Origin of the sequence: Candidatus Alcyoniella australis (genome assembly GCA_030765605.1) — a bacterium.
Classification (GTDB): Bacteria; Lernaellota; Lernaellaia; order JAVCCG01; family Alcyoniellaceae; genus Alcyoniella; species Alcyoniella australis.
Map to the genome: position 1 here is coordinate 1 of JAVCCG010000109.1, position 57,671 is coordinate 57,671.

Annotated in this window: 52 protein-coding genes and 1 pseudogene (1 of these 53 running past the window's edge); 23 read left to right on the top strand and 30 right to left on the bottom strand. The window is 61.6% G+C overall.

What is annotated here, in order from left to right:
• Positions 1-343: 343 nt before the first annotated feature.
• The 5 genes from P9M14_12840 to P9M14_12860 all read right to left on the bottom strand — a co-directional run bounded on the left by P9M14_12840 (position 344) and on the right by P9M14_12860 (position 4,461).
• On the bottom strand, positions 344-1,051 hold the full coding sequence (locus P9M14_12840; protein MDP8256630.1) for a glycine cleavage system protein H: 708 nt from the start codon (positions 1,049-1,051) through the stop codon (positions 344-346).
• Positions 1,052-1,061: 10 nt separating this feature from the next.
• Complete coding sequence (nrfD, locus tag P9M14_12845; protein MDP8256631.1) at positions 1,062-2,288, bottom strand: NrfD/PsrC family molybdoenzyme membrane anchor subunit; 1,227 nt, start codon at positions 2,286-2,288, stop codon at positions 1,062-1,064.
• The gene (locus tag P9M14_12850; GenBank protein MDP8256632.1) at positions 2,285-3,190 is read right to left on the bottom strand and encodes a 4Fe-4S dicluster domain-containing protein; all 906 of its coding nucleotides are present in this window, start codon (positions 3,188-3,190) and stop codon (positions 2,285-2,287) included. Before P9M14_12850 ends, nrfD begins: the two co-directional genes overlap by 4 nt.
• A 22-nt stretch (positions 3,191-3,212) precedes the next feature.
• On the bottom strand, positions 3,213-3,722 hold the full coding sequence (locus P9M14_12855; GenBank protein ID MDP8256633.1) for a cytochrome c3 family protein: 510 nt from the start codon (positions 3,720-3,722) through the stop codon (positions 3,213-3,215).
• Positions 3,723-3,813: 91 nt separating this feature from the next.
• Positions 3,814-4,461, bottom strand: a complete 648-nt coding sequence (locus P9M14_12860; protein MDP8256634.1) for a hypothetical protein — start codon at positions 4,459-4,461, stop codon at positions 3,814-3,816.
• A gap of 423 nt (positions 4,462-4,884) precedes the next feature.
• Between P9M14_12860 and P9M14_12865 the strand changes: the two genes are divergently transcribed.
• Complete coding sequence (locus P9M14_12865) at positions 4,885-6,330, top strand: aspartate aminotransferase family protein (protein ID MDP8256635.1); 1,446 nt, start codon at positions 4,885-4,887, stop codon at positions 6,328-6,330.
• A gap of 16 nt (positions 6,331-6,346) precedes the next feature.
• Positions 6,347-7,888, top strand: coding sequence for a hypothetical protein (locus P9M14_12870; GenBank protein ID MDP8256636.1), 1,542 nt, complete (start codon positions 6,347-6,349; stop codon positions 7,886-7,888).
• A 9-nt stretch (positions 7,889-7,897) separates the two neighbouring features.
• On the opposite strand, the gene P9M14_12875 is transcribed toward P9M14_12870, so the two are convergent.
• The 9 genes from P9M14_12875 to fusA form a co-directional block, all read right to left on the bottom strand.
• The gene (locus tag P9M14_12875; GenBank protein MDP8256637.1) at positions 7,898-8,605 is read right to left on the bottom strand and encodes a PilZ domain-containing protein; all 708 of its coding nucleotides are present in this window, start codon (positions 8,603-8,605) and stop codon (positions 7,898-7,900) included.
• A 147-nt stretch (positions 8,606-8,752) separates the two neighbouring features.
• Positions 8,753-10,963: a hypothetical protein gene (locus P9M14_12880; protein MDP8256638.1), complete on the bottom strand. Its 2,211-nt coding sequence runs from the start codon at positions 10,961-10,963 to the stop codon at positions 8,753-8,755.
• An 81-nt stretch (positions 10,964-11,044) separates the two neighbouring features.
• A complete protein-coding gene (gene tsaA, locus P9M14_12885; protein MDP8256639.1) occupies positions 11,045-11,551 on the bottom strand; it encodes a tRNA (N6-threonylcarbamoyladenosine(37)-N6)-methyltransferase TrmO in 507 nt (168 codons plus the stop codon).
• Positions 11,552-11,557: 6 nt separating this feature from the next.
• Positions 11,558-12,106, bottom strand: a complete 549-nt coding sequence (locus P9M14_12890) for an archaemetzincin family Zn-dependent metalloprotease (GenBank protein MDP8256640.1) — start codon at positions 12,104-12,106, stop codon at positions 11,558-11,560.
• Positions 12,107-12,121: 15 nt separating this feature from the next.
• Positions 12,122-13,465: a sigma-54 dependent transcriptional regulator gene (locus tag P9M14_12895; protein ID MDP8256641.1), complete on the bottom strand. Its 1,344-nt coding sequence runs from the start codon at positions 13,463-13,465 to the stop codon at positions 12,122-12,124.
• Entirely contained in the window at positions 13,466-15,148 is a 1,683-nt protein-coding gene (locus P9M14_12900; GenBank protein ID MDP8256642.1) for an ATP-binding protein, read from the bottom strand.
• 129 nt (positions 15,149-15,277) lie between these two features.
• A complete protein-coding gene (locus tag P9M14_12905; protein ID MDP8256643.1) occupies positions 15,278-16,195 on the bottom strand; it encodes an alpha/beta fold hydrolase in 918 nt (305 codons plus the stop codon).
• 59 nt (positions 16,196-16,254) lie between these two features.
• Positions 16,255-16,965 carry a hypothetical protein gene (locus P9M14_12910; protein ID MDP8256644.1) on the bottom strand — a complete coding sequence of 237 codons (711 nt, stop codon included), beginning with the start codon at positions 16,963-16,965 and terminating at the stop codon, positions 16,255-16,257.
• Positions 16,966-16,974: 9 nt separating this feature from the next.
• Positions 16,975-19,065, bottom strand: a complete 2,091-nt coding sequence (fusA, locus tag P9M14_12915; GenBank protein MDP8256645.1) for an elongation factor G — start codon at positions 19,063-19,065, stop codon at positions 16,975-16,977.
• 155 nt (positions 19,066-19,220) lie between these two features.
• Between fusA and P9M14_12920 the strand changes: the two genes are divergently transcribed.
• The 4 genes from P9M14_12920 (at position 19,221) to P9M14_12935 (ending at position 23,844) form a co-directional block, all read left to right on the top strand.
• The gene (locus P9M14_12920) at positions 19,221-20,609 is read left to right on the top strand and encodes a DUF2142 domain-containing protein (GenBank protein ID MDP8256646.1); all 1,389 of its coding nucleotides are present in this window, start codon (positions 19,221-19,223) and stop codon (positions 20,607-20,609) included.
• An 11-nt stretch (positions 20,610-20,620) separates the two neighbouring features.
• The gene (locus tag P9M14_12925) at positions 20,621-21,502 is read left to right on the top strand and encodes a patatin-like phospholipase family protein (protein MDP8256647.1); all 882 of its coding nucleotides are present in this window, start codon (positions 20,621-20,623) and stop codon (positions 21,500-21,502) included.
• An 86-nt stretch (positions 21,503-21,588) separates the two neighbouring features.
• The gene (locus P9M14_12930) at positions 21,589-22,590 is read left to right on the top strand and encodes a nitronate monooxygenase (GenBank protein ID MDP8256648.1); all 1,002 of its coding nucleotides are present in this window, start codon (positions 21,589-21,591) and stop codon (positions 22,588-22,590) included.
• A gap of 93 nt (positions 22,591-22,683) precedes the next feature.
• Positions 22,684-23,844: a M64 family metallopeptidase gene (locus P9M14_12935; protein ID MDP8256649.1), complete on the top strand. Its 1,161-nt coding sequence runs from the start codon at positions 22,684-22,686 to the stop codon at positions 23,842-23,844.
• Position 23,845: 1 nt separating this feature from the next.
• On the opposite strand, the gene P9M14_12940 is transcribed toward P9M14_12935, so the two are convergent.
• Positions 23,846-24,232, bottom strand: a complete 387-nt coding sequence (locus P9M14_12940; GenBank protein MDP8256650.1) for a PIN domain-containing protein — start codon at positions 24,230-24,232, stop codon at positions 23,846-23,848.
• Entirely contained in the window at positions 24,225-24,449 is a 225-nt protein-coding gene (locus P9M14_12945; protein MDP8256651.1) for a type II toxin-antitoxin system VapB family antitoxin, read from the bottom strand. Before P9M14_12945 ends, P9M14_12940 begins: the two co-directional genes overlap by 8 nt.
• Positions 24,450-24,751: 302 nt before the next feature.
• Between P9M14_12945 and P9M14_12950 the strand changes: the two genes are divergently transcribed.
• On the top strand, positions 24,752-26,320 hold the full coding sequence (locus P9M14_12950; protein ID MDP8256652.1) for a hypothetical protein: 1,569 nt from the start codon (positions 24,752-24,754) through the stop codon (positions 26,318-26,320).
• 42 nt (positions 26,321-26,362) lie between these two features.
• Complete coding sequence (locus P9M14_12955; protein MDP8256653.1) at positions 26,363-26,569, top strand: hypothetical protein; 207 nt, start codon at positions 26,363-26,365, stop codon at positions 26,567-26,569.
• A 56-nt stretch (positions 26,570-26,625) separates the two neighbouring features.
• Here the strand turns inward: P9M14_12955 and P9M14_12960 are convergent, their stop codons facing one another.
• From P9M14_12960 to P9M14_12975, 4 genes and pseudogenes are all read right to left on the bottom strand, one after another.
• On the bottom strand, positions 26,626-27,429 hold the full coding sequence (locus P9M14_12960; protein ID MDP8256654.1) for an enoyl-CoA hydratase-related protein: 804 nt from the start codon (positions 27,427-27,429) through the stop codon (positions 26,626-26,628).
• A 23-nt stretch (positions 27,430-27,452) separates the two neighbouring features.
• The gene (locus P9M14_12965; GenBank protein ID MDP8256655.1) at positions 27,453-28,931 is read right to left on the bottom strand and encodes a hypothetical protein; all 1,479 of its coding nucleotides are present in this window, start codon (positions 28,929-28,931) and stop codon (positions 27,453-27,455) included.
• Between the two features lie 64 nt (positions 28,932-28,995).
• Positions 28,996-29,334: pseudogene (locus P9M14_12970) on the bottom strand (hypothetical protein).
• 30 nt (positions 29,335-29,364) lie between these two features.
• Complete coding sequence (locus tag P9M14_12975) at positions 29,365-29,895, bottom strand: gamma carbonic anhydrase family protein (protein MDP8256656.1); 531 nt, start codon at positions 29,893-29,895, stop codon at positions 29,365-29,367.
• 418 nt (positions 29,896-30,313) lie between these two features.
• Here P9M14_12975 and P9M14_12980 point away from each other — a divergent pair, with 418 nt between their 5' ends.
• Entirely contained in the window at positions 30,314-31,039 is a 726-nt protein-coding gene (locus P9M14_12980) for an SUMF1/EgtB/PvdO family nonheme iron enzyme (GenBank protein ID MDP8256657.1), read from the top strand.
• Positions 31,040-31,081: 42 nt separating this feature from the next.
• Complete coding sequence (locus P9M14_12985; protein ID MDP8256658.1) at positions 31,082-31,267, top strand: hypothetical protein; 186 nt, start codon at positions 31,082-31,084, stop codon at positions 31,265-31,267.
• Between the two features lie 121 nt (positions 31,268-31,388).
• Here the strand turns inward: P9M14_12985 and P9M14_12990 are convergent, their stop codons facing one another.
• Positions 31,389-32,708: a GDSL-type esterase/lipase family protein gene (locus tag P9M14_12990; GenBank protein MDP8256659.1), complete on the bottom strand. Its 1,320-nt coding sequence runs from the start codon at positions 32,706-32,708 to the stop codon at positions 31,389-31,391.
• Between the two features lie 170 nt (positions 32,709-32,878).
• Here P9M14_12990 and P9M14_12995 point away from each other — a divergent pair, with 170 nt between their 5' ends.
• The gene (locus P9M14_12995) at positions 32,879-34,492 is read left to right on the top strand and encodes an SGNH/GDSL hydrolase family protein (GenBank protein ID MDP8256660.1); all 1,614 of its coding nucleotides are present in this window, start codon (positions 32,879-32,881) and stop codon (positions 34,490-34,492) included.
• On the opposite strand, the gene P9M14_13000 is transcribed toward P9M14_12995, so the two are convergent.
• On the bottom strand, positions 34,468-36,090 hold the full coding sequence (locus P9M14_13000; protein ID MDP8256661.1) for a hypothetical protein: 1,623 nt from the start codon (positions 36,088-36,090) through the stop codon (positions 34,468-34,470). The two genes, P9M14_12995 and P9M14_13000, sit on opposite strands and share 25 nt — an antisense overlap.
• 346 nt (positions 36,091-36,436) lie before the next feature.
• Here P9M14_13000 and P9M14_13005 point away from each other — a divergent pair, with 346 nt between their 5' ends.
• The gene (locus P9M14_13005) at positions 36,437-36,655 is read left to right on the top strand and encodes a hypothetical protein (GenBank protein MDP8256662.1); all 219 of its coding nucleotides are present in this window, start codon (positions 36,437-36,439) and stop codon (positions 36,653-36,655) included.
• Between the two features lie 51 nt (positions 36,656-36,706).
• On the opposite strand, the gene P9M14_13010 is transcribed toward P9M14_13005, so the two are convergent.
• On the bottom strand, positions 36,707-36,949 hold the full coding sequence (locus tag P9M14_13010) for a helix-turn-helix domain-containing protein (protein ID MDP8256663.1): 243 nt from the start codon (positions 36,947-36,949) through the stop codon (positions 36,707-36,709).
• On the opposite strand from P9M14_13010, the gene P9M14_13015 reads away from it, so the two are divergent.
• Positions 36,935-37,156: a P-II family nitrogen regulator gene (locus P9M14_13015; GenBank protein MDP8256664.1), complete on the top strand. Its 222-nt coding sequence runs from the start codon at positions 36,935-36,937 to the stop codon at positions 37,154-37,156. The genes P9M14_13010 and P9M14_13015 overlap by 15 nt on opposite strands.
• 18 nt (positions 37,157-37,174) lie before the next feature.
• Here P9M14_13015 and P9M14_13020 read toward each other — a convergent pair whose 3' ends face one another.
• From P9M14_13020 to P9M14_13030, 3 genes are all read right to left on the bottom strand, one after another.
• Positions 37,175-38,101 (bottom strand): alpha/beta fold hydrolase, encoded by a 927-nt coding sequence (locus tag P9M14_13020; GenBank protein ID MDP8256665.1) that lies wholly within the window; start codon positions 38,099-38,101, stop codon positions 37,175-37,177.
• A gap of 7 nt (positions 38,102-38,108) precedes the next feature.
• Positions 38,109-40,313 (bottom strand): PilT/PilU family type 4a pilus ATPase, encoded by a 2,205-nt coding sequence (locus tag P9M14_13025; protein ID MDP8256666.1) that lies wholly within the window; start codon positions 40,311-40,313, stop codon positions 38,109-38,111.
• A gap of 63 nt (positions 40,314-40,376) precedes the next feature.
• Positions 40,377-41,825: an amidophosphoribosyltransferase gene (locus P9M14_13030; GenBank protein ID MDP8256667.1), complete on the bottom strand. Its 1,449-nt coding sequence runs from the start codon at positions 41,823-41,825 to the stop codon at positions 40,377-40,379.
• 178 nt (positions 41,826-42,003) lie between these two features.
• Between P9M14_13030 and P9M14_13035 the strand changes: the two genes are divergently transcribed.
• Positions 42,004-43,101 (top strand): radical SAM protein, encoded by a 1,098-nt coding sequence (locus tag P9M14_13035; protein MDP8256668.1) that lies wholly within the window; start codon positions 42,004-42,006, stop codon positions 43,099-43,101.
• Here P9M14_13035 and P9M14_13040 read toward each other — a convergent pair.
• The 4 genes from P9M14_13040 to P9M14_13055 all read right to left on the bottom strand — a co-directional run bounded on the left by P9M14_13040 (position 43,053) and on the right by P9M14_13055 (position 47,713).
• Positions 43,053-44,303: a glycosyltransferase family 39 protein gene (locus P9M14_13040; protein MDP8256669.1), complete on the bottom strand. Its 1,251-nt coding sequence runs from the start codon at positions 44,301-44,303 to the stop codon at positions 43,053-43,055. The two genes, P9M14_13035 and P9M14_13040, sit on opposite strands and share 49 nt — an antisense overlap.
• A 2-nt stretch (positions 44,304-44,305) precedes the next feature.
• Positions 44,306-45,181, bottom strand: a complete 876-nt coding sequence (locus P9M14_13045) for a class I SAM-dependent methyltransferase (GenBank protein ID MDP8256670.1) — start codon at positions 45,179-45,181, stop codon at positions 44,306-44,308.
• A gap of 117 nt (positions 45,182-45,298) precedes the next feature.
• Positions 45,299-45,601, bottom strand: a complete 303-nt coding sequence (locus P9M14_13050) for an RNA-binding protein (GenBank protein ID MDP8256671.1) — start codon at positions 45,599-45,601, stop codon at positions 45,299-45,301.
• Positions 45,602-45,931: 330 nt separating this feature from the next.
• A complete protein-coding gene (locus tag P9M14_13055; protein MDP8256672.1) occupies positions 45,932-47,713 on the bottom strand; it encodes a glycosyltransferase family 39 protein in 1,782 nt (593 codons plus the stop codon).
• Between the two features lie 146 nt (positions 47,714-47,859).
• Between P9M14_13055 and P9M14_13060 the strand changes: the two genes are divergently transcribed.
• From P9M14_13060 to rsfS, 9 genes are all read left to right on the top strand, one after another.
• Complete coding sequence (locus P9M14_13060) at positions 47,860-48,498, top strand: TetR/AcrR family transcriptional regulator (GenBank protein MDP8256673.1); 639 nt, start codon at positions 47,860-47,862, stop codon at positions 48,496-48,498.
• The gene (locus P9M14_13065; protein ID MDP8256674.1) at positions 48,488-51,094 is read left to right on the top strand and encodes a pyruvate formate lyase family protein; all 2,607 of its coding nucleotides are present in this window, start codon (positions 48,488-48,490) and stop codon (positions 51,092-51,094) included. The genes P9M14_13060 and P9M14_13065 overlap by 11 nt, the downstream gene beginning before the upstream one ends.
• A 223-nt stretch (positions 51,095-51,317) precedes the next feature.
• Complete coding sequence (locus P9M14_13070; protein MDP8256675.1) at positions 51,318-52,316, top strand: NAD-dependent epimerase/dehydratase family protein; 999 nt, start codon at positions 51,318-51,320, stop codon at positions 52,314-52,316.
• The gene (locus tag P9M14_13075; GenBank protein MDP8256676.1) at positions 52,313-53,134 is read left to right on the top strand and encodes an SDR family oxidoreductase; all 822 of its coding nucleotides are present in this window, start codon (positions 52,313-52,315) and stop codon (positions 53,132-53,134) included. Before P9M14_13070 ends, P9M14_13075 begins: the two co-directional genes overlap by 4 nt.
• A gap of 19 nt (positions 53,135-53,153) precedes the next feature.
• A complete protein-coding gene (locus P9M14_13080; GenBank protein ID MDP8256677.1) occupies positions 53,154-53,918 on the top strand; it encodes an acetoacetate decarboxylase family protein in 765 nt (254 codons plus the stop codon).
• A 44-nt stretch (positions 53,919-53,962) separates the two neighbouring features.
• A complete protein-coding gene (locus P9M14_13085; protein ID MDP8256678.1) occupies positions 53,963-55,165 on the top strand; it encodes an acyl-CoA dehydrogenase family protein in 1,203 nt (400 codons plus the stop codon).
• A gap of 13 nt (positions 55,166-55,178) precedes the next feature.
• The gene (locus P9M14_13090) at positions 55,179-56,447 is read left to right on the top strand and encodes a radical SAM protein (GenBank protein ID MDP8256679.1); all 1,269 of its coding nucleotides are present in this window, start codon (positions 55,179-55,181) and stop codon (positions 56,445-56,447) included.
• Between the two features lie 8 nt (positions 56,448-56,455).
• Complete coding sequence (locus P9M14_13095; protein ID MDP8256680.1) at positions 56,456-57,253, top strand: hypothetical protein; 798 nt, start codon at positions 56,456-56,458, stop codon at positions 57,251-57,253.
• Positions 57,254-57,371: 118 nt separating this feature from the next.
• On the top strand, positions 57,372-57,671 hold the 5' portion of the coding sequence (gene rsfS / locus P9M14_13100; protein ID MDP8256681.1) for a ribosome silencing factor. The gene runs 39 nt beyond the window's last position; only the first 300 of its 339 coding nucleotides appear in the window; it begins with the start codon at positions 57,372-57,374; the stop codon falls past the right edge of the window.

The following is a 57,671-nucleotide window of genomic DNA, read 5'->3' on the forward strand; positions in this document are numbered from 1 at the left end:
AGATTACCCTGATTAATCAAGACCTTACGCGGCAGGGAAAAACAGTATATGAACATCGTATGGAGCCAAATCGCGATTACTTTGCAATATCAACGACTATACGCGCTTCGTAACCTATACGAAATCTGTGATTTGAAATCGCAATTCGTATGCAAGTCCTAAAGTATTTTACCAAGGGTGGGCTGTTAAGCCATTGATTAATCACGTACAAAATCACCGAAATCGGGCAAAAGTCAAACGTAAAGCGTTACTTGACATTATCGCGCCAAGTCGTTGTCAGGTAAAGAAAAACCCCCACCGGCCTGGATGAGCCGATGGGGGAGTAATTGGCGAAACAGGGGCGTCAGTCGGTGAGGAAGAACTCGCGGACGATCTGCTCCCAGTTTTGGGGGTCGAGGTTGCGGGCCATGCCGTCCACCGGGTCGCCGCCATCGCTGAGCACGGCGCCCAGCTCGAGGTCGGCGAACCCGTACAGCCGTTGGGCCGCGGCCTCGGTCCACTTCTTGACCAGCTCGCCGCCCAGCAGATTTTTGAGGCTCACCGAGGACTTAGGCAACTTGACCTTGAGCAGCCAGCCATCGCCGTAGGGGTCGGACTTGAGCGCGTCCGTGGACCCGGCCAGCTTGGGGTTGACTGCCAGCACCTCGCCGTCCACCGGCGAGACCATCTCAAAGCTGCTCGGGCCCACATCCAGCGACCAGGCGCCCGCGCCCTGCCGCAGCTGCGCCCCGACCGCGGGCAGCTTGAGGCCCGAGGGCTTGCCCACCAGGCGTTGGGCAAAGTCATCCACGCCGATCAGCACGTTGCCCTCGGCGTCCTTGCGTGCCCAGGTATGTCCTTGATGATACAGCAGATCGTCGGGCACCAGAAAGCCCTGAACGCGGCCGCTGGCGGGCATTGCCTCGCGCGCCGCGGCGCTCTGGGTAGTGCGCTCGGGCGCCTTGAGCATGATGTAAAACACCAGGAAAAGCGCCATGAACGCGAACGCCAGGGCGTATTCCCAGTACTTGGTGTAAAGCACGTAGTCGACGAAGGTATGGAGATCGTGCATCTTTTCCTCCTTAGTGCTCGTCGGCGTAGAACGGGTCGGGGTGCTTGTAGAGGATCGGCGCCCGGTTGATTACCCAGCGGAAAACCCACATCAGCACCGTGATCAGCGTGATGGTCACCAGTATTTCCGACCACTTGGGAATGTAGACCTCGGGCGCGTCCCAGTTGAGGCAGACCATCGAAACGTTGAAGCGGTTGAGCATGATGCCCAGCACCGTGATGATCGATGTGTAGCGCACCAGTTTGGCGCTGCCGCGGCGGATCGCCACAAAGTAGAGGATTGTGGGAAGCAGTACGAATCCGAGCACTTCGAACATGAACCAATAGCCCCAGCCGGTGTTGAGCAGCTCCCAATGCATGCCGTGAGCCACGGAGAGCACCTTGAGCGCCAGGTAGGTGATCAGGGTAAACGCCACCGCCTTGCCCAGTCCGAGGGTCAGCCGGTCGTCTTGCTCGTGGGACATTTTAACCTGATGGCCAAAGACTTTATGCGAGATCATGCTCTCGATGATCAGCATCGCCAGACCACCGGCAATACACGAAACCAGGAAGTGGTAGGGGATCAGCGGCGTGTACCACAGCGGGTGCAGGCGTGAGGGCATCAGCAGGTACATCGCGCCCAGGGCCGACTGGTGACCCATCACCAGCACCGACCCGAGGATGATGAACACCATGTGCCCTTTCATCAGGAAACGCCAGGCTTTTTTCAGTCCCAGCCACTCGGCGAATGCGGGCAAAATCTCGAGGGTCATGGCCGTGAGGTACAGCGCCAAATGCTCGGCAACCAGGAACAGCACCGAGGACATTCCCGCCGAAACCAGGAACGGATAGGGCAGCCTCCACGGGCGGCCGAGGTCAAACAGCAGGCCGATGATCGCAAAGGCGTATCCGAGAAATCCGGTGAGCAGCGCCGGTCGCAGCAGCGGCTTGTAATCTTTATTGCCCAGGATGTAGACCGCCACGCCCACGGAGAATCCGCCGGTGGCGATCGCCACGCCGAAGAACATGTCGAAGCCCAACCACAGGCCCCAGGGGTTGGTGTTGGACAGGTTGGTGGTCGCGCCCAGGCCCGCGGCAAAACGCCAGATCGCCGTGGGAATGCCCACCGCGAGAATCAGCCCGGTGATCACGTTGAACGGCGAGATCAGCTTACGGAAGTACTCGGCGTTGGACATGCCCAGCAAAATGTTCTTGCGAAACCAGCTCATGTCCTGCGAAGTGATCGCTGCCTGGCTCATCCCTCACCTCCATCGGCGCCGTGTGCGCCGCCCTCGCGTTTGCGGGTGATGGAGTAGATCCCGGCAAGCAGCACCGGCAGGGTGATGTGCAGGATCGGCAGGGTCCACAGGAAGCCGTAGGTCAGCCTGGGTATCGGCGTTGAGCCCAGGTTGGTCTTGAAGCCCAGTTGCTCGAACGGAACTTTGGAAATGTACATCCAGCTCGTGCCGCCGACCTCACGCTCGCCGTAGATGTGATCGATGTAGTCCGAGTCGGCGAAGATCCGCTTGCGCGCGATGGTGATCAGCTCCTCGCGGCGGCCGAAAGTCAGCGCGCCCGTGGGGCAGATCTCGACGCAGCCGGGAATCCCGCCGTCCTTGGAAATGCGATCGAAACAGAAGGTGCACTTGGTCACCTTGGGATCGAACGCGCTTTGGTAGGTGTAGGCCGGGATGTAGAACGGGCAGGCCTGCATACAGTAGCGGCAGCCGATGCACACGTCCGCATCGTAAACCACCGCGCCCTCGGGCGTCTTGGTGAACGCCTTGCACAGGCAGGCGGCGAAGCAGGCCGGCTCGGCGCAGTGCATACACTGGCGCTTGACGAACACCGGCTGACCGCCCCCGGCCTCGGGCATGTAGCGATTGACAAAGGTGTAGACGTTGTAGTCCGAACGGCGTTCGGTCTCGAACACGCTCTGGTCGGTGGGGTCCACACCGTTTTTTAAATTGTTCACATCGTTGCACGCCCCCTCACACGAGCGGCAACCAATGCACTTGCTCACGTCCACCAGCACGCCGTAGGTGTCCGGCCAGCCGGTGAAGTCCTCGACTGCCAGCGCATCGCCGGCCTTGCCCGCAGCTGCGGCGCCGACGCCCGCGCCCGCGAGCATCTTGAGAAATCCTCTTCTGCTGCTGTTCATCTCCTTGGCGCTCCCTTTGGATCTATTGCTTGGTCTTTTTGGAGTGGCACTCGTCGCACTTCAGCGGCCCGGCCCCGTACTCGCGGTGGCAGCCCATGCACTGATTGTGATAGGCGGCCTTGAGGTTGGGAATGCTCAGCGGGGGCTTAATCGGGAACTCTTTGTGGCACGCCGCGCAGCTGCCGTCGGTATTGACCGTGAACTGCGGGTCGAGCTTGATCGACGGGCTGTGGCACCGCGAACAGGCGGGCATCGCCGGTCCCGGCGTGTTGTGATGATGACACGACGCGCAGCCCTCGGCCGCGTAGTTGGTGTGCATCTGGTGCGAGAACCAGGCCGGCTCGTAGAGGTTCTCGAGCTTTTTAAGCTCAATGTACTCCGGCGGTGTGGCCGTGTTTGTCCCTGCCTGTTCGATCTGCGCCGGTTGCTTGTCCGTATCGTCGGACTGCTCATCCTGCTCTTGGGCCATCACGAGTCCGGCGACCAACAGCAGGCAAAGCAACGGCAGCAGAAGGTAGCTTTTAACCCTCATGGTGCCTCCGTTATAAAAAAATTAAACAAAAGGGCCAAAAAGCCCGATCGGCAGGCGCATGCTACTCGCCTGGACACCGGTGTCAATCCCGTCAGCCCGAGTAAAACACGTGTTTGGATAATTCGCGCCATTTTTCCTCATCCAGGTTGCGCGCCGCTCCATCGACAACCTCGCCGCCATCAGCGTAGACCTCGCCCAGCTCACCCAACGCCGGTCCGATGAAACGATCGCGCTGCAGCTCGGTCCACTTGGCGAAGCGCGTGGCCGTGTATAGCTCGTGTAGATCGCGCTCCAGGGCGCTGGGCATCAGCCTGACCAGCCAACCCTCGCCATGAACATCGAGACTCGACGGATCGCGCTGCACCTGCTTGTTGACCTCGAGCACGCGACCGGTCAGCGGCGCGGGCTGGGAAAGGGTGCGGTCGCCGAAACGCAGGGTCCACAGGTTTTCGCCCTTCTTGATTTTGGCTCCGGCCGAGGGCAGCTCGATGGAATCGATCCTGCCGATGAAACGCCGGGTGAACTCGTCGACTCCCACCGATACCGTGGCCCGGGTGAGCTGAACCCAAGTATGGCCCTCGTGAAACAGTTTATCGCGACTTGCTTCCGGATCGTTGATCAACTCGTCGGCCGGCTCGCGCAGGGCCTTGCCCGCACGCTTGGCGGCAAAGCGCCGCACCAGCACAACATCGACCACAATCGCTATGGCGAACACGGCGATGACAATCAGCGGTACCATCTTCATTCCTCCTAGTATTGCACCGCCCTGTGCAACCTTCAAGAAGCATTCCAAATAGGTCCTATAGAAAAACATAATAGCCGGCCTTGGCTTAGCCGCTTGATATCAACAGGTTATCTAAATATCGCTAATAGAGCAAGGAATGGATAATTATGTTGTGAACGCCGCCATCCGCTGAATTTTTCGCCGCAATCTCCACAATCAGGGGTATAACCGGCATAACCTTTTGAAATTTATACAAGATTGGCCTGGTTGAAATATTTTACGCGGTTGTTGAATTGCTCTACGTTGACGTGCGTTGAAACGCCTGCACGGATACTGTAATCAAGAAGTGTTATCGGGTTGAGTTTTTTCGTTGAATCCATAACAATGACACGCCACAGACCACCGCAGGCACCCGCGTTCAGTTCAGGAGAAAATCGCATGAAGATACCGCAAAAGGGCAGAACCCGCGAGCAGATTCTCGAAGATTTGGAGAGCTTCCGCGTCAACGATCTCAAATGGCGCGACGGCAAGACGTTTGGCTATGTCTACGATCCGGGCAAAGAGGCCGAAGAAGTGGGCAAGAAGGCCTACATGATGTACCTCACCGAGAACGGCCTGGACCCCACGTCGTTTCCCAGCCTACTGCGGCTGGAAAACGAGATCGTGGCGATGTCCGCGTCCAACGTTGAGGGCGACGAGAACGTGGTGGGCAACTTCACCAGCGGCGGCACCGAGAGCATCATGCTCGCGGTCAAGTCGGCCCGCGACTACAACCGCAAGCACAAACCGCAGATCACCGCGCCCGAGATGGTGCTGCCGATCACGGCCCACGCCGCGTTCCACAAGGCGGCCAAGTACCTCGGGGTCAAGGTGGTGCCGGTGGACGTTGACCATCAGACGTTCAAAGCGCTGCCCGAGCTGATCGAAGAGGCGATCACCGAGAATACGGTCCTGATCGTCAACTCGTCCCCCTCCTATGCCCACGGCGTGATCGACCCGATCGAGCAGGTCGCGGCGATCGCAAAGCAGCACGGGATCCTGATGCACGTCGACGCCTGCGTCGGCGGATTCCAACTGCCGTACTACCGCCGACTGGGCGAACCGATCCCCTATTTCGGCTTCAGCATCGAGGGTGTGACCTCGATCTCGATGGACCTGCACAAGTACGCCTACTGCCCCAAGGGCGCCTCGATCGTGCTCTATCGCAATAAGGACATCCGTAAGGCCCAGTTCTTCGCCTGCGCCTCGTGGACCGGCTACACGGTGATCAACGCCGCGGTGCAGAGTTCCAAGTCCGGCGGCCCGATGGCCGCAGCCTGGGCGGTGCTCAACCACTTCGGCGACGAGGGCTACCTCGAGATGGCGCGCGAACAGCTCAAGGCGACCAAGGCCGCCATTGCGGGCATCAAGGCGATTCCCGGCCTGAGCGTACTCAGCCAGCCGGAGATGTGCCTGGTGGCCTTCACCTCGACCGAGATCAACATCTTCCACATCATCGACGAGATGAAGGAGCTGGGCTGGTACATTCAGGCTCAGTTCAGCCTGGGCTGCTCGCCGCAGAACATCCACCTCTCGATCAACTTCATGAACGTGGAGCATGTGGACGCACTGCTGGCCGACCTGCGCACGTGCGCTGAAAAGGCCCGCGGCATGGGATTTGACGACGATCTGGACCAAATCAAGAGCGTGCTGTCGATGCTCGATCCGGCGCAGGTCGATCCCGAGGTCTTCAACCAGGCATTGGGCATGGCCGGGATCTCGACCAGCGCTCTGCCCGGACGCATGGCCCCGGTCAACGAGATCCTCAACTCCCTGTCACCGGAGATGCGCGAGTTCGTGCTGATCGAGTTCCTCAACAACTTGTTCCACTATAGCGAGGAATAGCCTCGCGGAGGATCTTATGCGCAGCGCGTGGCTGATAACGATGGTTTTAGCGGCGCTGCTGCTCTGCGGTTGGATCGTGGTCGGCTGCGGCAGCGACGACGATGACGACGACGTTGCTGGGGACGATGACAGTGCGGACGACGATGACGACGACCAGGACGACGACAGCCTGTGGGACGATGACGATCAACAAGACGACTGCTACGTAGCCTCCTGGCCCCAGCAGGCCGTCATGCCGCGCGAATACAACGAGACCGGCGTTGCGGGCCCGATCCGGCTCAAGGCCGAGGCCTTTGACCTGTGGCACCTGACCTGGCACCAGCCGGATTACGGCGGCAGCGTACACGCCTATTTCACCGACGATAGCTACACTGAGATCGAGAACTACCACGGCCTGGGCGACTCTTGCAGCTGGACCGGGGTCTACCTGGGCACCCAGTCGATGCGCTGGTGGGTCACCGGCGAGCAGCAGGCGCGCGACAACGTCATCGCCAAGGTCGCGACCCTCGACGGGTTCCTGCACGTCAACGGCAAGCCCGGGTTCATCTCGCGCTACCGCGGCAGCCAGGACGGCAATCCGTGGTACGTAAGCGACGCCTGGTGCGACGCGGGCAAGACCTGCTTCCGCGTGGAGAGCGGCGAGTTCGCCGGCGACTTCTGGATCGGCAACACCAGCCGCGACATGTACATCGGCTGGTTCTACGGCATGGCCATGGCCTACGACCACATCGACGACCAGGCCACGCTGCAAATTATTCGCGACGACGTGACCGAGGTGATCGACGAGCTGATCGACACCGACTGGCTGATCATCAACACCCAGGGCGAGCAGATTACCGCCGGACCCAAGATCCTGCCGCCGATGCAGCTATGCTTCCTGACCATCGGCTATCACGTCACCGGCGAGCTGCGCTTCAAGCACGAGCTGCAAAAGCGGCTGGCCGACTCCAATCGTCGGGCGCTGGAGATCAACAGCTTCAACTTCTTCAACCGCTATCAGGCCTACTTCGGCAACGACCTGGCCCACGTCTGCTGGTACAACATCCTGCGCCTGGGCCGGGTCTACTACTCTGCGGACGATTACTACTATCTGTTGGGATTGTTCGAGAACCAGGTCCACAACTACACCCGGCTGTCGCACAACCCGTGGTTCAACGCGATCTACATGGCCCAGGGCGCGTATCAGCCCACGGACGACGATCCGTACCTCGAGCAGCTACATCAGGATCTCTCCGAGTTCCGCGACCCGCCGCTGTGGGAGTACCACCTCGAAGCGCGCGATCCTGCGAGCTACACCCTCGATCCGATATCGGTGCTGCTGCACGACATCGTCGTACTCTTCCCGCTACTCGAGGATCTGGTGGGCAACGTTGACTATCAGTCCAACGAGCCGTTCGGCGTGCGCGACCAGTGTCCGGCCGGATTCATGTTTCAGTGGTGCCCCTACGAGATCAAGGCTTGCGGCACGAGCGACCGGACCAAGGTTCATTCGGGGCACGATTTCCTGGCGGCCTACTGGATGGCGGGCTACAACAAGTTCATCACCCGCGGTCAGTAATTCGGGACGTCAGTCCGTGGACAGCTCGTCGCGGGGATCGATCTCGATGCCCATCCGCTGCTTGAGCTGCTTGATGTACTCGGCGAGCAGCTTCTCTCCCTCGTCGTGAAACTTGACGAACTGCACGCCGAAGCCCGGATTGAGCCCGTAGCGCTGGACCATCTGCTGGTCCACCACGTGCACCACGACCCCCTCGGCGCGGATCGTCTGCATCGTCTCGGCAATGATCAGCTGCAAGTCGACCAAGGTGTCGATCGGCGGCGGTTCGTCGGAAATCACGAAGATTCCGCCCATGCTGATATCCTGGGTGTACTGCTCCATCAGCTCCCGCGGCGACTCGAAGATCACCTTGAAGATCTTGCTGAAGCGCGACTGCTGGCGGCCGTCCTCGTAGACGTTGGCCAGATTGAGCACGGCGTCGACGTACTCGTCGGGACGCACGGTCAGCTCAACGCCCATGCTCAGGCTGATCCCGGACATCCGCGCCAGGGCGTCGGCCCTGGTCACCCAGCGTACAATCCCCTTGGTGCGGATCGGTTCATCGGCGATCGCGACCTCGAGGGTGAGCAGAGTATCCGCGTGGTAAACCGTCTTGGCCGACAGCTCCAGTCCGCCGAGTGAGACGTTTTTGGCGAACCCCAGGTGGGCGGCGTCGGCAACGCCGAAATGCACTGGAAAACGCTTGGAAAGACGCTTTTGCCTACGGCTCTGCGGCATGGATTGTCTCCTGTGTGCGCTGGCTTATGCGCGCCGGGATTCAAATCAATCTGCGATTAATCGAGTTGCCGATAGATTGTTGACTTTAAGGCTAGCTCTTTCAATCGCGTCGCGTCAATCGATATCCGGCCATCAAGCCCGCTGAAATCAAATCCATTTGCGCCGCAGCCCCAGGGCGAAGATCAGGGCGGTCAGCGCGAAGACCGCCAGGCAGATCTCGTAGAACAGCTCGAACCCGTAGAGCAGCGGTACGATAAAGACCACGATCGAACCCAGGGCCGCGCCGAATGCGTCGAGCACGTAGATCCGCACCCGCGAAAAGTTGAACGAGGTGAACAGCCGCGGGAAGAACACGCCCACCGCTGCGAACATCGGCGCGCCGATCAGCAGGTAGCCCCAGGCGCCGGGACGCAGCAGCGCCAGGACCAGCGCGCCGACCGCGCCCAGCCCGGCCAAATAGGGCCAGCGTTTGCCCGCTCCGATCAGGCTGCCGACCATCGCCACGGCTAAAAAGACGATCGATCCGACGTAGAACGCGTCCAGCGGCGTCTTGAGCAACGACAGGCAGTTGAAGATCACCAGATTCTCCAGCAGCATGAAGTTGATCCCCACCAGCAGGCAGATGGTCACCATGTACGGCGTGCGTCCCGCCCCCAGGCTTGAGGGGGTGCGCGAGAGCAGCATGATCAGCACGATCAGCGCACAGACCGCAGCCAGGCCGTAGAGGCTGCTGCGCAGAAAGGCCTGGGGCGGGATCGCCGGGAAGATAACGCCGCCGCGAAACGGGTAGTCGTCGGTGATCAGCCGCGCCTCGGGAAAGTCGGTGGAGCCGTCGATCAGTGTGAACCCGTCGAGCTCCATGCCCGCCAGCAGCTCGGGGCCGATCTGCGGGATCGGGCCCGGGGAGCCGATCACCAACAGGTTGTCCTCACTGGTAAAACCGACCACGTTGTATCCGGCCTGCTTGAGGGTCATAAAGAACGCTTTGAAATTAGCGTTGTTGCGCTCGAGCCCGCCCTTGCGGATCACCACCAGACCCTCGGGGCTGAGTTTGTCCCGGATCGCGCGCAGCGACTCGATCGAGTACAGCCGCTGGGAGGGTTCGAAGTAGGTGCGCAGCATGTATTGACCGGCCTCGGTGAACGGCAGGTAGACCAGGTCCGCGGTCTGGTCGAACTCGCGGAAAAAGGCACGGCCGTCCGCGGTCACGGTGGTGACGTGCGGGTCAAGGTAGAGCCCGCCGTTGGCCTCGGGAACGACCTGCGTCAATACGCGGAACACCGAAGGCACGATCTCCACGGCCCAGACGTGCTGCGGGTCGTGGCGCAGGGCCTCGAGCACCTGCCTGCCGCCCCCGGCGCCGATCACCACGATCCGCTTGCCCTCCCCGGCCAGCTTAAACGGCAGGGTCGCCACGTTGATCTCGGGATCGAGGCACTCGCTGGTGGGGAAGATCCACTCGACCCAATCGTTGTACGTGCCGCCGGTGAACCAGGTGTTGGAAAACAGCGTGAAATGGCAGTAGCGGTCCCAGCCCTGGTAGAGCACCGAGCTGCGCTGGGCCACCTCCTCGCCGCTACGCAGATGTTCCGGGATGTCCGCCAGGTGGCCCTGGAAGTAATCGAAGTACAATCCCTCGCCGCGCAGGTGGGCCTTCATGCTCAGGAAGTTGTCGCCGCGCACAGCCTGGACGAACCTGTTTTCGAGCAGCGGTCCGCCGATCAGCAGCGCCAGGGCCAACGGCGCCAGCAGCGCGCCGCGCCGGAAGTTGCGGTCGATCAACACGGTGTTCAGCACGAAAATCCCGATTGCCGCTGCCGCGCAGAACAGCAGGCCCAGCCGCCAGGTGAGATAGGTCTCGAGCAGGTAGCCCGCCAGCACGCCCAGTAAAAACACCGGGTAAAACAGCGCGGGCCGGCGGAAGGTCTGGGCGCAGTATTGGAAGTGCGCGTACTCGCTGAGCCCCCAGCTGAAGAAGAACGGCGAGAATAACACCACCACAAACAGGGAGTGCAGCAGGATCGCACTGAGGCTGAAGCCCCACGTGTTGATAAAATTGACCTTGAGCACGCAGAGCATCGCCATCAGACCCAGCAGCACTCCGCCGATGTTCAGCCACTGGCACAACCACAGATGTCGCAACTCGGTCTTGCTCCTGCGGGCCCAGACCGCTCCGCCCAGGGGCATCACCACCAAGAAAAAGACAATGGCAAACACCGAAATCAGCGAGGCGAAGGTGCAGACCTTGTAGACCGCGATGGAGAACAGCGTGTTGCCCAGCGCCATCAGCAGCAACACGGCCGCTGCAACTCCGGGTTTACCCTCGGGCAGGCGCGTCCTTGCCTGTTTATCGCTCATGCCGTCTCGTTAAAATTGGTCATTATCGGCTGTTAGCCTGGAGGATTCATCGGAATTCGTCAACGGCCCAAGATCGCGCTGTCAGCCTTTTTCGCCCCTGACGTGCTTTTTCCAACGCTCATGCGAGCGTTGCCCCTCGAACCAGCCGGAATTGGCGTCCGTCTTGGCGTCCAGTTCGGCAAAGTAGGGCTTGATGTCCAGCAGCGGCGTGTTGTTCAGCGCGTCGATGGGCGAGATGTGCAGCACGTTGCCCTGGATTCCCAGCAGCCGGTTTACGCTAAGGGCGATGGGATTGGGACGGCGCGGCGAGCGGCTGGCGAACAGCCCCACGCCCTGCCCCTCGAGCCACGGTGGGTGGGCGATCAGCGATTCGCGCGGCTTTGAGCGATCAAGGAAGTACAGCACGTAGATGTAGCGGAACTTATCCAGATCGCGCAGCCCCTCGACGTACTGGTCGAACAGCTCGATGCGAAACTCCTGCCCCGGCTCGGCCTCGGCCGGCGACTGCGGCGGCCCGATCTGCTCGTAGGGCGTGTGGATCACGCCGATGGGCTTAACCTGGTACGTTTTATTCCCTTGATTCTCCATCTCGGTTTACCTCCCGAGCGATCGCAGCTTTTCGGCCAGCCTGCTCGCGCAGCTCCCGCAGAACTCGATCGACTTCTGGTCCACATCCTCGACGTAGGTCGAGGAGCGCATCACGCAGAACGGATCATAGCAGTGCACCAGGCCGAAGGTGTGCCCCAGCTCGTGGATCGCCTCCTTCTCCACGCGCTCCAGGTACAACGCGCGATCGTCGGGAAGGCCGTAGAACCGATTGTGCAGCCGATAGGTCGAGAGCAACGCGCCGATGTTGTCCAGTTGGGCCTGGCCGAACTGAAAGGTGAAGATCGGCAGAAACAGGTCGACGTGGGTGATGCCCAACACCTTGAGCGCGTCCGACGGCGGGTTGTCGCGCACCAGCTGGATCAGGATTTTGGACGAGTTGTACTGGCCGCGTTGGCTGTCGTAGGCGCAATCGAGGTCGATCCGCCGCTCGTCGATCCTGGTCGAAACGCCAAAGGCCCGTCGCACGAATTGCGATAGATCCTCGAGCAGCGAAATATCCGCCGGTTCGATCGGGGTTAAATAGATATAGGGCATCCGCGACCGAGATGGTTACTTTTTAAGATCGTACTTCTTGATCTTGTTGTAGATCGTCACCCGGTCGACCTTGAGCACCTCGGCGGCGCGGGTGATGTTCCATCCGGTCTGATCCAGCACGCTGGCGATATGGCGCCGCTCGACGTCCTGCAGCGACTGTAGTCTCTGGTTTTCCCCGCCCTGGCTGCTGGGAAACGACAGTTCCTCCACGTCGATCAGCTTGCCGCGCACCACCACCACCGCGCGCTCGATCACGTTGCGCAGCTCGCGCACGTTGCCCGGCCAGGAGTAGGAACGCATGCGCTCCAGGGCTCGCGGGGTGAAGCCCTCGATGTTCTTGTTCATCGACTGGCAGTACTTTTTCAAAAAATACTCGGCCAGCCGCGTCACGTCGTCGATCCGCTCGCGGATCGGCGGCAGGGTGATCATGAACACGTTGAGCCGGTAGTAGAGGTCCTCGCGGAACTCGCCCTGTTTGACCAGCTGCTCCAGGTCCTTGTTGGTGGCGCTGATCACGCGGAAGTTCGACGTGATCTCCTTGGAGCCGCCCAGGCGGTAGAACTGTTTGGTCTCGATAGCGCGCAGGATGTCGATCTGCATCTTGGTGCTGATGTCGCCGATCTCGTCGAAGAAGATCGTGCCCTTGTCCGCCATCTCGAGCTTGCCCTTGCGCGTGTACTGCGCGCCGGTGAACGCGCCCTTCTCGTGGCCGAACAGCTCGGACTCGATCAGGCTCTCGGGATACGCGCCGCAGTTCATGGTGATCAGCGGGAAGTAGCGACGGTTGGAGTTCATGTGGATCGCCTTGGCGATCAGCTCCTTGCCCGTGCCACTCTCACCGCGGATCATCACCGTCGAGTCGCTCTTGGCCACCTCGGCGACCATCTTGAGCACCGAGTTCATCGCCGGGGTCGAGCCGACGATCTCGTCCACCGCGAACAGCTCGTCCACCCGCTCGCGCAGGGCCACGTTCTCGGTGAGCAGCGCCATCTTGTCGATGGCGTTGCGGATCAGGTGGCTCAGTTCGTCCGGATCGATCGGCTTGCAGACGTAGTCGTACGCGCCGTCCTTGAGCGCCTGGATCGCAGTGTCGACCGAAGCGAAGGCGGTGATGACGATCGTGATGATGTCCTTCTTAATTTCCTTGATCCGCTTCTGCAGCTCAATGCCGTCCATGCCCGGCATCTTGATGTCGAGCAGCACGATGTCCCAGTGCGATTCCTGCAGCTTGGTCAGCGCCTCGTTGGCGTTCTCGGCCGCGCCGACCCGATAGCCGTCCGCGGCGAACCAGTTGTAGAGCGAGTCCCTTACCGAGAACTCGTCGTCGACGATCAGAATGCCGATGTCCTGCGGATTCACTTACGAGCTCCTGTCTTGGGTGTCGGTCGGGGGCGCCGACTCGGCGGGCTGATTTTGTTGATCGAGGTCCAGCTTGCGCGGCAGCCGGACGTTAAAGGTGGTGCCTTTATCGATGACCGATTCAACGCTTATCGTGCCGTGATGAGACTGGACGATACCATAGACCACCGAGAGCCCCAAGCCCGTCCCCTTCTGCTGGTCCTTGGTGGTGAAGAACGGCTCGAAGATCTTGCCCAGCACGTCGTGGGGGATGCCTTTGCCCGTATCGATTATCTGAAAACCGACGTCCTCGCTTGAGCTGCCGTCGGTGCGTACAATCAACTTGCCGCCTTTGTCCATCGCCTCGTTGGCGTTGACCATCAGCGCGATCACCATCTGCTGCACTCCGCTCTGATCGCACTGCAGGGTGTCGTCCTCGGAGTCGTACTCGCGGATCAGCTCGACGTTGTTCACATCGAGGCTGTGCTTGATCAGCGCGATGCTCTTGTCGATCACGTTGTGCAGCCGTCCCTCGGAGTACTCGCCGAACGAGCGGCGCGCGAAGGTCAGTAGGTTGCGCACGATCTCGCCGCAGCGTTTGACCTCGCCGGCCGACAGGTCGAGGTAACCCACGATCGACTTGTCGCGCTCGGCTGTGGGCTCCTTGGTCCCCAGCAGTTTGCCCGAGAGCTTGATGTAGCTCAGCACGCCGGAAAGCGGGTTGTTGATCTCGTGGGCCACCATCGCCGAGAGCTGGCCCAGGGACGCCAACTTCTCCGCGGTGAGCATCCGCTCGTGGGCCTTGCGCAGTTCCTCGGTGCGCTGGTCGACCTTCTGCTCCAGGGTGCGGTTCCACTCCCGCAGCTCGTCGTTGGCCTGTCGCAGCTTGCGCGTCATCACGTCGAAGGACCTGGTCAGCCGCCCGATCTCATCCGGCGTGGCCGTGGGAAGCCGCACGTCGAAATCGCCGTCGGCGATGCGTGCCGTGGCCGCGGTCAACTGCTTGATCGGCCGCATGGTCCAGCGGGCCAACGTGAACACCAACAGCACGATCACCACGGTCACGCACAGCAGCACTATCGAGAGCACCTTGAGGCTGGCGGTGTAGGGCTCGACAACCTCGTCCTCGAAAGCAGCGGCCACGATCACCCAGTCGTACGGCTCGAAATAGCCAAACTTGGCGATCTTGAGCGTGGTGTGGCCGCTCACGGGATCGGGCCAGGGGTAGCGGTTGATCGCCACACTGCTCACGGGCAGAGTCAGCGCCTCATCGCGCATCTCCAGGAAGTGCTGGGACCCCTCCTCGCCGAGCTGGAAGATGTTCTGCCCCTCCAGCAAGGGGTGGATCACGATCTGTCCCGAGCTGTCGAAAACGTAGCAGTAGCCGGTCTCGGCCACCTTCAGGTCCTCGATGATCGTGCGCAACGATTTGAACTCGTTGCCGTCGTGCCAGGCCGGAGAGGCGCCGGTAACAGCGTCGACGTTGCCGCCGACACGGATCCGGTCCAGGGCCTCCTGGGCCTCGCAGAGCATCAGCAGGCTCTTGACCACGTGTTCCAGATCGCGCTCAGCCTGCTCGATGCTGCTCTGGCGAAAACTGTTGAGCGAGAACAGGGCGTAAGTCACCAGCGGCAACAGCGCCAGGCAAAGCACCATTACGATGAGCTTGTTTTCGAACTTCCAGTTGCGAAACCCTAAGCCCATTAATTACCCGAGAAATAAGCAATTTAACGCGAATGAATTTTCAGGTTAGCAGGGCACTATCCGGAAGTCAACGCGCTGAATTACTGGAAATATGCGCAAACACGGGGTGTTGCGGCACCCAAAAGGTGCCTATTGAAACCACTCTACGAGCAGCGGATTGACCGCCTCGGGCAGTTCCTGGTGGCACAGGTGCCCGGCCTCGGGGATCACCTCGAGCCGCGATCCGGCCACCTGACCGTGCAGCCGCTCGCCGTACTCAAGGGGCACCCATTGATCCTGCTCGCCCCAGAGGATCAGCAATGGCCTGTCCAGGTCTGCGTAGCGCTGGGTCATCCGGATGTAATCCTCGGAAAAATAGTCGTTCATCAGCCCGATCAGCGCGTCGGCGTACCCGGGCTTGTTCAGCGGCCTGGCATACTCGTCCACCAGCGCCTCTGTTACCGACTGGTCGTGAAAATAGACCTCGCGCAACGAACGCCGGATGGCCCAGCGGTCGGCGAAGACGCGGGTCAGCGTGCGAAATCCCGGGGCAAACAGCAGGCTGACGTGCCCCTTTTCGTGGAAGCACGCGGGCGAGCTCACGGCCAGACGTCCCACGCGTTGAGGAAACTCGAGGGCCAGGTAGAGCGTAATCCCGCCACCCATGGACGAGCCGATCAGGTCGAAATGCTCGAGGCCCAGATGGTCGGCCAGGGCAATCACCGCGGCCGACTGGTTCTCGATCGAAAAGACGTATTCCTCGCCGGGCACCCCTGAGCGTCCCATTCCCGGCTGGTCGATCAGGATCACCCTCCGGCCGGACTCGACCAGGGGCCGGACGTTCTTGTTCCAGCAATAGCCCGAGTCGGCGAACCCGTGGACCATGATCAGCGGCTCGCCCTGTCCCACGTCGATGTAATGTAGGTCGTGCCCGCCGACCTGCTGCTGATGGCGGTAAGGCGCAACGTAGTCGTTCCACTCCGCGTCGCCTTGGCCGATCTCGACCTTACAGCCGATAAGCGCCAGGGCCAGGCAGAGGATCAACGCCGCAAGGGGCGTTCTGTTCATTTACGGAACCCTCCGATGTGTTCTGATGATTTAACACATCAAGGGAATTCAGATAAGGGCTATACGTCTTGTTCGACCAGCAGCATGGTGATCGGGTCGAGGCGTAGCGGCGGGGAGCCGGGCATCTGCTCGTCGTGATCCTTGAGCAGCTCGATCAGCACCTTGTCGGCCTCGGGCCGCAGCTTGATTACTACGCTGAAGTGCTCGGCCAAGCGCGCTATGGGTTGGGGCATCCCGAGCTGTTGGTCCGGCGGCTGATGGCGGTGGGTCAGAGCCGAGAGCCAGAGCTCAACGTTCTTTTCCCGGGCCAGCACTTTGAGCGCGGCAATCTGATCCGCGCCGGCCTTCTCCAGGTCCAGGCCGTCGATCACGATCGTCGTGGGCTTGAAGTCCATGTTCTCATCGAGGAAGTCCAGCGCCTGTCCAAGCCGTGCAGCGCTGAACCCGCGGTCGAGAAAGCTCTGGATGTTGCGTAGGCGCTCCAGCTCCAGACGATCGCCGGACGATACTTTGAGCAGCCCGAGGCGCGCGGCCTCGTCGAGGATCTCGTCGTACCACTGGCGCACATGCGCCACCGGATGGTCCAGGGCCACGTGCAGGGTCTGCTGCCCGCGCAGCAGCGCGTCCAGGGCGAACTGCACCAGGCAGGCGCTCTTGCCCACACCCGCGCGCGCGGCGATCACGCCCATGTTGCCCTTGCCCAGACCGCCGTGCATCGACTCTGCCAGCACGCGTAGCGGCCCGATCCTTCTTAACGTCTCGGCGACCATCGCTCTCTCCTATTCCGCCTGCGCGCCGTGTACCCGGTCAGCATAGCGGCGCTTGAGCTCCTCGGCCACACTCTCGGGCACGGGAACGTGCCGCGCCAGCTCCATTGTGAACTCGGCCTTGCCCTGAGTCGCCGAGCGCAGGTCAGTGGAGTAGCCGAACATCTCGGCCAGCGGCACCTCGGCCTCGACCATGCAGAACCCGGCGTCCTCGGTGGTGCCGACGATCAGGCCGCGCCGCTGCATCAGCGTGCGCAGCACCGCGCCCTGGTGCTCGACCGGGCACTCTACGGCCACGCGCATCAGCGGCTCGAGAATCCGCGGGACAGCCTTAAAATAGACGTGGCGGAACGCGCCGCGGGCCGCGGCCTGAAACGCGTTGTCCGAGGAGTCCACCGCGTGGGCCTTGCCGTCGGTAAGCACCACGCGCAATCCAGTAACCGGAAAACCGATCACCCGTCCGCGATCGAGCATTGCGGCGAATCCCTTTTTAACCGAGGGAATGTACTCGGTGGGAACGTTGCCGCCCTTGACCTCGCTGACGAACTCGAACTCTTGGCTTTCCTCGGTCGGCTCGACATAGCCGACAATGCGTCCGAACTGGCCGGATCCTCCGCTCTGCTTCTTGTGCAGGTAGTCGAAATCCGCGCGCTTGGTCACGGCCTCGCGGTAGGCGACCTGGGGCGCTCCGGTCTCGACCGCGGCGCCGTATTCGCGGCGCATCCGCTCGACGTAGACATCGATGTGCAGCTCGCCCATGCCGCTGATTACTGTTTCGCCGCTCTCGGGATCGGTGAAGCAACGGAACGTCGGGTCCTCGCGCACGAAGCGCTGGAGCGCCTTTGACAGCTTGTCCTGGGCCTGGTTATCCAATGGTTTGACGGTCAGGCTGATCACCGGCTCGGGCACGTGCATCGCACTCATCCCGGCATTGAAGCTGCCGTCGGTAAAGGTGTCGCCGCTGGCGCACTCCACGCCGAACAGCACCACGATGTCACCGGCCTCGGCCACTTCGATATCTTCCATCTGGTCCGCGTGCATCCGCACCAGCCGCCCGATGCGGATTTTCTCGCCGGAGCGTTGGTTGATCATCTGCGCGCTGCGCTTCATACGGCCCTGGTAGAGCCGCAGATAGGTCAGCTGGCCAAAGCGGCTTTCCTCGATCTTGAACGCCAGGGCCAGAGTCGGGCTTGTGGGGTCGCACTTGACCTGCCGCTGTTCACCGCTCTGGGTCTCGACGTAAGTGTTCTCCACCTCGTGCGGCGCAGGCAAATAGCTGGTGACCGCGTTGAGCAGCGGCTGCACGCCCTTGTTCTTGAACGCCGAGCCCAGCAGTACCGGGGTCAGCTCGAGCTTGATCGTGGCCGTGCGAATCGCCGCCTGGATCAGCTCGGGCGTGGCGCGCTCCTCGAGCAGCGCCTCGGTCAGCTCGTCGCTGTGCAGCGAGACCGCGTCGAGCAGCTGCTCGCGCGCAGCGGCCGCCTGCTCGGCCAGCTCGTCGGGGATCGGCGCCTCGCGCAACTGCGAGCCGTCGGCTTCGTCAAAATACAGCGCGCGGTTGTACACCAGATCGACCACACCCTGATGTTCGGCCTCGAGTCCGATCGGCAGTTGCAGCGCCACGGCGTTGACGCCCAGCTTGTCGCGCAGTTGCCGGGCCACGCGCAACGGATCGGCGCCCGTGCGGTCGCACTTATTGACAAAGGCCAGGCTCGGCACGCCGTAGCGCCTCATCTGGCGGTAGACGGTCAGGGTCTGGCTTTGAACTCCGGCCACGGCGCACAGCACCAGCACCGCGCCATCGAGCACGCGCAGGGCGCGCTCGACCTCGATTGTGAAGTCCACGTGCCCCGGCGTATCGATGATGTTGATCCGATATCCGTCCCACAGACAATGCGTGGCCGCGGACTGGATCGTGATCCCGCGCTCACGCTCGAGTTCCATCGAGTCCATGGTCGCGCCCACGCCGTCGCGGCCGCGAACCTCGTGCATCGCGTGGATCCGCTCGGTATAGAACAGTACCCGCTCGGTCAAGGTCGTCTTGCCCGCATCGATGTGGGCGCTGATTCCGATGTTGCGCAGCTTGTTGATGTTCTCGGTCATGGGGACGCTGTCCTTACTAATCCTTATTTTACTACGGTCTAAAACAAACTCCTGCCGGGCCAACGCCGACAGGAGGCGCGTTGTTTATACCCTCGGGCCGCTGATGTCAATCCGGGATTTCACATCTTTTACGCTTAAGGGTATGCTTCCAGCCCATGCACCAGGGTAAATCGGCCGCGATAATCGCCGGGGTATTGCTCTTTGTGTTGGCCCTGGTCAACTGCCTGTGGTGGTCCGCGTCGATCGAGTACAACGGCGCCCCGGACGAGTACGAACACATCAAGACGCGGCGCTTCATCGCGGAGCACGGCCGGCTGCCCAGATCGGACGACCCGGGCTTCGGCATCCACCTGCTGGACTCGAACACCAAACAACCGCTCTACCCGCTGCTCGATGCGCACAGCGGCGCAATGCTTTTCCCGACCCACGCACGGATCGACCTCAAGCATCGCTACGAGGTGCGCCAGCCCTACATCTGGACGCCGCAGTTGGCGCATTTGCTCGCCGGCAGGGCCATGCGCCTAAGCGGCATGCAGGGACTGAGCGCAACCCGGGCGTTCAACGCGCTGTGCGTGGCGGCCGCGGCCCTGCTGTGCTTCGTTGCCGGAATGATCGCCGGTCAAGGGCGTCTCGTGCCCGCCCTGGCGGCCGGGGCTGGACTGGCGCTGTGGCCGCAACTGACGTTCATCGGCGCCTATGCCAACGACGACGCCTTTGCCGTGTTCTCGGTCGCCGCGCTGCTGGCGGTCTGCTGTAGCATCGAGCTACGCGGCCTGAACTATTGCCGAGCATTGCTGCTCGGCCTATGTATGGGCCTGGCGCTGCTCTCCAAGCTCTACGTCTACGCCCTGTTCCCGCTGCTCGGGCTGTGGCTGCTGCTGCGATTGCGCGCCCAGGGTCGCAACGCCGTGGGCCCGGGCATCCTGGCGCTGGTCGCGGCCGCGCTGTGCAGCGGATGGTGGTTCGTGCGCAACGCCGTGCTGCTCCAGGGCAGCGTGCTGGGACGCGACGTGCTCTACCAGCAGATCAAACGTTTCAGCCAGGCACTGCCGCCCGAACTGGCCCAGCGCACGCACCTGCTCTACGCCGACTCGTTCAGCCGACTGGGCCAATCCTGGAGCGAGTTCCCGCTGCTGCGCTGGCTGAAGATCACCTTTGCCAGCTGCTACGGGATGTTCGGCTGGATGGATCGCATCCTGCCCCCGGCGCTGTACTGGATCGCCTTTGCCGCGTTGCTGCTCGGGTTGGCAACGGCCGCGGCCGCCGCGGTTCGTCGAGGCGAAACACGCCTGCGCCTGCCAAGCGCGCTGTGGCTGTTGGGCCTGCCCTACATGTTGCTGCTGTTGCTGCTCTCGCTGTACAACTCATACTACGTGGACATGCAGCCCCAGGGCCGCTATTTGCTGAGCAGCCTGCCCGCGCTGCTACTGCTGGCGGGTTTTGGCGCGGCGTCGTTGCACGGCCGATTGGGCCGCATCGCGCCGTTGGCTTTGTGCGCGTTATATCTTGCATTCAACCTGCTTTGCCGTTTGCAATACGTTTGAGGGAGTCACTTTTGACGCAAGGACGCAAACGCGGCCTGGTGCTTTCGGGCGGCGCCGCCCTGGGGGCGTTCCAGGCCGGCGCATTGATTACGCTCAGCCAGCGCGGCCTGGAGTTCGAGGCGATCGCCGCGGCCTCCATCGGCTTGCTGCACGCCCTGGCCTGGAATCGCGGCCCGCAGTTCGTGCAACGCTTGGACCAGACCTGGCGCGAGGATGTGGCGCGCTTCTCGCCCTTTGAGCCCGGGGCGCTGCTCGAGTTCAAGAGCCCCTTTAAGTTCCGCGGCGCGCTGACCGACCTGGTAGCCAAATACCGCGACGACCATCCGGACGCCGACGCGCCGGGCCAGGTGCCGATCTACGTCGCGCTGACCGAGGCGCTCAGCGGCGAGCCGCGTGGCTACTGCCTGTCTGCCCCCGAGCTGGATGCGGAAACGCGCGAGGCTGTTCTGCGCGCCGCGGTAAGCATCCCGCCGCTGGGCGATCGCGCGGTGGAGATCAACGGCGAGCGGCTGTACGACGGCGGGTTCTCCAACAACGCGCCGATCAGGCTGCTCGATGAATTGAACCTGGACGAGATCTGGCTGATCGATCTGACACCGACGGCAATGCAGACCCCGTTGCGTCGTGGCTTGGCCCAGAGCGTGGACAGGCTGCGGCAGCGACAGCTCAACCCCTGGATCACCGGCGCCGCCGCCATGGCCAAATCGCGGCTGGGCGGGCCGGGTCGCAAATCACATACGCGGATAGTGCGGATCGCCTACGACCCACGGGGGCTCGAGTTGCTGCTGCGCGGGGCGCGCGGGCTGACCTTTTCCCAGCGCAACATCGACCGCCTGCTGGCGCTGGGGCGCGAGCAGGCCCAACGCGTCTGGGACCAATACTTCTCCGGTTGAGCCGCGTGTAAGCCCATTACGAATATGCTAGTTTGAGCATCTTCACTTGCCCGCATTAACAGTGCGGGCTAAATCAGAGGTTGACGATGAAAACGCGGATGACCGAGCTTTTCGGAATCGAATACCCGATCCAGTGCGGCGGCATGCTCTGGCTGGCCAATCCCGAGCTGGCCGCGGCGATCAGCAACGCCGGCGCGATGGGCAACCTGACCTCGGGCAACTACAACACGGGCGACGAGTTCCGCGCGGCGGTCGACAAGACGCGCGAGCTGACCGACAAGCCGTTCATCGTCAACATCACCACCATGCCCTCAATCCGCCTGCCGATCGAGCTGCTGCAGGAGTTCTTCTCGATCTGCTGCGAGAAAAAGGTGACGGCGATCGAGATCGCGGGCGCGCCCGTGGACCGCTTCCTCGGACCGCAGTACCTGCCGATGGCCAAGGAGGCCGGGGTCAAAGTGCTGCACAAGGTCGGCACGGTCAAGCACGCGATCCACGCCCAAAAAGTGGGCTACGACGCGGTGACCATCGCTGGGTTCGAGGAGGGCGGCTTCCCGCATAAGGACAACGTGAGCACCATCGTGCTGCTGCCCAAGACCGCCGAGGCCGTGGACATCCCGGTGATCGTGGCCGGCGGAATGGTCGACGGCAAGTCGTTGGCCGCGGCCCTGGCTCTCGGGGCCGACGGGATCATGATGGCCTCGCGCTTCCTGGCGACCAAGGACTGCGCCGTGCATCCGAACATCCACCAGCTGCTGATCGAGCGCAACGAGATGGACACCTCGCTGCATCTGCGCACCCTGCTCAAGGAGTTCGGCCTGCAGGTGCGCGCCCTGACCAACGGGATCATGCGCAAGGTGGCGCAGGTCGAGGAAGAAGGCGGCGACTTCGGCGAGCTGTTCCCGCTGATCTCGGGCCAGCGCGCCAAGGAGGTCTGGCAGACCGGCGACGCCGAACAGGCGATGCTCACCGTGGGGCAGTCCATCGGCCGGATCTACGACATCCCGACCGTGGACGAGCTGATTCAACGCATGGTCCGCGAGGCCGAGCAGGCGCTGAGCAGCGCCCTGGAGCAGGCGCGGGCGTAGCAACACCTATTCCGCTTGCATTCCATAATAGGTGTGCTATACATTCAGGCCATACGTATATCTTTTTGATAATGTTTTTTCTGGAGATGCGCGATGGAACTGCGTCGCGAGACTTTACTAAACAGCGGTGCGGACAATGCGATGTACAACATCGTCTTGCTTCCCGACGGCTACACCGAGCTCGAGCTGCCGCAATACATCAAACACTGTTGGGAGTTCGTACGCGGCCTAAGCGAGCTGCCGTGGTTCAGCACCCTGCAAAACGCGATCAACATTCATGCACTGCTGATTCCCTCGGCGCAATCCGGGGCCGGCGAGGGCGACGCGCGGGACACGCCGTTCGGCGCACATTACGGTGAGATGATCGAGGGCGGCGTCAAGCGGCTGATTGAAATCAACGATCAACGTGCGATTCAAATCCTCGAGCAGGAGCTGTCGCAGTGGAACGCCGCGATGGTCGTGGTCAACGGTCACCAGATGGGCGGATCCGGGGGCACAAAGCGGAACCAATCGTCGCCGAACAAACGCGTGGCAGCTGCCGCGGCAGTGGCCAACTGGCTGCCGGTGGCAATGCACGAGCTGGGCCACTCCGCGTTCGGCCTGGCTGACGAATACGATTCGGCCATCCCCGACGCCCCGGACAACATCGAGGACTATCCCAATGTCACCGCGGAGGTCCGGCGCGAGCGGATCAAGTGGCGCCGCTTCATCGAAGCCGACACACCGCTACCCACGCCGCTGGATCTGGGGTTCGCCGATCGGATGCTGGTCGGGCTGTTCGAGGGCGCGTTCTACCGCACACATGGGGTCTTTCGGCCCACGCGAATCTGTGCAATGAGTACGCTTTCCAAGACCATCCCCTTTTGCCGTGTGTGCATGCAGCGCATCATCGACACGCTACGGCCGCACTTCAGCTCGCGTCCGGCCCTGGCCTGCGATGCGCATCTGCTCAGCACCGCCTATCGGCTCTCCCCCCGGCTCGAGCTGTGCAACGTGGGCAACGTCCCGGTCAAAAACATCGAGGTTCGCGCGTTCGAGGCCGAGTTAGACCAAGACAAGCTGCTCAAGTCTGACGTCAAAGCGGACAAACGCTTCAAGGCGTTGTTCAAATCACCGCACGCCTCATTGCAATCTGACGAACGTCTTTTCGTGGATCTGCAGTTCGCCGATCTCAACTCCAGCCCCGACTACGGCTGCCTGACCTTCTACAGCGACGCGGGTGAGCTCGACGTGTTTTTAGAGGTTTGGGCATAACTTACAAGGTTTTGTAACGCCTGAGCTGCGGCAGCCGGTCGAAGTGCTTATCCAGGGAGAGCAGCTGGACTCCGAGGCGCAGGCAAAGCGCGGCGATCAGCGCGTCTGTGGCCGGAATGATCTTGCCCTTGGCGCGTAATTCGCCCCGCAGCTTTCCAACCGAACGCCAGTCTTCGCGGTCCAGTTGAACGTAGGGCAAGGCCTCGAAAAGAGGCAACAGCGTCTTCCTCTCGCGCGGGCGCAAGCCGTGAAGCAGCTCCATCTCCACCACGCCGCAGAACAACGCCCGGTCGGACTCCAGCAGACCGTCCACCGCCCGCTGAATCCGGCGCTCTGATCCGCGCAACGCGGCGATCCAGGCCGAGGTGTCGATCAACACCTCACTCATCGATCCACTCCGCCTCCCGCAGCTCCTCGGCCCGCAAATTCTCCAGGTCGACCGCGTCGATATCGACCTTGCCCAAAATCGAACGCAGCTTCTCGATCCGCTTGCGACGCACGTGCTCCCGCAACGCCAGGGCCACGGCCGCGGTCTTGGTCTTGGCCGAGGTCACGCTCATCACCTCGCGCACCAGACCCTCATCGAGCGTAACCGTAGTTCTCATGCCATTTCCTCGCATGTATTTTCATGCATATTTTATGATCTAATTTGTAACGATAAAAGAAGTTTAATTATGCCTATTACACCAGCAGAAGACGTACTGTTAGCCGATTTCAACCCCGTCCCAAACGACAGTTGCCTGACGTTCCTCTGCGACTCGGGCGAGCTCGGCGTGCTCGTTCAGTTTTTATGTGGAACAATTACCTTTACTCGGAATAGTAGACAATCCTTTACTTTATTTTATTATCATTTATAATTCTTGACATACTATTTTCAAAGGTATAATATTATTTTTAGGGGTGTTCAATGTTATTTCATGATGAAACAATTGATGGACTTATAAGCCAAAATGATTCCGTCGACGCTTTCATTCATCTTATTTATAATGATTTCTGTGGTAACCTGAACATTCTAGATATTAGCCCCGATGATAAGTGCCTTATCGAGGAATTCATTAAGGTCACGAATGATCATGGCCTTGATTATCCTCAATTCAATGAATTGCTGCTGCTATTAAATCAGAAACGTATTTCGGAAGGCTTCTTTCACTTTCTTTTCAACGATAGATTGTCTAACATTGAAGATCTTAAAAACGGCATCATTAGTTTCCGAGGATTTGCCTTCTTGTCTTTTGGTCAATTTTTTAATGCGTTCGAACATCTACGAAATCTAACCTTGACCCAATTACAAGAAAGATTGAAGCCTTTTAGTACACCACGACATCAAATAGAACATTCTTTTAAAACAAGACATGATAAAGTTTTAAAAATAAAAAGAATTGACAAGTCGCTCGTATATTACAATGGATTTATCACAAAAGAGCACTATACAAGGGAAGCGAAGCTATTAAAACAATTTTTAGAAGAGCGTAGATCGCTAGGCGATTATGGTGTATCGCCTATAGATTTAGAAAAAGAATACAACATTATTGGAAAGGACATTGAGCTGACAGAAAAAACTGCAAAGCAAAATACAGACATTTATCTCACGTGGGATTTTCTAGATATTTACATATCTACTTCCATGAGACAATCTTGGGAATTCCGTGAAACATATGAGTTTATTGACAACCTATTTTCTTCTTCTGCATTATCTGATCTCAATCTTAGATATTTTGATCCAACACAGTCACTGTGTCTTAATAGAATTGACAAAGGATTAATCGAAGGCCTAATGTTAAAAAGGGCATCATGCAATATATACATGGTTCAAGAATTCGACACAATGGGAAAAGATTCCGAATTAGCTGCAACGCTTGCCCAAGGTAAGCCAGTAATTGCATATGTTCCTCAAATACAAGACCTAAAACAATTCAATAATAAGATCATAGGCTACCCATTAGACTATCATTATCATCGATGCATTGAAATGCAAACTCAAAGCAAGGCACTTGATAAAGATTACGAAAAAGAAATGATTTCAAACGGCTGCGATGCTAGCCTAGTTGATGATTTCATCACTCTTTATTTGGAACATCGAGATAAATACCCTTTTTCGCTTTATAGAAAAGACCGTGAAATATTTCTCAACCGCTACGATAATTTTAGCCAATTATGTACAGCTATCTCCATTTTTTCAAAACACATGTATGACAAACGTGCTAAAACATTAAAAAGCATTCATCCATTATCTGTGCAAATCCACCTTGAGTCCGGTGTTGCAAATGGAATCCTTGTAGTTCGGGACCCAGACACCTGCTCAAAATTGCTCCGAAAAATATTATTAAATGACTTGGAATTCCAAACAGAGTATGTCGGCAAAAAACCAAATGGGGTGTGGGCATTGACAGAAACTATTTCTGGCTGTCCATTCCGTGTTGTCACAGAAAATCGTCGTTTGACTAACTCATTTTGGAATTTCTACTTGAATTCGTAGGGTCATCAATGATAGCCTTTTAGAAAAGGGAGGAAACAGCCGATGAACGACAAGAAATGGTCGCCATACAACGATACCTTTCAATCGGGGACGAACAAGCACAATTGGGGCGAGGATTTCTCCTGCCTTATTGACCGAAACGCGCGAGCAGAACTTCACGCTGTTGCTTGTAAAATTAGAAACAATCCTGAAGAAGGAACAACAAGTCAAGCAAACCGTAATTTGCACAATCCATTTGATAATGATTGACGTTAAGTTTCGGTCACTTTAGGCACAATACTTTTTAGGCTTAAAGTAGTTTTCCTCTACTCGCCCTTGAACTGCGCTTTGCGCTTTTCCTTGAACGCAAGTACGCCCTCGCGCGCGTCGGCCGAGCTGAAGATCGGCATGCCAATCTCGAGCTCGAGCTGCATCGCCTGATCAACATTCAGCGCGGCGTTGAGCCGAATGCTCTTGAGCACGCCCTGCACGGCCAGCGGTCCGTTGTTGCAGATGCGCTGCGCCATTGCCAGGGCCGTGTCCATCAGCTTTTCGCGGGGCACCACGCGGTTTAAAAATCCCCACTGGTAAAGTCGCTGGGCCGGCACCACCTCGCCGAGCATCAGGATCTCCTTGGCCGCGGCCAGCGGAATCTGCCGCGGTAGGAAAACCGTGGACCCGCCCACGGGCATGATGCCGTAGCTCGTCTCGCGCATCTGGAAACCCGCGTCATCGGACGCCAGGCGCAGGTCAGTGCCCATCACCATCTCAAACCCGCCGGTGAGGCACAGGCCGTGGACCGCGCTGATCACCGGCTTGTCCCATTCACGCTGGCGCAGCATCGAGCGAAACACGCCGCTGGGGTCGCCGACGATCCAACGCTCGTCGTCGTTCTCAGGGGCGCGCGCGCCAGTGAGTACCGCAATCACGGTTTTCAAGTCCATACCCGCGCAGAAGATGTCGGGCAGCTTGGAGTAGAGCACGGTCGCGCGGATCGCGTCGTCCGCCGCGATCTCGTTCCAGGCCTCGAGCAGCTCGCGCAGCAGCCCCGCGTCCAGGGCGTTCTTGGCCTCAGGCCGGTTCATGCCCAGCAGGGCGATTCCGTCGCGTTTCTCAAAATCCAGCGCCATTGATCCTCTCCTGTTTCTTTAGTTCACTCGCAGCAGCCGTCGTCGTCGTCATCGTCGTCGGACGCCGCGTCGTCGTCGTCATCATCGTCATCGGACGTGTCGTCGTCGTCGTCATCGTCGTCGTCCGCAGGGTCGTCGATGAACGGCGCGTCCGGGAACGGTCCCGGGCCGGGCAGCACGCCGTAGTACACGCCGAGCCAGTAGGCGACCATGTAATCCTGGCCGTGGCCCACCAATGTCGGGTCGTCGCCCCGGGTGCACTCGATGTGGTACGGGCTGACCTCCCACAGGCACGAGGTCCAGCAGCGGTCCTCGATCTGGTGCGCCTCCGCGGTCTGGGGGTCGAAGTCGACCAGCTCGTTGAGCCAGGGGATGCCGGCCAGGAACTCGTCGGCCCAGACCGAGAACGGGTCCAGCGGCAGCTCCGGACAGGTCACGGCCCGGCAATAGTTGGGCGCCTCGTTCATCACGGTCACGGTGTGCAGACCGTCCTCTTTCAAATAATCGAGCTCGGCCGGATCGCAGCCGCCGATGCGTAAACACGCGCCGTAATGCACCGCGTCGAAGAACGTGTTGTGGGTGTTCTCCACCAGCGGCCGCACGTTGACGGTGTAGACCTCCCAGAGGAACTCGCAACGCTCGCGGTCGGGCCACAGCCGGAACAGCGCGTTCCACACCGGGTGGCTGTTGATGAACCCGTAGTAGTCGAAATATTTGTTGAAAAACGAGAAGGTCGCGATCCAGATTAGATCCTGGTTGCGCTCGTACTCGTAGTCCAGCAGGCTCCAGAAATATTGGTCGTCGGTAATGTGGGCGGTTTGCAGGATTATCGCCAGCCGCGTGGTGGGCAGGATTTGGGCCGCGACGTTCACATCGCCCCAGGGGTCGATGATGGTCCAGTCGTTGGCCTGCAATGTCAGCAGCACGTCGCGGAAATCATCGCGGATCGTGGCGCGCATCTGCTCGTCCTCCACCGCGTCGTAGGCCCAGGTCAGCGACCAGAACCACGAGATGTACTTGTCGCGCACGTTGTGGCCCAGCCAGAAGTAGTCCGCGTACTCGCCCTCGCCCTCGTAGCGGTTCTCGTGCCCCAGGGGGTACTCGACGTTCCACGGCGGCGCGTCGATCCCCACATAGCGCGCCAGATAGCCCGGGTCCTGGGTCACCGCATGCACCAGGTGCAGATAGTCGGCCATGCGCAGCACCTCGGAGCGGGCTGTCTCGTCGCCGGTGACCATGTAGTTGATCGCCTGGCTGGTGAGGTAAAACGCGGTCCAGTCCTCGCTGTCGCCCGCACCCCTGGTGCGCAGCAGCTCGGTGCGGGTCGCGTCGGTGAAGACGAGGTCCGAAACGCCGCCCAGGCCCGTGGACTGCCAGGTGCGAATCCACTCTTCGTAGTCCAGGGTCTTCTGCTCCAGGTACGGATCGAAGTCCTCGGCCGCTGCGCTCAAGGCGCATAGAGTCAGCGCCAAACAGATCAGAATGGACAGGGCACGTCGCATAGTATGTACTCCGCGGCTTTGGTTTCCGAGGCTATTAAGACCGCTTGGGCGGGCGATGTCCAGCCTAGGAATTATACGGAGAGCCGACTCCTTCGGGCTGGATTTTCCAGCGACGGTGGATCCACAGCCAAAGCTTTGGATGCTCGTAGATCACGCGTTCGACCGCCTTTGCCTGGCGGCGGATGTTGATCAGCTCGAGCCCCTCGATCTCGAAATTCTCCCAGTCGACCAGCGGCACGCGCAGGTAGTCCAGCACGTGGCGGCCCAGCACGATCATCGACTCGCGATAGATCGACAGCTTCTGCTCGCGGGTCCGGCTATCGCCGAAGACAATGTCGAGGTTGGTCAGCGCCACGTCGCGCCGGATGCGCAGCAGGGCCATCAGCTGTCCGGCGGCCGCGCCGAACCTGTCGGCGGTCTCGAGTGTTGAATGTCAGTCGATGCGCTCGAACGCACCGGGCACTTTGTAGCGCTTGACCATTTCGCGGTAGAGCTGTTTTCCATATTCCCAAACCGCCTGGTGACGGTCGGTGACCCGCGACTTGACCTTGGCCGGCACTCCCACGGCAATCGAATAGTCCGGAATCTGTTGGTTGGCCTTGACCAGCGAACCCTCGGCGATGATCGCCCACTCTCCGACCTCGCTGTAGTCCGAAATCACGGAACGCATGCCGATCACCGCCTGATCGCGGATCGTGGCGTTGTGAATCAAGGCGCCGTGCCCGACCGTAACATGGGCGCCGATCTGCGTGCGATCGCTGGGACGGGAGTGGATCAGCACGCCCTCCTCGATGGCGGTGCATTCGCCGATGGCGATCGTGCCGTAATCCCCGCGCAGAATCGCGCCGTGACCAATATAGGTCTCCGGGCCAATGATCACGTCTCCGATCACCAAGGCGGATTCGGCGACGAACGCTGTTGGATCAACCTGGGGCGTTTTATCCTCGAAGCGGTATAGGGCCATTTACATTCTCCGTTAAGCAAGCGGTATGGGCGAGCCGCATTTTACACAAGATCGCACCTTTTAAACAGGCCCCTGACATCCCGGACCTCACAACCGCTTAAATTACAATAAGTAACAACAGCTACAAATATTCCGGCGCTGATCAACAATCGAGCGTAGCGATCCGGCACGTCCCCCATTGTGGCCGCGGTTGACCGCGGAAACGGCTCCGGACGGCTTAACCATATAGCATTCTGTTTTTATTGTCTTAATTCTCATTAATGTGTCCGCGATCAGCGAATCATAATACGTTCGGATACTAATCAAGCCTGCTTCTCATTTTTGGCATGCTTTGTGTATCTATCTTAAGTCGGCATCGGAAAAAGGTTGAAACGAAATTTAAACGCAGCTGGTTCGGATCTGAAAAGGGGAGAACGCCATGAAACCAGGACGCTACATCTTAATGTTGGTTCTGGCCGCGTTTTCCATGATCGCAGTGCTCGGTTTTCAGGGGATCAATTCCTCGCTTCCCAACGATCTGGAAGACCCGGTCAATGTGTCCGGTGGCAAAATTCAAATAACCGCCAACGACAACGTCGAGGCCACCACGGTCGAGGTCCAGGGCTTCTCGATCGACCGTTACGAGGTGACCAACTACCAGTACAAGCAATTTGTCGATACAACTGATCGCCAGGCGCCGTTGTCGTGGATCAACGGATCCCATACCGAGGGTGCGGCAGCCATGCCGGTCACCGCCGTCACTTGGGAAGACGCCCGCTCCTTCTGTGAGTGGTCGGGCAAACGCCTGCCCACGGCCGAGGAGTGGCAGCTCGCGGCCGGCGCTGACAAGCGCACCTATCCGTGGGGAGACGAGTTCAGCAGCAACTACGCCTACTGCGCGGTGCCTCTGGGACGCATGCCGATGCCGGTGGGCTCGTATAAGAACGATCGCAGCCCGTACGGCGTCAAGGACATGGGCGGCAACGTCTCGGAGTGGACCTCCAGCAACTCACAGTTCGAGGAGCTGGGTTGGTACCGCGACAAGTTCAAGGTCGTGCTCGGCGGCAGCTATCGCAAACCGCTGGAGATGGCGCGCAACGACCACCGCCAGTACCTGATGCCGCACACTCGCGACGACGACCTGGGATTCCGCTGCGCCCGCTAAATGGCAGGCGCGCTTGAAATTGGGTTCACAAGGGAGGCTCGGATGTCACAAGAATTCTCCAACGCTTCGATCACAAAAATGCTGTGCGGGATGCCCGCCCATCGCATGGCCACCGCAGATCTCTCGATCCGCCGGGCCGTGGTCAGGCTGCCCTCGCGGGGAGTCAACGCCGAATCGGCCCAGGGCATTTCCGAGGACGAATCATTTGAGGAAGACGAGGAACAGTAGATGTTCCAGCTGAAGAACTATCAGATAATCTCCGCCAGATATCTCACCATACAATCCGCCTAACAATCCCCTCCTACGCCCCCTGTGCCGCTAATCGCGGCCCGGGCGGGCGTTCGTCCGATCAGCGGCAGTCCGCGACCCGCCCCGGGGGCCAGCGCTGGGGAACGCGCTCGAGATAGGTTTCGTCTAGGCCCAACTCGTAGCGCAGTCGTTTGAGCCCGGCATAGGGCAGCGGCGGCCCGTCGTCGGGCAATGCGATCTGATCGGCGATCATCCGCTCGACGATCATCCGCGAGACAGCCGCGTACCCGGGCCAGCGCATATGGCAGTTGTCGTTGTAAAGCTCGTAGCCCGGCACGCCGTTGGGCGAGATCCCGGCGACCTGCGCCTCGAGGTCGACCAGCAGCACTCCTTGCTCGTCCGCGATGCGCCGGATCGCCTGGTTGACCGCGGGCGTGGCGCGGTTGCGCGGCCAGAGTTCCAGCGCATGTTGATATGCCCAGCCCGCCTCGGGGATGCACCCCCGACGCTCGAGCCTTGCGGCCAGGGCCAGGTAGCTGCGCGCGTCAGCCCTCTGGGGAAGGTCAACGGCCAGGGCCTTAAAATTGAGCCCGGATACCCAGCGCAGGGTCTGGGCAGCGGCACCCTCAGCCAGCCGCGGCAACGCGCAAAGCTCGACATGCTCTTCGCCCACTGGGTTGTAGCGCAGGTTGACCGGCATGGTGCACAGGATGAGTCGGACTCCGCGTTCGCGGCAGTGCTGGGCCATCCGCGTCAGGTTGTCCACGAAAGTCTGCAGCACGCGGTCGTGCTCGGCGTACAGCGGCGTGTAGCGCGGTCGCTGCTCTGGATCGACCTGCGGCACGATCAACCGCACCAGGGCGCGGTAGAGCGCCCAGCGATGCAAATGGCGGTTCAGCGGCGTAGGCGGCACGAATCCCTCGTTGTTGCCTGTGGCCACAATCAACAAGTCGGGCGAATAGTCGAGAATTTCGATCAGGATCTGCTCCACGCGCGACGAGTCCTGTCCGCCGGCAGCGGCGTTGACCACCTCGATCATCGACCCGGGAAAGCGCTGCTCAAGGTCCGCCCGGATCCAGCTGGACAGGCCGCCGCGGTCCAGGCCGGGATTCGACTGGTGCACGTAGGACGTGCCCATGGCGAAAGATCCGCCGAGCACGAATATGCGCAGACAATCCAAGGGCTTGTTTGCAGCGAACGAGCCGGGGGGCAGGCTGGGGTCGGACGTTGCGTAGCGCTCGCCGCGCAGTTCAAAGGCCCGGCTTGCCAGAAAGGCCGCGCGGTCATCAAACCGCTGGGTGTGCAACGCACCGCAATCCTCTAGCAGCCGGACCACTACCGCGGCCCCCAGCAACAGCAGCAGCGCGGGCAATAGGCTGAAAATCAGTATTCGCAGTCTATTGCGCGGCAACAGGCTCAAGCACGGTTCTCCCGGCGTAGGCGTTTGACAAATATTTCAACGCCCTGCTCTGGATTATGTGTAATTTGTACCTGATACTGCATCCAGCCCGCACCAAGGGCGCTGAAACGAGGTCAACGTTGCGCACCCTAGCATATCTACGGCAATTACGTATGGGCTGGATATTGCGGGTGCTGTTCGTTAAAGCCTGGTTCTTCCCACTGCTGTTGGTCGGCGCGGCTTTCCTGGTCAATTACATGGTAATCCCCTCGAGCACGCTGCTGATCAAGTCGGCAATTCATCCCTATATCCTGGGCCCGGCCGATTTCCTAGTGGCCGGCACGACGCGCGCGGGGCTCGATATCGAGCGGATTTCTTTTGGGTTCACGCTACGAGAGCATCAGATGCTGGTAGTGCGCTTCAACCAACGCGGCACCGCCTTCGACCTGGTGCGCATCTCGGGGATCGAGCAATACGCCAGCGGGATTTTCCACTTCAACGGCGAGCGGATCGAGACGCTGCAGACCGCCGAACGTTTCGAGACCGGACGCAACATCAAATTCGTGATCGAACTTGTCAGCGGCACGCTGAACTTCAAAACCGACGGCCGGATCGTGTGCAGCGCGCCCCTTGGCCGGATGCGCGGCCCGGTCAACATCTTCCTGCAGGATGGCCAGCCGTTCGCCAAACCGCTGCGGCTAAAAACCCTCGAACTGCAGATCAGGGGCGCGGACGGCGTCCAGCGCACCCTGCGCAACACGCTCTCGATCCCGGCGACGCTGAGGCTGCTGCGCAATTCACTGATCGTCGCGGTCCCGCTGCTGCTGCTGGCCTGGCTGGCCCTGGCGCTGTTCTGCCCGCCGCGCTGGCTCGAGGACTATCCGCGGCGTTCGGTACTGGCCTTCGGCGGCGCTGCCGCGTTGTTCGGCATACTGCTCGGCGTGTTGCTCGTCGCGCCGGTCACCAAGCGGTTAGGCGTGGCCGGCGACTGGTACGGCGAGTACATGAAGTGGGGCAGCATCGACGAGGAGATCCTGCTGGCCAAACGCTCGATCTACAACGGCAAGCCCTTCCCGCTGTACAAGGGATCGGACTACCGTATCGTGGTCATGGGCGGCTCCTCGACTTTCGGCGATCCGCTGAATCCGGGCTACGATCAGGTCTACACCAACCAATTGGACATGCTGCTCAAGAGCTGTCATCCCCAGATTGCCGACCGTATCGAGGTGGTCAACCTTGGCTCTCAGAGCGATTCGTTTGACTACAACATCCTACAGACCTACGAAAAGGTCGTGCTGGCGCACATGCGCCCGGACCTGGTGGTGATCAACTGCGTTGTCAACAACTACATGTCCACTAAAAAGCTGTTCAACATTTTCCACTTCTTCTATTTGCGCGCCGTGGGCTCACGCCTGGAGCCCGAGCATAGCGACACCGAGCGCTACCGCGAGAACCTGCAACGGCTGCTCGAGCTGGCCCGCGAACGCAACGTCAAGCTGCTGTTCGTCGAGGAGCCGCTGAATGTGGATTATTTCTTCGGCGAGAACATCATCTCCGATTTCCAGCAGGTGCTGCGCGATTTCTGCCGCGAGAACGATCTGCCGCTGGTCGAGGCGCAGACTATCTTCGAGGAGCGTCGCGACGAGTTTCTGTTCTACGACTTCGTGCACCTGACCTACCTGGGCAACCGGCTGATGGCCGAGCGGATCTTCGACAAGGTCCAAGGGGAAAATCTGCTGGGGATCGGAGCGTGCGGCCCGAGCGATTCAGAGGCGCGCGCTCAATCCCAGCCCAGCAGCGACTGAAGCTCGCGACTGGCCCAGCACACCAACGGATAAAACGGATCGAGCCTGCGCAGCAGGTTGGCGGCCGAGCCGTCGCCCAGCCCGCGTAAATCGAGGCGATAGAGGCCGAAGCGGCCCGAGGTGCAATACAGCGCGTTGTCGCCTTGATCCAGAGCGATCCAGCGAATCCAGGGCGGCGCCTTGATGCGGTCGATCAGCGATAAATCGTCCAGGTCGCGCACCTCGAGCACCGGCGCGAATCCGCCCAGATAGATCCGGCGCGCCACAACGTCCAGAGCGATCACCCGCACGCCGGGAAACGATCCGGCTCCGTCGAGCACTCGGTACTGTTCCAGGTCGATGGAGATTATCCGGCCGCGCATCGGCAGGGCCACGATCAGCCGATCGGTGGGCCCGTCGACCGCGATCCGTTCGGGAAAGCGCGGCAGCTCGAGGCTGCGCTTGATCTCCAGCGTGTGCGCGTCGTAGCTAATCAGCCGCCCCGGGTCGAAGCGCGTGGCGTGGATCTCGGGCCGCGAGGGATCGATCAATGCGTCGGCGTAGTAATCCGTGGTGTTGGCCAACACACGGCCGCCCTGCGGATCGAGCAGCGCCAGGTATTCCATGCAGTACGAGGCCAGCACACCCTGGCGTCCGTCGTACAGCGTGCGCCACAGGTTGCCCAGCGCATCTTGGGGCAGTGGATTGCTCAGCTCGATCTCCTGCTCGACGAATCTGCCCTGGGCGTCGATCAGCAGGATGCGGCCGACCGCCGGGTCGCAGTAGACCAGTCCGCCTTCGCGCACGGCCAAGGCCTGGATGCCGTCGAGCCCGCCGAACGCCAGCTCGGAGCGCGCACCGCTGCGCGGATCGAAACGATAAATCCGCTCGTTGTTGGCCGTAACCAACAGGGCATCGTGCGCATCCGTCAACACCTGGTAGATGTTGCTCGGCTCATTGCTCAGCCGCTCGAACCCGGGTGCGGGCTGCGGCAGGTCGGGAAACGGCTGCGGATTCAGGGCCCAGGGCGCAAAGGGCACGGCCAGCACCAGCAGCATCGGCAGCGGACGCAACGCAGCAAACGACCTTCCGCCCTCGCGGCGGAACGCGGCCCAGACCGCAGAGGGCAACAGCAGGTCGGCCGGTCCAACGCACTGGATCAAGGCCCGCTGCAGTCGGCGGCCCATGCGTCCGCCAACGTGGAAATACAGCACGCAGAACACGTTGAGCGCCAGGTACAGGCCAGCCAGGCCAAAGCCGTTATCCGGATGCGGACGCGGCCGCACAGCGTCCACCGCGTACTGCAACAGCCAGGCCGCGACCGCTGATAGTGCGGCGCACGACGCCAGCGCCACGGCCCAATGGCCCCACGGCTTACGCCGTCCCGGCGTGAGCAGCAGCAACACGGCCGCCGGCAACGCGGCATAGAACAGGGCGCGAAACAAATCGAGGCTGGTTACCAGGTCGAACAGGCCGCTTTGATCTTCGATGCTGACCCTTGATCGCAGCAGATGCACGAACAGCGCCGCGCCGACCAACACCAAAGCCAGGGCTCGCGCCGCGTAAAACACCGCAAACAATGCTCCTCGCGGTTGTGCTGTGTTTTGCTCGCCGGTCATCGCAGCTCCATTTCCCTGAACACGCCATGTTAAAAGATTTTGCCGATAATTGCCGACCCAACGGTCTGGCCAACGTCGGATTTCTGATGGAAGCTATATGTAATTTTTTGCGCATTTCGCTCTGCTTGTAGCCTTTTGCCCCGCTCCCTGCCCAGATCGGCATCACACAGCCGATGCAAGCCAAAGGGAGCAAAGGAAAATCGTCAATGATTTGTAAGGGATCTCACGTTTCGTCTCAAGTTTTCCAGTGTGCGCTCAATGTTTGGCACACCGGTTGCTATTAAATTAATACAATAAAAACCGAACAGGATGTCGAGGCCAGCTGTCAATGCAAATAGATGCAATGATGAATATTCCTACGCCCAAACCAATGATCCCGAACGTGCCGCCCGAGTTCTACCCCGCGTTGAACTGGATCCTGGCACTGATCAGCATGCGCCGAGAGCGCGAGGCCATTGAGCATTTACGGCAGCTTGTCAACCATCATCCCCAGTACGCCGATGGCTTCATCGATATGCTCAAGGAGCTGGGACTGACCCAGGTATTGATCGATCCCTTTCGCTGAGTTTGTTTAAAAGTGTAAGTACAGATCGGTAACCTGCTCGCGTGTTTTGGTTCAGGACCGTCTGAACTGCTTGTAGTCGATGCCGTACTGCTCGATCTTATATTGAATCACGCGCTTGGTGGTGCCTAAAAGCTGGGCCGCGCGGGTCTGGTTGCCGTTGCTGTCCTTGAGCGCGTCCACGATCAGCTCCATCTCGTAGGCTGCCACCAGCTTCTCGAGTTTGCCGCGCCGATGCGAGCGCGACTCCATGGTCTTGATTTGCAGCGAGGGCGGCAGCAGATGGCTGCGGATCACCCCGTCGTCGGCCAGCAGCAGGGCTACAAGGAGGTCTATCGCGGCCGCGTGATCGAGGTCAACGAGGCCTTCCTGCAGCCTACGATCGACGCGATCGTCCAGGGCGCGCGCACCGGCGAGATCGGCGACGGCAAGATCTTCGTGCTGGATATGGCCCAGTGCATCCGCATCCGCACCGGCGAGACCGGACGCGAGGCTATCGGCTAACCCGCATCAGGGCTGGCCTCAAGGCAGGTCGGAGAAGACCTTTCTAATTGAGGCCAGGATCGAGACGTGCCCCGCGGGATGGAACTGCGGCTCGATCCCCCAGCTTTGGCCCAGACGGATCACCTGCCGCGGCGTGAATACCGGGTCGTACAGACCTCCGTGCAGCCTGATCAGCGAACGATCGATGGCCGGCTCGACGCGCGCCGGATCGAACCGCTCCAGCCTGCTGCGCACCTCGGCCTCACTCAGCCGCAGCGCGATCAACGCCTGGCGCAGATATTCGAGCAGGAACGACTCGAATACCGTGTCCGCCAAGTCGGCCCCGGCGATCACCACATAGGCGCGGTCGATTGGGAGTGGGTGCTGCAAGGCGTGGGCCGCGATCAATCCGCCGAGGCTGACCCCGGCCAGCACCAGCGGCCCGTCGAACTCAGCGCGCAAATAACTGCACAGTTGCCGGATCTCGGCCAGCGCCTGGTCAAAGGCGATCCCCATCAGCTTGGCCTGCGGGCTGACCACCAGCTGGCCGTTGAACGTGCCGGGCACGCAGCGCGTCATGTGGAACGGCAACATCGGCAGGACCACCCGGTAGCCCTTGAGCGCGAACAGCAGGCCCATGCCCTCGAGCTCGAGCTCGCCGTGCGCCATCCAGCCGTGGATCGCCAGCACCGTGCCGCGGACCGGACCGTTGGGCGTAAGCACGATCCCGCCCACATGGTCGTTGACGCTGTAGCCACTGGCCAGCGGCGAGTCGAACTCGAAACGCTCGATGCGATAGCGCCGCCTGCGACGCAGCGGCGTGAACTCGATGGCCGAAGGCTCGCGCGCGCCCGATTCGCAGTCGGGCTTGGGCGGGTCGATCCAGGCGTTTAGATAGGGTCGCTGCAGGTTGAACAGCCAAGTTGTAATCCACTTGTCGACGTTGACGTGCATTGTTGAAAACATCTGCGGACTATTTCCCTTTGCTGTTGGGTTGCGGGCCGAGGTTCTTGGGATTGCGCACGTGGAGCAGCGCCTCCTGGTAGCTGATCAGTCCCTGATCGAACAGCCCCCTGAGCGCGGCGTCCATGGTGACCATGCCGTCCTGGCGCGAGGTCTCGAGGATCGACTGCGCCTGGTGCATGCGGTTCTCGCGGATGATGTTGCGGATCGCCGGGTTGGCGACCATCACCTCGAACGCGGGTATGCGGCCGTTGTCCTCGAGGCGCGGCAGCAGGCGCTGTGAGGCCACGCCGGCCAGCACGCCGGCCAGCTGGCTGCGAATCTGGTTCTGCTGATGCGAGGGGAAGACGTCGATCACGCGATCGATGGTCTGCACCGCGTCGTTGGTGTGCATCGTCGAAAGCACCAGGTGGCCGGTCTCGGCCGCGGTCATCGCCGCGGAGATCGTCTCCTGGTCGCGCATTTCGCCGACCATGATCACGTCCGGATCCTGACGCAGGATGTACTTCAGCGCCGCGGCGAAGCTGTGCGTATCGGAGTGCAACTCGCGCTGGTCGACCGTGGCCTTGTTCGACTCGTGGCTGTACTCGATCGGGTCCTCGATGGTGATGATCCGGCATTTGCGACGCGCGTTGATGCGGTCGACCATGCACGCCAGCGTGGTCGTCTTGCCCGAGCCGGTGGGGCCGACCACCAGGAACAGCCCTTGGGGCCGGTCGGCGAGCTTGATCACCGCCTCGGGGATGTGCAGGTCGGCGTGGCCCGGAACCCGCGAGGGGATCGCGCGCAGGGCCGCGGCCATATGGCCGCGTTGGTAGTAGGCGTTGACGCGGAAGCGCCGACCGTCCTCCAGCGCCAGGGCGAAGTCGATCTCGCGCTCGAGCTCGTACACGCTGCGCTGGCGGGAGGAGAGAATCGAGAACAGCAGCATCCGCATGTCGGCCACGGTCAGCGGCCGCGCGTCCAGCGGCTTGAGATCGCCCGACACGCGCACGATCGGCGGCCGACCCACGGTCAGGTGCAGATCCGAGCCGCCGAGCTCGAGTACGTGTGCCAACAGCGAGCGGATGTCCATCTCGAGCTCGAGCTTGGATTGCGCTTCGCCGCGAAAGGCCGACACGCCGCTGGACATCCCCTTGGCGTAGAGCGCGAACTCGTCGGGGTTGGTGGCGTAGCCCTGACCGGTCTCAAAGCTGATCGCCTCGTTGTTGTACAGATCGAGCAGCGACTGGTTGAACGAGATCATCCCCGGCTGGTTGGGCGCCTTGATCAGGTCGCCCAGCTCCTCCACGCGTTGCTCGCGCACCAGCTTGGCCACGGCCGGGGTGGCGCTGAGCAGCTCGATTGCCACGGCGCGTCCCTTGCCGTCGGCGCGCGGCACCAGCCGCTGGGAGACCACGCCGGCCAGGCTCAGCGAGAGGTCCATCGCCGCCTGATGGCGCATGTGCTCGGGGTAGTAGCTCAAGATGCGCTGCAGGGTCTGGGTGGTGTCGATGGTGTGCAGGGTCGAAAGCACCAGGTGGCCGGTCAGCGCCGCGGAAAGCGCCACGGACATCGTGTCCGGATCGCGCATCTCGCCGATGAAGATCACGTCCGGGCTCTGGCGCACAACGTGGCGCAGGGCCGAGGCGAATGAGAGCGTGTCGCTGTTGATCTCGCGCTGGCTGATCCGCGATCTGATGTCGCGGTGGATGAACTCGATCGGGTCCTCGATGGTGACGATGTGCACGCGCCGCGTGCTGTTGATGTGGTTCAGCATCGCCGCCAGGGTGGTCGACTTGCCCGAGCCCGTGGCGCCGGTAACCAGCACCAGGCCGCGCGGCATCTGGGCCAGTTCGGCCAGCTCCGGCGGCAGCCCCAGCTCGTCGAACTTCAGCTCGCCCGGCGGCAGGACGCGCGCGACCAGCGCCAATTTCCCCTGCTGGCGGCTGATGTTGAGGCGAAACCGACGTCCGTCGGGCAGGCTTAAACCCATGTCCAGGTCGCCGCTATGGTCGAGCTTGGCGCGCGCCTCGGGAGTCAGCAGCTTGGACAGGAACTGATCGAGGTCCGCGGGCTTGGTCGGTCCCATCTTCAGCGCCGAGACCACGCCGTTGATCCGCACCGCCGGAATCTTGCCCGGCGTGATAAACAAGTCCGACAGATTGCGGCCGCGCATCTGCGAGAGCAGCTTCTCGATTACTCCGCGTTCGGCGTTGGCGTCTTTTTCGGACATCGCCACCCTCCCCCGTGCCTGTTAATCGCCCAGCGGTCGGTCAGGTCAAGCCAGGATTATTAATCAGATCTTTCCCGTTTCCAGCCCGAGCTCGCGTTGGCGCGGGTTGTACTCGTACGACAACGAGCGGCCGGTCCAGCAGTAGTGGCACAGGTTCTCCTCGGGCAGCCCGATGGCCTTGATCATATCGTCCAGCCGTTGGTAGCGCAGGGTCGTGGCGCCGAGGTGTTGGGCGATCCAATCGACCATTCTCTTGTACTGCGGCGTATCCGGGTCAAGGTAGGGACCGAGGTTGGTCTGGTCTCCGCCGCTGATCACGTTGATCGCGCGGCGCGCGATCAGCTCGTCGACTTTGCGCGTGGAGAGCGCGAAACGGCAGGGGAACATCAGCGGCGGACAGGCCGGCCGCAGGTGGACCTCCTTGGCGCCGAAGTCCCAGAGCTTTTGCATGGTGAAGCTCTTGAGCTGGGTGCCGCGGACGATCGAGTCCTCGCAGATCACCAGCCGGTTGCCGCGAATCACGTCGGGCACGGGCAGCAGTTTCATCTGGGCCACCTGATCGCGGATCTTCTGCGAGGGCGGAATGTACGAACGGCCGTAACCCGGGGTGTACTTGACCAGCGCGCGGCGCAACGGCAACCCGGACTCCATCGCGTAGCCCACGGCGTGACCCATGCCCGAGTCGGGGACTCCGGACACCAGGTCGGCCTGCACGTCGTCGCGGCGGGCCATCATCGCGCCGCAACGTTCGCGCACTCCCTCCACGCCGATCCACTCGTAGCTCGACGCCGGGTAGCCGGTGTAGATCCAGAGAAAGGAACAGATCTGCATCTGCTCTCCGGGTTTGCGCAGCACGCGGTAGCCCTCGTTGTTGACGATCACGATCTCGCCCGGCCCGAGCAGCTTCAACGGCTTGAACTCCAGGTTGGTAAAGGCGCACTGCTCCGAGGCCAGCATGTAGTCGCCGTTGCGCTCGCCGAGCACCAGCGGCGTGCGGCCCAGCCTGTCGCGGGCCGCGATGATCCCGTCCGCGGTCAGCAGCAGCAGCGAGGCCGAGCCCTGAATCCGGTCGTAGATCTGCTCCACGCCTTGGACCAAGGTCTCGCCGGTCTCGATCAGCTTGGCCAGCAGTTCCACCGAGTTGATCTCGCCGGTGGAGGTCTCAGTGAAGATCGACCCGCCGTTGAACAGCTCCTGGGTCAGCTCGTCCTTGTTGTCGATCATCCCGGCCATCGCCAGGGCGTAACTGCCGAAGCGCGAGTGGATCAGCAGCGGCTGGGCGTCCGCGTCGCTGATCACGCCGACGCCCATTTTGCCGCGCATCTTCAGGTAGTCCTCGGAGAAACGCGATTTGAACTGACCTTGAGTAATGTCGTGGATCTTCTTGTAGATCTTTTCACCGTGGACGGCCATGCCAGCCAGCTGACTTCCCAGGTGGGTGTGATAGTCGGTACAAAACAACAACAGCTCGGCGCAATCACCGCTGGAAACAACTCCACATATACCGCTCATGGGACCCCTTCCGTAAGCACGACTAACGGTTTGTTGATCGAGATTCGGCGCTTGTTGGATGATAGATCAACCTAAGCAAAATTCAAATCAGCGCTGTGCGGCCAGGCTTGAGATCACCGAAAGATTGCAGTAGCGTGAGCAATCACGTTCCGGAGGGAATTTGGACCGATATTTCGAGATGCTGCGACGATCGTACGGTCGCCTGGCGCGCTTGGCCGGCGACGGCGGTCTGCTGCCGCCCTATCGCATGCAGTTCGAACTGACCTACCGCTGCAACCAGCGCTGCTCTCACTGTTTTCAGCGCCGCATTGCCGACGATGAGGGTCGGCGCCTGCCCGCGGGAGAGCTGCCGGCCCACGAATGGATCGGGCTGGCGCAACAGGTTCCGGCCTTCACGCTGATCACGCTCACCGGCGGCGAGCCCCTGGCGCATCCCGAATTCTTCCGCATCCTCGAGGGGGTCGGCGCAATTCGGCGGGTCAACCTGCTGAGCAACGCGCTGCTGCTCGACGACCGCTTGATCGATCTGTGCCTGCGCACGCACACGCTGCTGATCGGCAGCGCGCTAATGGGCGACCGCGAGATCCATGATCGAATCACCTGCGTACCCGGCTCCTACGACGCCTCCATCCAGCGGCTTGACGCGCTGCAGCGTGCCAAGCGCAAGGTTGGACGACGCTACCCGCTGCTCGATATAAAAATGACGGTCACCGCCGAGAACTTCGGCTGCGTCGAAACGATCATCTCCCAGGCGGTAAAGCTCGACGCCGACTTCGTCACCTTCTCGTTGGAGTACGACAACCCGGTCAAGATGAACCCGTTTCTGACCCAAACCCTGGACGACCCCAGCTACGAGAAAGTCCACTACTTCGGCCCGCTGGAGGACCGCGGGCTGCGGGCCGAGTTCGCCAAGCTGTTCAGCTCGCTGGTGCGGCGCGGGTCGGCCGGACGCACCCGTTTCCGTTTTTACCCCGCGTTCCGCGACCCGGAGCTGACCGAGGATTACTTCCTCAACGCCGAACGCTATTACGGCAAGATGTTGCCGTGCTTCGATCCCTGGGGATGTCTGATCATCACGCCCCAAGGGCGGGTCTATCCGTGTCTGAGCTACGAGGTGGGATCGGTGATCGACTCGTCGTTAAAACAGGTCTGGCGCTCGGAGCGCTTCGCGCGCTTCAGGGCGCTGATCCGCGAGCGCGGCACCCTGCCCGCCTGTTGGGGCTGCTGCTACGTTGACCCCGACCTCTCGGCCTTCGACCCCTCGGCGGGACGATAGCGCGCTTGCACCAGCCGCGCCGCGGCCACGAACAACACGCACAGCGCGACCCAGAACGTAAGCGAATAGCGCGGCATGCCGACCTCGAACAGCGCCGTGACCACCGCGAGCACCAACACGTGGGCCTTAAGATAGAGCATCTGTCCCGCGCTGAAACTCGGCCGCTGTTCGCGTCGGCAGGCGATCAACAACGGCGCGAGGAACAGCAGGGCCATCGCCGGAACGGTGAGCATCAAGGTCAGGAAGTTGATCAGCGCCACCTTGGCATAACCCAGCGGTTTATAGGCTATGCCCTCTAAGGCCAGACGGGTCAGCATCCGGTTGACTTCCGGCTCGTCCACCTCGAACGCGGTGCCCAGCTCATTAAACAGCAGCAGCATCGCATCGTTGCGCTCGCCGCTGGTCCATCCATCTTTGGCATAGCCCCGTGTTCGGAAATTTTCCACGGCGAAATCTCTGGCACCCTCGTCACTGCTGGGCATCTTGGGATCGATCAGCATCACGGCGTTGATCGGCAGGTTGCGCGCGGCGATCGGCGTAAAGAAGTCGGTCTGCTCGTCGCTTTGGCGCAGCATCCAGGGCATAACCATCGCCGCACAGACCGCGCAGAACACCACGGCATGAGCCAGCCTGTTTTTCAGCGGCTCGTTGCGGAACAACAAGTAGAGCAACGGCATGCAGGCGACGAACGACAGGTAGATCGGCCTGGTCAGCGCCGAGATCATCATCAGCACTGCCAGCAGCGCGGTAAGGCCCAGCGGGCCCTGGGCCAGCTTGCCGCGCAGGGCGATGGTCAGGCACAGCACGGAGAGCGGCACGAACAGCGCCTCGGAGAAGATCATGTGTTGCAGGCTCAGCCAGACCGGGCTGATGCCGTAGATCAACGCCACGAACAGCGCGCCGCGACGGCCCAGGCCGGGCAGCACGGCCCAGTACAGCAATGCGATGGTCAGCCAGGCGATCACGTGCTGCACGATCACGATCTGGTCGGTGTTCAGCCCCAGAGCCATCCAGGCCGCCAGGAACATCGGGTAGACCGGCACGCGGTAAATCGAGTCGTATGAGCCTTCGAGAATCGCCCGCGCCGGAAAGATATAGGTATTGGTGTCCGGCAGGTAATCGATGGGAAAGTACCAACAATAGGCCGTGTAGACCACGGCCATGGCCGCCATCAGCCACGGCAGCGGTCCGATTCTGCGCATCCTCAGCCGCCGACCTTGCGCGCCAGGGCGATCATCTCGCCCGAACGCACGCCGAATCTACGCGGCACTCGGCGGTTGAACGCCTTGCTCAGCCAATCCAACGCCCGCGATTGGTTGTCAAAGCGATGGAAGTTCAAGCGCGCCAAAATTCCGCCCAAGGTGCGCCCCTTGGCCAGCGGCCCGCTGTGGATCAGCCCCAGTCCGAAGCGCTCGAGCAGCCGCGCCAGGGAGGACGCGCTGAAGTAGTGGAAGTGCTCCCCGGGCTTGAGGTGCACCCAGCGCCGGCCCAGCAGCCGGGCCCAGGCCGATCCCGTGTCCGGCGTGGTAATCAGCAGCACGCCGCCGGGCTTAAGCGCCGCGGCGATCAGCTCAATCGCCCGCGCCGGATCGCGCAGGTGCTCGATAGTGTCGTTCAGCACCGCCGCATCGAACGATTCGGGCTCGAGTTCGAACTGCTCGATCGTGCCCTGGCGCACATCGAGCCCAAGCTGTTCGCGGGCATAGCGCGCGGCCTGCTCCGAGATCTCGATGCCCATCGTGCTCCAGCCGCGCTGGAGCGCAGCGTCGAGAAAGAAGCCCGCGGCGCAGCCGATCTCGAGCAGCGATCCAGGCGGCCGCTGTTGTTCGATCAGCTCGATCCTGCGTACGAACTCGCGCTGCAGCAGCTCGCGGTCGGCGAAGTAGTTGTCGTAGCCCACCTCGCGCCCGACGCCGTCGATGGACAGATAGTACTCGCCGTAGAGTTGCTCGGCGTGTTCCGGGATCGGGTGGATGAACTCCAGGCCGCACTGGTTGCAGCGATACAACGAACGATCGTCAAAACGATAGCGTTCGCTGATCTGGGTACTGCGGCAGGCGTTACAAACGATTTCCGTCACGGATTGCTCATCCATCTCCGCCTTGGGCGCACACAATGACTAGATAATGATAAAACAAGGCGCGACCCGCAATACAGCCGGCCGCGCCCCGATTGATAGCCAGATGTCTATCGGTTCTTAGTAACCACCGCCCGAACCGCCGCCGCCGCCGAAGTCGCCGCGATCTCCGCCGCCGCTACGTTCGCGAGCCATGTCGACTTTGATCCGGCGTCCGTCCATCTCGGTGCCATCGAGCTTAAGCGCGCTCTTGGCCTCCTCCTCGTTGGAGAAAGTCACGAAGCCGAAGCCTCGGCTGCGCCCGGTCTGGCGGTCTTCGATCACCTTGGCCTCTACAACCTGACCGTGCGGGGCAAATGCGTTTTGCAGATCCTCGCTGCTCATCGACCAAGGAAGGCCGCCCACGTAAAGCTTTGTACCCATCGAACTACACCTCTTGAAATTGTCTTGGACCGCTCGGTTCGATCTCGTCTGCATGGGGGCTGGAGGCGACAAGTCCGCCGATACCGGGGTATATACTGTTTAGCGGCAGTAATAAACCCGGTGGGTATGGCTATGACTTTCCGAAACCGTTACCTGCAGCAGGCGAGTTCACCCTCATCAGTCCGCGTTAAATGAACTTGCCGGACGCTCTTGATTCGAGTCTCTTCGCTAACAGGCCCGATTCCCTCATCTGAAACGTCACAGCACTAAATCAACGCTATTATGGAAAAAATAAAAAATCAACCGCTTTAAACTTTTAATCCAAATTTTTCATGGGGCTACGAAAGCCTCGCCCTCTTGCGCGCCGTAGACCAGTATTTTCAACGGATGATTCATGCCGCCGGTGGGCCTCACCAACGCCTGCCCAGCGGGCCGCGGCGGCAGATTGAACGGGCGATCGCTCCAGCCCTGGGAAAAGGCGGGGAAGCCGGGCTCGGCCCGTTGTTGCAGCGCGGTCAGGGCCGCGGCCGCCTGATAGCCGCGCTCGTCCGCATGATAGATCCAGACCTCGGCCAGGACCCCGTCCGGAGCGGATTGCGTCAACAGCTCGACCTGGGCCAACGGCAGGTCGCGCAGGCCCATGCCCATGCAGGCCAACAGGTCGCGGGTCAAGCTCATCGAGTCCAGATTGCGCTCGTCGTAAATCTCGGCGTAGCCCACCAGCAGCACTGCTGTGCGCTGTAAGTCCGACGGCTTGAGCAGCGCCAGCTGATCGCGGCACGCGCTTCCCAGCCCCGGGGTATCGAAGTCCCGCATATAGCCCGCGCGCCAGACCGTGCTGAAACGATAGTGCAGTCCGTCGCGGCCGGCGATCGATGCGGCGTAGAGGGTCGGCAGCCAGCCGCAGAGCAGCGTCGCGGCAACAATGTAGGTCGTGGCGGCCAGCCGCGCCCGGGGCCTAGGCAGCGCGGCGGCAGACCCGGCGATGATCGTCGCGAACAGCGGCACCACCTGGTAAATGTAGAAGTGGTTCTTGGTGCCAAAGGCGCCGAACCACAGCGGCGGCAGCAACGCGGCGGCCAGCAGCGCCCAGGTCCGCGAATCGCGCCGCCGGACCCAGGCCAGCACCGCTGCCGCGGGCAGCCACAGCAGCCCCAGAGCCCAACCCAGCTGCACGTCGAACAGCGAACGGAAGTGGAACCAGGGGTCCGCGTCCGACCCGCCGCCCGTGGAAAGCTCGTAGTTGATCGTCCCGCTGAGCACATCGCTGGGCCGCGAGTTACACAGAAATTCGATTACACTGCGCGACTGGTCGTGCCAGGCCGCCTGCAGCTGCGCGAAAAATACCGGGTCGAACAGGTGGCTGCGGTAGTACGCCCACATGTGGCCCCAGGCCGGCAGCAGCGCGGGCAGCAGGTACAACGCCAGCCCCAGCAGCGGGCGCATTTTCCCCTCGCGCCGCAGCCCGAGGGCGAAGTAGATCAATACCACCGGCGCGAAAATGAACAGCACGCTGCCGCGGTGGCACAGCAGGGCTAGGCCCAGGGCCAGGCCCGCGGGCGCTGCCCAGCGCAGCCGACGCAGTCCGTCGGTCTTGAACAACAGCAGCAGGGCCAACGCGTTGGCTGCGGCCGAGAGCAGGTATTGATTGTAAAACCCGCTAAGGCCGTCCGAGGCCGGGATGCCCGCCGTGATCAGCGCGGCGAGTACTGCGGCCCGCCTGCCGTAGAGCTGCGCGGTCAGGCCGTAGACCGCGGCCAGCAGCAGCAACATCGCCGCCAGGTTGACCAGACGCAGCCGTTGGGGAGTCAGCTCTTTCAGGCTAAACAGCGGAGTACTGAACACCGGCAGGCCCGGGGCCATCACGTAGCCGGGATTGAGCACGGTCGCAGCCGTGTCGCACGCTCCGTCGCACTGCGCCAAGTCACGCTGCAGTTGCAGTGCGCCAAGCATGTAGTCGCCCTCGGTGCTCATCCCCAACTCGGCGCGCGCCGGATACCCGAGCCAATACAGCCCGGCGAATGCCAGAAAGATCAGCAGCACCCAGGCCACGCCGATAAACGCCCCGCGCATTCGGTCGCCCTGGCCCGCAGAGTCAACGCTGGTCAACATATCGCCGAACTCTATCGCAACTGCCGATTCTGCGGAACCTTCGGGACATGCAGGCTACTGATTTTTATTAATTGCGCCTTTGCTTGACACTGCATTTCCTTCACTTTACAGTATGATAATTCTTAACCGGTCGCCCAGTTAAATTTATGAGCCATACACCGAAATCAGCCAGAGACAAGATCCTGCGCGCAGCTGATCGGCTGTTCGGCGAGGTTGGATTCGACGCCGCTACCACCCGCGAGATCGCTGAGCTCTCGGGCGTGAACAAGGCGCTGATCCATTACCACTTCGACAGCAAGCAGGCGCTGCTCGCGGCGCTGCTGGACGACTACTACCAACGGATGCGCATCGAGCTCACCGCGGCCCTGGATCTGCCGGGCACTGCCCGTCAACGGCTGCTGCGGCTGATCGACGCCTACCACGACTTGCTCGAACGCAACCGCAACTTCAGCCGCATCGTGCAGCGCGAGGCCTCGGGCGGCAAACACGCCAACCGCATCCGCGAGCTGATGGGGCCGCTGTTCGAGCTGGGCACTCAATTGATCAAAGGCGCGTTCCCCGCGACGCACGATGGCGAGCTGGCAGCGGAGCAGCTAATGATCAGCTTCTACGGAATGATCGCCGGATACTTCAGCTACTCGGGCATGCTCGAGCCGCTGCTGGGCGGCGACCCGCTGAGCGCGCAGAACTTGGCCCGGCGCCGCTCGCACCTGCGGCGGATGACCCAGATGCTGCTCGACGAGCTCGAGCGAATCTCAACAAGCGAGGCCGAAGATGACGGCTGAAGCGGCTCACGTCCTGGAAGACCTTGGCCAGCCCCGCCCCTCGGAACGCATCAAGCGGTTGCAACGGCGCTACCAAAGCGGCGAGGCACACATCTCAGTGGAGCGCGCGCGCTATTTTACCCACAGTTGGCAGGACACTCAGGACCACGACATGTCGCGCAACCTGCGCGTGGCCCTTGCCATGCGCCGGGTCTACGAACGAATGACGATCCACCTGGACCCGGACGATCGCATCGCCGGCTACTGGACCGAGCACTTCCTCGGCGCACCGGTAATCATCGAGCGCGGCGAGTACAACCGCGTGCTCGAGGCCGAGCTGACCAAGCCGCGCATGGCTGCGTTCCGCGCCGCGTCCGCGGCCAAGGCCCTGAAGTACTTGCTGCGCAAAGGCAAGCTGGGCGAGCTGATTCACAACCAACGCCTGGCGAACCGCGCCGGGGCCCAGCCGATGAACATGGGATTGCAGACCATGGACCGGCGCGAGGTCAACCCGTTTCAGATCGACCCGGCCGACCGTCGCGAGCTGCTGGGCGAGCTGCTGCCCTATTGGCGCGACCGCTGCCTGGCCGACGTGCTCGAACAGCGCTTGGCCCAGTCGGGACTTTACTCCGAGGAGATGCACGACTTTGCCACGGCCCTGCCGGGCAACACCTCGCGCCAGGTAATAATGCTCGCCACCTGCGCCACCTGCGCCACGATCCAGGGGCACGTAATCCTCGACTATCAAAACGCCCTGGATAACGGTCTGGAGGCAATGCTGGCCCAAGTGCTGCACCAGCTCGAGCAAGACGGGTTAAGCCAAGAGCAGCGCGACTTTCTACTCTCGATCAGGCACGCCCTGGAGGGCGTGGAGACCTACGCGCGACGCCTGGCCGTCAAGGTGCGCGAGGCTGCGGACATTGAGCGGGATCCCGGACGCCGCGCCGAGCTCGAACGCATGGCGCGCGACTGCGAGCGCGTGCCGCTAAAGCCGCCGCAGACCTTTGCCCAGGCGGTTCAGGCGCTGTGGACGCTCAAGACCGCGGTGGAGCTGGCGCACCCGATGAACCTGCACTGCTTCGGCCGTCTGGACCAGATCCTCTACCCGTACTACCGCGCCGACCTCGAGGCCGGTCGCACTGATCCGGCAGCGGCCTGCGAGCTGATCGAGGAGCTGCTGCTCAAGCTGATGTCGCAGAACATCCGCCTCGAATCGAACATGCTCTCGCACTTCTACCACCGCTTCCTGGGCTCGACCCCGGTGACCATCGGCGGCCTGACTCCCGAGGGCAAGGACGGCACCAACGCGCTGACCTATCTGTTCCTGCGCGCGGCGCACAACTCCAAGGCGATCACCAACATCTCGCTGCGCGTGCATAAAAAGACCCCGGACGAGCTGCTGCACGTCATGGCCGACTACCTGCAGCAGGGCACGTCGAGCTACGCGCTGTTCAACGACGAGGTCAACGTGCCGGCGATGCGCAACAGCGGATTCGCCGAGCGCGACGCCCACGACTACGCGGTGATGGGCTGCGTCGAGATGACCTGCCCGGGCCGCACCGGCTCGATGAGCGCCAACGCCCTGCTGCTCTCGCGAGTGCTCGACATCACCCTGCGCAACGGCGACGCGGCCACCATGGCCGGCACGATCCACGGCGAGGGCTTGCAAACCGGCGACCCGGACACGTTCGGCGATTACGCCGAGCTTGAGGACGCCTTTATCAAGCAGGCACAATTCTTTGTCGACAAAATCGTACGCGGCTCCAACCTACGCGACGAGCTGCACGCCGAGCTGCTGCCCGCGCCCTACATCTCGGCCTTCATGCACGGCTGCCAAAAGAGCATGCGCGACGTGACGCACGGCGGCGCGGACTACGACCTCTCCGGGATCTCGTTCATCAACTCCATCGCCAACCTCAGCGACTCGCTGTACGTAATTAAGAAGCTGGTCTTTGAGCAACGCGCGTTCAGCGTCAAACAGTTGCTGCAGGCGGTGGACAATGACTTCGTCGGCCACGAGGAGCTGCTTGAGCAGATCCAGGGGCTGGGCGGAATGTGGGGCAACGGCGAACCCCAGAGCGATGAGCTGGCGCGGCGCGTCAGCGAGCGGTTGTTCAAGCTGACCCACGACCACCGCTCGTTCAAGGGCGGCCCGTTCGTGCCCTACGTGATCAGCATGACCACCCACACCATCGACGGCCGACTGTCGATCGCCACGCCCGACGGTCGACGCGCGGCCACGCCGTTCGCCGCAAGCTGCAATCCCTACAACGTCGAACGCCAAGGCGTGACCGCGGCGTTGCGCTCGGTGGCGACGCTGCCGTTCGAACACGTCCTGGGCTGCGCGGTTAACATCAAATTTCATCCCAGCGGCGTGGGACAGACGCGCACTGCTCGCGATAAATGGATCCAGCTGATCCGCGCCTACTTCGCCATGGGCGGGTCGCAGCTTCAGCCGACCGTGGCCAGCTCCCAGATGCTGCGCGACGCCCAACGCAATCCGGAACAGTACCGCGACCTAATCGTCAAGGTCGGCGGATACAGCACCTACTTCGTGGACATGGGACGCGAGATCCAACAAGAGGTGATCGACCGCACCGAACACGGCGAAATTTAACAACAGGGCGCAGCGCGCCCGGTGACAACGGGACAAACATGACAAAGCATTACAGCAAGCCCGCATTATTCATGATGGTTCGTCAACGAGGCGTGCAAGGTGCCGCAAGAACTAGAAAGCCGAGCCGATACTTCGCAGGCGTACCCGCTGTGGTACGTCGAGGACGGATCGGCGAGGATGACGAAGTCATTGCGCACAGATTGTGCGCCACAGTAGAAGCTTCATGAATAATCCGGGCAAAGCATTGGTCACCGGAGCCGACGGGCTGCTGGGCAGCTACCTGGTGCGCGAGCTGCTCGAAGCCAACATCGCGGTGCGCGTACTGCGGCAGCCGAACAGCAAATCGCCGACCCTCGATGGACTTAAAATCGAGTCGCAGCAGGCCGACCTGCTCGGTCCGGCAGCCGACCTGGAGCGCGCGGTCGATGGCTGCGACTGTGTCTTTCATCTGGCGGCGATCACCGACCAGTGGGCGCCGGACGAGCTGATCTACAACGTCAATTTGGAGGGCACGCACAAGCTGCTCGACGCCTGCCTGACGCAAGGCATCAAGCGGCTGGTGTTCTGCGGCTCGGCCAGCTCCTACCAAAGCGGCACGATCGAGCGTCCGGGCGACGAGAGCGGCGGCTTCCCCGAGCAATATCGCGGCATCGCCTACATGGAGTCCAAGCACCGCGCTTCAGCGCTGGTCAAGCAATACGTGGACGAGCACGGGCTGGACGCGGTGATCTGCGCGCCGACCTTCATGCTCGGGCTCTACGACTCCCGGCCCAGCTCGGGCGAGCTGATCAAACAGTTCGTCGAAAAACAGCTGCTCTTCGCCTCGGCCGGCGGCCGCAACTTCGCCCATGCCCGCGATGTGGCGCGCGGCATGCTCGGGGCGCTGCTGCGAGGAACGGCCGGACGCAGCTACATCCTCGGCGGCCGCAACATGAGCTACTTCGACTTTTTCAGCGCAGTGGCGCGCATTGCGCACACGCGGCCGCCCAAGGTCGTGCTGCCCGGCGCGCTGGTGCTCACCGGCGGCGCATTGGCCGAGGCCTTCGGAAAGCTCAGCGGCAAAAAAGTGCAGCTCAACCGGCGCATCGCGCGTTTGTCGCTGATCGGAAGCTACTACAGCTCGCAACGCGCCATCGACGAGTTGGAGATGCCGCAGACCGACGTAGAGCAATCGATCGAGGACTCGCTGACCGGTCTCAAACAATACGGACACCTGAGGTGAGGCAGACCATGGACTACTTCAAAGACAAGGTGGCGTTGATCAGCGGAGCCAGCCGCGGCGTAGGGTTCGCCACGGCCAAACAGCTGCTGCAGGCCGGAGCCAAGGTAGTGATCTCGGCCCGCGGCGAGCAACGGTTGCTTAAATCGCGCGACGAGCTTGCGGCCCTGGGGCCGGTGGCGGCCGTGACCGGCGACGTGTCGCAGGTCCAGGACTGCCAGGCGATGGTCGCCGCGGCGGTCGAGAACTTCGGCGGCCTGGACATTTTGGTCAACAACGCCGGGGTCTCAATGCGCGGACGTTTTCGCGATCTGAGCTTCGAGGTGCTCAAGAGCGTGACCTCGGTCAACCTGCTGGGCAGCATGTACCTGACCAAGGCGGCGATCGAGCCGCTGATCGAGCGTCGCGGTCACCTAGTGTTTATCTCGAGCATTGCCGGGCTGTTCGGCGTGCCCGTGGCCACGGCCTACTGCGCGAGCAAGGGCGCGCTGAGCGGGCTGGCCGAATCGCTGCGCCTGGAGCTGCACGATCTGGGAGTGCACGTGGGCGTGGTCTACCTCGGGTTTACCGAGCACGATCCGGAGAAGCGCATTCTGGCGGCCGACGGCTCGCTGGTAAAACCCGATCGACCGGCGCATCACACCCAGGCCCAGGCCGCGGAGCTGATCGTCAAGATGCTGCGCAAGCGCAAACGGCGGCTGATCATGACCCCGGCGGGCAGCGCGGGCAACCTGCTGCACCGGATCTCGCCGCGCCTGCTCGAGGAGGCGATTCTCACGGCGCAGCGCAATGAATGGAAAGTCTACAAACGATTTTCATAGGATTAAAGGAGGCTGATAAATGGGATACGTCAAAACCCCCGAGGAGCTCAGCAAGTACTACAGCCTTGGCGTGCGCAAGTTCGTTGACGCGCAGATGCTGGGAGTAATGTTCCTCACCAAGCCCGAGATCGTGCAGCGACTGCTGCCGCCGCCGCTGGAGCCCGACGAGACCCCCGCGGGCCTGATGTTCATCGCCAGCTACAAGGCGACCAACCTCGGTCCGGGTTACCACGAGGCCGCGATCTATTTGCGCTGCCGCCACAACGGCGAGTCGGGCACCTACTGCCTGAGCATGCCCATCGACGCCGAGGCGCGGATGCACAACGGCCGCGACATCTTCGGTCTGCCCAAAAAAATGTCGCACATCAGCCTCGAGCGCGAGGGCGACACGGTGCGCGGCTGGGTCGAGCGCGCGGGAGTGCGCTTCGTGCAGGTCGAGGTCAAGCTCCAGGGCGAGCTGCCCGAGCTGCCGCCCACCGGCCCGAGCTTCACCTTTAAGGCCATGCCGCGCGTCGATTTGCAGCCCGGGTTCGACGGGCCGGTGCTGCTGGCGCGCCAGCAGACCACGATCGATCTCAAGCATTGCGAGGTGGGCCAAGCCACGGTGCAGCTCACGCCTTCCGCGGCCGACCCTTGGGCCGAGATCGAAATCGAGCAGACCTTGATGGGCTTTTTACTTGTCAGCGACAACACGATGCTGCCCGGCAAAATCGTGGCCGAGGTCGACCCCGAGGCCTTCCTGCCGTTCTATTTCAAGATGACCGACTTCTCGACCGGAGAGTGATCCAACTGCATATCTGTATTGTCAGCCAATAGAGGGAGAGAGAGATGATCGACTTCACGCCCGACGAGACCCAACTGCAAATCGTCGAGACCGCACGCAAGTTCGGCAAGGAGGTGTTGCAGCCCGCCGAGGTCGAGCTCGATGCGATCAACGACCCGCAGCAGGCCTTCGATTCCAAGCTGTTCTGGGATGTGCTGGGCCAGGCGTTCGAGCTGGGATTTCCCAAGATGGCCCTGCCCGAGAGCTGCGGCGGCCTGGAGCTCGACGCGAGCACCACGGGCATGGTTTGGGAAGAGCTGGCGCGTTGGGGCACGGGAATCACCGCCTGTTTGCTCGCCGGATCGGTGGTGCCGCAGCTGATCAACTTTTTAGCGCCGGACAATACCGAGCTGGTCGAGCGCTACGTGGCGCCGTTCTGCGCCGATAACACCGGCCGCAAGATCAGCGCCTGGGCCAGCTCCGAGCCGGACGTGGGCTCCGACGGCAAGCTGTATTTCGAGCCGAAGATCCGTCACTACACCACGGCGGTCCAGCGCGGCGACAAGTGGGTGATTAACGGCACCAAATCCAACTTCGTGTCCAACGGCACCATTGCCGACGTGTACATCGTCTTCGCCTGCGTCGATCCGTCCCAGGGGCTGCGCGGCTCGGGAGCGTTCGTGGTGCCCGCCGACGCGCCGGGCGTGTCGCGCGGCAAGCCGGTCCCGCGCGTGGGCCTGCGCAACCTCAACCAGGGTCCGGTGTTCTTCGAGGACGTCGAGATCCCGCAAAGCTACATGATCTTCCCTCCGGGCGAGGGCTACCCGATGCTGCACAACTCGATCATCACCGTGGGCAACGTGGGCGTGGGTTACCTGGCGGTGGGCCTGATGCGCGCGGCGTACGAGGACGCGCTGCAATACTCCAAAGAGCGCGTGCAGGGGCTCAAGCCGATCTTCGAGCACCAACTGATCGCGGACAAGCTGTTCAGCGCGTTCTGCGCCATCGAGTCCTCGCGCGCGCTGTTGTGGAAGGCCAGTTGGATGTGCCGCTCGAGTTTCCCGGGCGATCTTAAAACCAGCATCGCCGCGCGGGTCAACGCCACGGAGCAGGCCGTGAGCCACACCGCCCAGATGGTGCGCGTGCTTGGCGGCTACGGCATTTCCAGCGAGTACAACCTCGAGAAGTACGCGCGCGACGCGCTGCTGCTGACAATCATGGACGGCACCAACGAGACGCTGATGCTCAAGGGGGCCTCGTTACTCTAGGACGACAAGCGCGATGAAAAATTTGCAACTCGGTGATTTGCGGCACTATGCGCCGCGGCCCGGCGATGCGGACCTGGAGGCGTGCGACGCGGCGGCGCGTGAGCTGGCCGAGATAATCGCGCCGCTGATCCGCAAGTCCGCCGACCTGAGCGCTGCCGACCGATTGCGCGACGCGCGGCGTCGCGCCCGGGCCCTGGCGCTGTTCGGCCGCAACTTTACGATCAACCGACGCAAGCTGCGCAAGGGCGATCACGCCCTGCGGCCGCTGTACGCGATCTGGACCATGCTTAACCAGTGCAACTTCCGTTGCACCTACTGCGACAATCATCAGGGCCACGCCTACTACGATGTGGACGACCCCGGGCGATTGGACACCGTAGGCGGCAAGCGGCTGCTGGAACTGATCCACAGCGGCACGCCCGCGCTCTACTGGTGCGGGGGCGAGCCGACCCTGCGCGACGACCTGCCCGAGCTGCTCGACTACTCGTGGGACCTGGGCTTCTTCCCGAACATGATCAATACCAACGGCTTCAACATCCATCAACGACTGCAGCAGCGGGCCTGGCGCGACTTCCTCTGGCAGATGGATGTGGTCGTAGTCAGCCTCGACGCGCTGAACCAGCGACTGCTGCGCAAGCTCTGGGGCGTGAGCAAGACCGAACAGGTGCTGGTCAACCTGCTGCTGCTGCGCCGTCTGCGCGAACTGGTCAAGTTCAAGCTCAGCGTCAACACCGTGATCAGCGAGCAGACCCTGGACGAGGCGCGCGCGGTGCTCGACCTGTGCGCGGACCTCGACCTGTGGTTCGTGCCCGTGCCGGTCAACCAGGGGCATCGGCCCTCGGAGAGCCTGCTGCAAAATCCCGACTACCAAGCCCTGGCCGAGCTGATCTTGCAGCGCAAGGCCGACGGCCAGAAGATCATCGGCTCGGCCACGCTGCTGGGGCGGCTGCTGTACTGCCGACCGCACACCTGCTACACCACGCTCAAGCCGCACATCTGGTCCGACGGCTCGCTGTGCTGGCCGTGCCGCGCGCCGGTCAACGTCGAGCCGCAGGACATCAACCTGCTGAAGTTCGACAGCTTTGACCAGGCCTACGCGGCCGGACGCAAGCTGGTCAATCCGGATAACTTCCACGGCCCGGCGGCCAACCAGTGCGGCGGAGAATGCGCCTGGATGCAGAACTACACTACCAGCCGCTATGCCGAGGGCCTGCTGCACCCGCTGCAAAGCGGGATCGTCGGCGAGATCGCCGAGTTCGCCCTCAACCCAGCCAAATGGTAAAAGGCCGCATGGACAAGCCCGGATTGCGGCCCGACTCCAACCTGCTGGTGGGCATCGACGCAGCCCTGGTCGCGTTGGTCAGCGCAGCGATCTGCCTCCGGGCCCACGACCTGCCACTGATGTCGATCCTGGTGCCCGCGCTGATCGTGGCGCGGATGATCGCCGTGGCCGCCGTGGCCCGCCGTGAGCAGGTAAATATTTCGGGCGAGCTGTTGTTCCTGCTGCTGTGCACGCTGCTCGGCGCGTTCAACGATTGGAACTCGGTGCACAACCATCGGATCTACGACTACGCGGTGCCGCATTACTTTGAGTTCTCGCAGATCCCGCTGTGGATGCTGCTCTACTGGGGAATGATCCTGCGGCTGATGGCGCGCCTCACGCGCTGGCAGGCGCTCGCGCCGCCCACGCGGCCCTCGAACTGGGTCGGGTTCGGACGGCTGGGCCGCGAAAGCGCACTGCCCAAGGTCGTGCTGGAACTGCTGATCGTGTTCACCTCCCGTCAGGCGATCTACAAGTACTACGCCGATCCGCTGCTGAGCTGGCTGCCCTTCGCCCTGGGCCTGGCCGTACTGCTGATGCTGATCAGACCCACCCGGCACGACCTGAAGCTGCTGGGGATCACCTTGATCGTCGGGCCGCTGATCGAGGTGCTCTACATCCGTGTCGCCGGCCTGCACCACTATCAGCTGGGTTGGATCTGCGGAGTGCCGCTGTGGATCGTGCTCTGGTGGCTGACCGCGATCCTGGTATTCAAGGACCTGACCCTACGCTTCACGCCTTTACTGCAGCGAGGCGACCCCGGGTGAGAATCTGGGCCTGGTTCCGGCCACGGGCAGCGTTTTTCGCTCCCCGAATTCCCTTGACAGTGCTTCGCGCAACTCCCTATCCTGAAATTGAACTCCAACCCTCCTCCAAAGGAGTCTGGTGATAGACAAGCTTAAGGAACTCGCCCGGTTCGCCTCCGACAAAAACGCCGAAGAAATCGTAGTGCTTAACGTATCGGGCCTGTGCTCGTTCGCGGACTACATCATGATCTGCCACGGCAGCTCCGACCGCCAGGTCCAGGCCATTGCCGACAACATCGAGACCGAGATGAAACACCGCGGCGACCAGGCGCTGGGCTGCGAGGGCAAGACCCAGGGGCACTGGGCGCTGATCGACTTCGGTGAAATAATCGTGCACGTGTTCTACGAGCCCGTGCGCCGTTTCTACGACATCGAGGGA

Excerpts from the sequence above, each read along its gene's own strand:
- P9M14_12840 (MDP8256630.1), bottom strand. The coding sequence starts at position 1,051 with ATGCACGATCTCCATACCTTCGTCGACTACGTGCTTTACACCAAGTAC.
- nrfD (MDP8256631.1), bottom strand. The coding sequence starts at position 2,288 with ATGAGCCAGGCAGCGATCACTTCGCAGGACATGAGCTGGTTTCGCAAG.
- P9M14_12850 (MDP8256632.1), bottom strand. The coding sequence starts at position 3,190 with ATGAACAGCAGCAGAAGAGGATTTCTCAAGATGCTCGCGGGCGCGGGC.
- P9M14_12855 (MDP8256633.1), bottom strand. The coding sequence starts at position 3,722 with ATGAGGGTTAAAAGCTACCTTCTGCTGCCGTTGCTTTGCCTGCTGTTG.
- P9M14_12860 (MDP8256634.1), bottom strand. The coding sequence starts at position 4,461 with ATGGTACCGCTGATTGTCATCGCCGTGTTCGCCATAGCGATTGTGGTC.
- P9M14_12865 (MDP8256635.1), top strand. The coding sequence starts at position 4,885 with ATGAAGATACCGCAAAAGGGCAGAACCCGCGAGCAGATTCTCGAAGAT.
- P9M14_12870 (MDP8256636.1), top strand. The coding sequence starts at position 6,347 with ATGCGCAGCGCGTGGCTGATAACGATGGTTTTAGCGGCGCTGCTGCTC.
- P9M14_12875 (MDP8256637.1), bottom strand. The coding sequence starts at position 8,605 with ATGCCGCAGAGCCGTAGGCAAAAGCGTCTTTCCAAGCGTTTTCCAGTG.
- P9M14_12880 (MDP8256638.1), bottom strand. The coding sequence starts at position 10,963 with ATGAGCGATAAACAGGCAAGGACGCGCCTGCCCGAGGGTAAACCCGGA.
- tsaA (MDP8256639.1), bottom strand. The coding sequence starts at position 11,551 with ATGGAGAATCAAGGGAATAAAACGTACCAGGTTAAGCCCATCGGCGTG.
- P9M14_12890 (MDP8256640.1), bottom strand. The coding sequence starts at position 12,106 with ATGCCCTATATCTATTTAACCCCGATCGAACCGGCGGATATTTCGCTG.
- P9M14_12900 (MDP8256642.1), bottom strand. The coding sequence starts at position 15,148 with ATGGGCTTAGGGTTTCGCAACTGGAAGTTCGAAAACAAGCTCATCGTA.
- P9M14_12905 (MDP8256643.1), bottom strand. The coding sequence starts at position 16,195 with ATGAACAGAACGCCCCTTGCGGCGTTGATCCTCTGCCTGGCCCTGGCG.
- P9M14_12910 (MDP8256644.1), bottom strand. The coding sequence starts at position 16,965 with ATGGTCGCCGAGACGTTAAGAAGGATCGGGCCGCTACGCGTGCTGGCA.
- fusA (MDP8256645.1), bottom strand. The coding sequence starts at position 19,065 with ATGACCGAGAACATCAACAAGCTGCGCAACATCGGAATCAGCGCCCAC.
- P9M14_12920 (MDP8256646.1), top strand. The coding sequence starts at position 19,221 with ATGCACCAGGGTAAATCGGCCGCGATAATCGCCGGGGTATTGCTCTTT.
- P9M14_12930 (MDP8256648.1), top strand. The coding sequence starts at position 21,589 with ATGAAAACGCGGATGACCGAGCTTTTCGGAATCGAATACCCGATCCAG.
- P9M14_12935 (MDP8256649.1), top strand. The coding sequence starts at position 22,684 with ATGGAACTGCGTCGCGAGACTTTACTAAACAGCGGTGCGGACAATGCG.
- P9M14_12940 (MDP8256650.1), bottom strand. The coding sequence starts at position 24,232 with ATGAGTGAGGTGTTGATCGACACCTCGGCCTGGATCGCCGCGTTGCGC.
- P9M14_12945 (MDP8256651.1), bottom strand. The coding sequence starts at position 24,449 with ATGAGAACTACGGTTACGCTCGATGAGGGTCTGGTGCGCGAGGTGATG.
- P9M14_12950 (MDP8256652.1), top strand. The coding sequence starts at position 24,752 with ATGTTATTTCATGATGAAACAATTGATGGACTTATAAGCCAAAATGAT.
- P9M14_12955 (MDP8256653.1), top strand. The coding sequence starts at position 26,363 with ATGAACGACAAGAAATGGTCGCCATACAACGATACCTTTCAATCGGGG.
- P9M14_12960 (MDP8256654.1), bottom strand. The coding sequence starts at position 27,429 with ATGGCGCTGGATTTTGAGAAACGCGACGGAATCGCCCTGCTGGGCATG.
- P9M14_12965 (MDP8256655.1), bottom strand. The coding sequence starts at position 28,931 with ATGCGACGTGCCCTGTCCATTCTGATCTGTTTGGCGCTGACTCTATGC.
- P9M14_12975 (MDP8256656.1), bottom strand. The coding sequence starts at position 29,895 with ATGGCCCTATACCGCTTCGAGGATAAAACGCCCCAGGTTGATCCAACA.
- P9M14_12980 (MDP8256657.1), top strand. The coding sequence starts at position 30,314 with ATGAAACCAGGACGCTACATCTTAATGTTGGTTCTGGCCGCGTTTTCC.
- P9M14_12985 (MDP8256658.1), top strand. The coding sequence starts at position 31,082 with ATGTCACAAGAATTCTCCAACGCTTCGATCACAAAAATGCTGTGCGGG.
- P9M14_13000 (MDP8256661.1), bottom strand. The coding sequence starts at position 36,090 with ATGACCGGCGAGCAAAACACAGCACAACCGCGAGGAGCATTGTTTGCG.
- P9M14_13005 (MDP8256662.1), top strand. The coding sequence starts at position 36,437 with ATGAATATTCCTACGCCCAAACCAATGATCCCGAACGTGCCGCCCGAG.
- P9M14_13015 (MDP8256664.1), top strand. The coding sequence starts at position 36,935 with ATGGCTGCGGATCACCCCGTCGTCGGCCAGCAGCAGGGCTACAAGGAG.
- P9M14_13020 (MDP8256665.1), bottom strand. The coding sequence starts at position 38,101 with ATGTTTTCAACAATGCACGTCAACGTCGACAAGTGGATTACAACTTGG.
- P9M14_13025 (MDP8256666.1), bottom strand. The coding sequence starts at position 40,313 with ATGTCCGAAAAAGACGCCAACGCCGAACGCGGAGTAATCGAGAAGCTG.
- P9M14_13030 (MDP8256667.1), bottom strand. The coding sequence starts at position 41,825 with ATGAGCGGTATATGTGGAGTTGTTTCCAGCGGTGATTGCGCCGAGCTG.
- P9M14_13035 (MDP8256668.1), top strand. The coding sequence starts at position 42,004 with ATGCTGCGACGATCGTACGGTCGCCTGGCGCGCTTGGCCGGCGACGGC.
- P9M14_13040 (MDP8256669.1), bottom strand. The coding sequence starts at position 44,303 with ATGCGCAGAATCGGACCGCTGCCGTGGCTGATGGCGGCCATGGCCGTG.
- P9M14_13050 (MDP8256671.1), bottom strand. The coding sequence starts at position 45,601 with ATGGGTACAAAGCTTTACGTGGGCGGCCTTCCTTGGTCGATGAGCAGC.
- P9M14_13055 (MDP8256672.1), bottom strand. The coding sequence starts at position 47,713 with ATGTTGACCAGCGTTGACTCTGCGGGCCAGGGCGACCGAATGCGCGGG.
- P9M14_13060 (MDP8256673.1), top strand. The coding sequence starts at position 47,860 with ATGAGCCATACACCGAAATCAGCCAGAGACAAGATCCTGCGCGCAGCT.
- P9M14_13065 (MDP8256674.1), top strand. The coding sequence starts at position 48,488 with ATGACGGCTGAAGCGGCTCACGTCCTGGAAGACCTTGGCCAGCCCCGC.
- P9M14_13070 (MDP8256675.1), top strand. The coding sequence starts at position 51,318 with ATGAATAATCCGGGCAAAGCATTGGTCACCGGAGCCGACGGGCTGCTG.
- P9M14_13080 (MDP8256677.1), top strand. The coding sequence starts at position 53,154 with ATGGGATACGTCAAAACCCCCGAGGAGCTCAGCAAGTACTACAGCCTT.
- P9M14_13085 (MDP8256678.1), top strand. The coding sequence starts at position 53,963 with ATGATCGACTTCACGCCCGACGAGACCCAACTGCAAATCGTCGAGACC.
- P9M14_13090 (MDP8256679.1), top strand. The coding sequence starts at position 55,179 with ATGAAAAATTTGCAACTCGGTGATTTGCGGCACTATGCGCCGCGGCCC.
- P9M14_13095 (MDP8256680.1), top strand. The coding sequence starts at position 56,456 with ATGGACAAGCCCGGATTGCGGCCCGACTCCAACCTGCTGGTGGGCATC.